At 57.7% G+C, this 57671-nt stretch carries 51 protein-coding genes (2 of these 51 running past the window's edge); 32 read left to right on the plus strand and 19 right to left on the minus strand.

Features of this window, described 5'->3' with window-relative positions:
* The 13 genes from R2940_03310 to R2940_03370 all read right to left on the minus strand — a co-directional run.
* On the minus strand, positions 1 to 356 hold the 5' portion of the coding sequence (locus R2940_03310) for a TIGR02530 family flagellar biosynthesis protein (protein ID MEZ4598801.1). 31 nt of this gene lie to the left of the window's left edge; only the first 356 of its 387 coding nucleotides appear in the window; it begins with the start codon at positions 354 to 356; the stop codon falls past the left edge of the window.
* Positions 353 to 1021, minus strand: coding sequence for a flagellar hook assembly protein FlgD (locus R2940_03315; GenBank protein ID MEZ4598802.1), 669 nt, complete (start codon positions 1019 to 1021; stop codon positions 353 to 355). Before R2940_03315 ends, R2940_03310 begins: the two co-directional genes overlap by 4 nt.
* A gap of 19 nt (positions 1022 to 1040) precedes the next feature.
* Positions 1041 to 2435: a flagellar hook-length control protein FliK gene (locus R2940_03320; protein MEZ4598803.1), complete on the minus strand. Its 1395-nt coding sequence runs from the start codon at positions 2433 to 2435 to the stop codon at positions 1041 to 1043.
* Positions 2436 to 2542: 107 nt separating this feature from the next.
* Positions 2543 to 3028, minus strand: coding sequence for a hypothetical protein (locus R2940_03325; protein MEZ4598804.1), 486 nt, complete (start codon positions 3026 to 3028; stop codon positions 2543 to 2545).
* Positions 3025 to 3465: a flagellar export protein FliJ gene (fliJ, locus tag R2940_03330; protein MEZ4598805.1), complete on the minus strand. Its 441-nt coding sequence runs from the start codon at positions 3463 to 3465 to the stop codon at positions 3025 to 3027. Before fliJ ends, R2940_03325 begins: the two co-directional genes overlap by 4 nt.
* 72 nt (positions 3466 to 3537) lie before the next feature.
* Positions 3538 to 4839: a flagellar protein export ATPase FliI gene (gene fliI / locus R2940_03335; GenBank protein MEZ4598806.1), complete on the minus strand. Its 1302-nt coding sequence runs from the start codon at positions 4837 to 4839 to the stop codon at positions 3538 to 3540.
* A complete protein-coding gene (locus R2940_03340; protein ID MEZ4598807.1) occupies positions 4839 to 5540 on the minus strand; it encodes a flagellar assembly protein FliH in 702 nt (233 codons plus the stop codon). Before R2940_03340 ends, fliI begins: the two co-directional genes overlap by 1 nt.
* The gene (gene fliG / locus R2940_03345) at positions 5533 to 6543 is read right to left on the minus strand and encodes a flagellar motor switch protein FliG (protein ID MEZ4598808.1); all 1011 of its coding nucleotides are present in this window, start codon (positions 6541 to 6543) and stop codon (positions 5533 to 5535) included. The genes R2940_03340 and fliG overlap by 8 nt, the downstream gene beginning before the upstream one ends.
* Before the next feature lie 17 nt (positions 6544 to 6560).
* The gene (gene fliF / locus R2940_03350; protein MEZ4598809.1) at positions 6561 to 8114 is read right to left on the minus strand and encodes a flagellar basal-body MS-ring/collar protein FliF; all 1554 of its coding nucleotides are present in this window, start codon (positions 8112 to 8114) and stop codon (positions 6561 to 6563) included.
* 166 nt (positions 8115 to 8280) lie between these two features.
* The gene (fliE, locus tag R2940_03355) at positions 8281 to 8580 is read right to left on the minus strand and encodes a flagellar hook-basal body complex protein FliE (GenBank protein ID MEZ4598810.1); all 300 of its coding nucleotides are present in this window, start codon (positions 8578 to 8580) and stop codon (positions 8281 to 8283) included.
* Positions 8577 to 9008, minus strand: a complete 432-nt coding sequence (gene flgC, locus R2940_03360; GenBank protein MEZ4598811.1) for a flagellar basal body rod protein FlgC — start codon at positions 9006 to 9008, stop codon at positions 8577 to 8579. Before flgC ends, fliE begins: the two co-directional genes overlap by 4 nt.
* A gap of 111 nt (positions 9009 to 9119) precedes the next feature.
* On the minus strand, positions 9120 to 9533 hold the full coding sequence (gene flgB, locus R2940_03365; GenBank protein ID MEZ4598812.1) for a flagellar basal body rod protein FlgB: 414 nt from the start codon (positions 9531 to 9533) through the stop codon (positions 9120 to 9122).
* A 66-nt stretch (positions 9534 to 9599) separates the two neighbouring features.
* A complete protein-coding gene (locus tag R2940_03370; protein MEZ4598813.1) occupies positions 9600 to 11996 on the minus strand; it encodes a tetratricopeptide repeat protein in 2397 nt (798 codons plus the stop codon).
* Between the two features lie 455 nt (positions 11997 to 12451).
* Here R2940_03370 and R2940_03375 point away from each other — a divergent pair, with 455 nt between their 5' ends.
* The 10 genes from R2940_03375 (at position 12452) to R2940_03420 (ending at position 21426) form a co-directional block, all read left to right on the plus strand.
* Positions 12452 to 14965, plus strand: a complete 2514-nt coding sequence (locus tag R2940_03375) for a chemotaxis protein CheA (protein MEZ4598814.1) — start codon at positions 12452 to 12454, stop codon at positions 14963 to 14965.
* A 17-nt stretch (positions 14966 to 14982) separates the two neighbouring features.
* Positions 14983 to 15843, plus strand: coding sequence for a protein-glutamate O-methyltransferase CheR (locus tag R2940_03380; GenBank protein ID MEZ4598815.1), 861 nt, complete (start codon positions 14983 to 14985; stop codon positions 15841 to 15843).
* Entirely contained in the window at positions 15840 to 16904 is a 1065-nt protein-coding gene (locus tag R2940_03385) for a chemotaxis response regulator protein-glutamate methylesterase (protein ID MEZ4598816.1), read from the plus strand. The genes R2940_03380 and R2940_03385 overlap by 4 nt, the downstream gene beginning before the upstream one ends.
* A complete protein-coding gene (locus R2940_03390) occupies positions 16901 to 17389 on the plus strand; it encodes a chemotaxis protein CheD (protein MEZ4598817.1) in 489 nt (162 codons plus the stop codon). The genes R2940_03385 and R2940_03390 overlap by 4 nt, the downstream gene beginning before the upstream one ends.
* 6 nt (positions 17390 to 17395) lie before the next feature.
* The gene (locus R2940_03395) at positions 17396 to 18265 is read left to right on the plus strand and encodes an HDOD domain-containing protein (GenBank protein MEZ4598818.1); all 870 of its coding nucleotides are present in this window, start codon (positions 17396 to 17398) and stop codon (positions 18263 to 18265) included.
* A 97-nt stretch (positions 18266 to 18362) separates the two neighbouring features.
* Positions 18363 to 18740 (plus strand): response regulator, encoded by a 378-nt coding sequence (locus R2940_03400; protein MEZ4598819.1) that lies wholly within the window; start codon positions 18363 to 18365, stop codon positions 18738 to 18740.
* 14 nt (positions 18741 to 18754) lie between these two features.
* Entirely contained in the window at positions 18755 to 19216 is a 462-nt protein-coding gene (locus R2940_03405) for a chemotaxis protein CheX (GenBank protein ID MEZ4598820.1), read from the plus strand.
* Between the two features lie 45 nt (positions 19217 to 19261).
* A complete protein-coding gene (locus R2940_03410) occupies positions 19262 to 19633 on the plus strand; it encodes a response regulator (GenBank protein ID MEZ4598821.1) in 372 nt (123 codons plus the stop codon).
* Positions 19634 to 19646: 13 nt separating this feature from the next.
* A complete protein-coding gene (locus R2940_03415) occupies positions 19647 to 20099 on the plus strand; it encodes a chemotaxis protein CheX (protein ID MEZ4598822.1) in 453 nt (150 codons plus the stop codon).
* Between the two features lie 220 nt (positions 20100 to 20319).
* The gene (locus tag R2940_03420) at positions 20320 to 21426 is read left to right on the plus strand and encodes a hypothetical protein (protein MEZ4598823.1); all 1107 of its coding nucleotides are present in this window, start codon (positions 20320 to 20322) and stop codon (positions 21424 to 21426) included.
* 59 nt (positions 21427 to 21485) lie between these two features.
* On the opposite strand, the gene R2940_03425 is transcribed toward R2940_03420, so the two are convergent.
* The 4 genes from R2940_03425 to typA all read right to left on the minus strand — a co-directional run bounded on the left by R2940_03425 (position 21486) and on the right by typA (position 26465).
* On the minus strand, positions 21486 to 22895 hold the full coding sequence (locus tag R2940_03425) for a sigma-54 dependent transcriptional regulator (GenBank protein MEZ4598824.1): 1410 nt from the start codon (positions 22893 to 22895) through the stop codon (positions 21486 to 21488).
* Positions 22896 to 23141: 246 nt separating this feature from the next.
* Entirely contained in the window at positions 23142 to 23630 is a 489-nt protein-coding gene (locus R2940_03430; protein MEZ4598825.1) for a hypothetical protein, read from the minus strand.
* Positions 23631 to 23996: 366 nt separating this feature from the next.
* The gene (gene amrA / locus R2940_03435) at positions 23997 to 24575 is read right to left on the minus strand and encodes an AmmeMemoRadiSam system protein A (GenBank protein MEZ4598826.1); all 579 of its coding nucleotides are present in this window, start codon (positions 24573 to 24575) and stop codon (positions 23997 to 23999) included.
* 78 nt (positions 24576 to 24653) lie between these two features.
* Positions 24654 to 26465: a translational GTPase TypA gene (gene typA / locus R2940_03440; protein ID MEZ4598827.1), complete on the minus strand. Its 1812-nt coding sequence runs from the start codon at positions 26463 to 26465 to the stop codon at positions 24654 to 24656.
* 300 nt (positions 26466 to 26765) lie between these two features.
* Here typA and R2940_03445 point away from each other — a divergent pair, with 300 nt between their 5' ends.
* From R2940_03445 to R2940_03525, 17 genes are all read left to right on the plus strand, one after another.
* Positions 26766 to 28040 (plus strand): M48 family metalloprotease, encoded by a 1275-nt coding sequence (locus R2940_03445; GenBank protein ID MEZ4598828.1) that lies wholly within the window; start codon positions 26766 to 26768, stop codon positions 28038 to 28040.
* The gene (locus R2940_03450) at positions 28037 to 28519 is read left to right on the plus strand and encodes a hypothetical protein (protein ID MEZ4598829.1); all 483 of its coding nucleotides are present in this window, start codon (positions 28037 to 28039) and stop codon (positions 28517 to 28519) included. Before R2940_03445 ends, R2940_03450 begins: the two co-directional genes overlap by 4 nt.
* A 75-nt stretch (positions 28520 to 28594) precedes the next feature.
* A complete protein-coding gene (miaB, locus tag R2940_03455; GenBank protein MEZ4598830.1) occupies positions 28595 to 29941 on the plus strand; it encodes a tRNA (N6-isopentenyl adenosine(37)-C2)-methylthiotransferase MiaB in 1347 nt (448 codons plus the stop codon).
* A gap of 73 nt (positions 29942 to 30014) precedes the next feature.
* Positions 30015 to 30668 carry a histidinol phosphate phosphatase domain-containing protein gene (locus R2940_03460; GenBank protein ID MEZ4598831.1) on the plus strand — a complete coding sequence of 218 codons (654 nt, stop codon included), beginning with the start codon at positions 30015 to 30017 and terminating at the stop codon, positions 30666 to 30668.
* Positions 30665 to 31807, plus strand: a complete 1143-nt coding sequence (locus tag R2940_03465) for a M42 family metallopeptidase (protein ID MEZ4598832.1) — start codon at positions 30665 to 30667, stop codon at positions 31805 to 31807. Before R2940_03460 ends, R2940_03465 begins: the two co-directional genes overlap by 4 nt.
* Before the next feature lie 221 nt (positions 31808 to 32028).
* Positions 32029 to 33501, plus strand: coding sequence for an IMP dehydrogenase (gene guaB, locus R2940_03470; protein MEZ4598833.1), 1473 nt, complete (start codon positions 32029 to 32031; stop codon positions 33499 to 33501).
* Positions 33502 to 33654: 153 nt separating this feature from the next.
* Positions 33655 to 35217 carry a glutamine-hydrolyzing GMP synthase gene (gene guaA / locus R2940_03475; protein MEZ4598834.1) on the plus strand — a complete coding sequence of 521 codons (1563 nt, stop codon included), beginning with the start codon at positions 33655 to 33657 and terminating at the stop codon, positions 35215 to 35217.
* A 4-nt stretch (positions 35218 to 35221) separates the two neighbouring features.
* A complete protein-coding gene (locus R2940_03480; protein ID MEZ4598835.1) occupies positions 35222 to 36247 on the plus strand; it encodes a WYL domain-containing protein in 1026 nt (341 codons plus the stop codon).
* Positions 36248 to 36315: 68 nt separating this feature from the next.
* Positions 36316 to 36750, plus strand: coding sequence for a hypothetical protein (locus tag R2940_03485; GenBank protein ID MEZ4598836.1), 435 nt, complete (start codon positions 36316 to 36318; stop codon positions 36748 to 36750).
* A 120-nt stretch (positions 36751 to 36870) separates the two neighbouring features.
* On the plus strand, positions 36871 to 37470 hold the full coding sequence (locus R2940_03490; protein MEZ4598837.1) for a Maf family protein: 600 nt from the start codon (positions 36871 to 36873) through the stop codon (positions 37468 to 37470).
* Positions 37471 to 37697: 227 nt separating this feature from the next.
* Positions 37698 to 41171 (plus strand): DNA polymerase III subunit alpha, encoded by a 3474-nt coding sequence (gene dnaE / locus R2940_03495; protein ID MEZ4598838.1) that lies wholly within the window; start codon positions 37698 to 37700, stop codon positions 41169 to 41171.
* 56 nt (positions 41172 to 41227) lie between these two features.
* Entirely contained in the window at positions 41228 to 42181 is a 954-nt protein-coding gene (locus R2940_03500; protein MEZ4598839.1) for an acetyl-CoA carboxylase carboxyltransferase subunit alpha, read from the plus strand.
* Between the two features lie 98 nt (positions 42182 to 42279).
* Positions 42280 to 43020 (plus strand): septal ring lytic transglycosylase RlpA family protein, encoded by a 741-nt coding sequence (locus tag R2940_03505; protein MEZ4598840.1) that lies wholly within the window; start codon positions 42280 to 42282, stop codon positions 43018 to 43020.
* 136 nt (positions 43021 to 43156) lie between these two features.
* Entirely contained in the window at positions 43157 to 44743 is a 1587-nt protein-coding gene (locus tag R2940_03510; GenBank protein MEZ4598841.1) for a GGDEF domain-containing protein, read from the plus strand.
* Positions 44744 to 45548: 805 nt separating this feature from the next.
* Positions 45549 to 46817 (plus strand): group II intron reverse transcriptase/maturase, encoded by a 1269-nt coding sequence (gene ltrA / locus R2940_03515; GenBank protein MEZ4598842.1) that lies wholly within the window; start codon positions 45549 to 45551, stop codon positions 46815 to 46817.
* 177 nt (positions 46818 to 46994) lie between these two features.
* Positions 46995 to 47210 carry a hypothetical protein gene (locus tag R2940_03520; GenBank protein ID MEZ4598843.1) on the plus strand — a complete coding sequence of 72 codons (216 nt, stop codon included), beginning with the start codon at positions 46995 to 46997 and terminating at the stop codon, positions 47208 to 47210.
* Positions 47211 to 47237: 27 nt separating this feature from the next.
* A complete protein-coding gene (locus R2940_03525; protein ID MEZ4598844.1) occupies positions 47238 to 48356 on the plus strand; it encodes a glycerate kinase in 1119 nt (372 codons plus the stop codon).
* Between the two features lie 69 nt (positions 48357 to 48425).
* Here the strand turns inward: R2940_03525 and tgt are convergent, their stop codons facing one another.
* Complete coding sequence (gene tgt / locus R2940_03530; protein MEZ4598845.1) at positions 48426 to 49547, minus strand: tRNA guanosine(34) transglycosylase Tgt; 1122 nt, start codon at positions 49545 to 49547, stop codon at positions 48426 to 48428.
* Between the two features lie 233 nt (positions 49548 to 49780).
* On the opposite strand from tgt, the gene ftsH reads away from it, so the two are divergent.
* Entirely contained in the window at positions 49781 to 51748 is a 1968-nt protein-coding gene (gene ftsH, locus R2940_03535; GenBank protein MEZ4598846.1) for an ATP-dependent zinc metalloprotease FtsH, read from the plus strand.
* Between the two features lie 54 nt (positions 51749 to 51802).
* Here ftsH and eno read toward each other — a convergent pair whose 3' ends face one another.
* Positions 51803 to 53095: a phosphopyruvate hydratase gene (eno, locus tag R2940_03540; GenBank protein MEZ4598847.1), complete on the minus strand. Its 1293-nt coding sequence runs from the start codon at positions 53093 to 53095 to the stop codon at positions 51803 to 51805.
* 196 nt (positions 53096 to 53291) lie between these two features.
* Between eno and R2940_03545 the strand changes: the two genes are divergently transcribed.
* The 4 genes in view from R2940_03545 to R2940_03560 are tightly spaced (at most 6 nt apart) and all read left to right on the plus strand, a layout consistent with a single transcriptional unit that may run on beyond the window.
* On the plus strand, positions 53292 to 54314 hold the full coding sequence (locus tag R2940_03545; protein MEZ4598848.1) for a PhoH family protein: 1023 nt from the start codon (positions 53292 to 53294) through the stop codon (positions 54312 to 54314).
* A gap of 6 nt (positions 54315 to 54320) precedes the next feature.
* Positions 54321 to 56711 carry an HDIG domain-containing protein gene (locus R2940_03550; protein ID MEZ4598849.1) on the plus strand — a complete coding sequence of 797 codons (2391 nt, stop codon included), beginning with the start codon at positions 54321 to 54323 and terminating at the stop codon, positions 56709 to 56711.
* Complete coding sequence (ybeY, locus tag R2940_03555) at positions 56611 to 57075, plus strand: rRNA maturation RNase YbeY (GenBank protein MEZ4598850.1); 465 nt, start codon at positions 56611 to 56613, stop codon at positions 57073 to 57075. Before R2940_03550 ends, ybeY begins: the two co-directional genes overlap by 101 nt.
* A gap of 6 nt (positions 57076 to 57081) precedes the next feature.
* Positions 57082 to 57671, plus strand: the 5' portion of a protein-coding gene (locus tag R2940_03560; protein MEZ4598851.1) for a diacylglycerol kinase. It continues 115 nt past the right edge of the window; the window shows 590 of its 705 coding nt (coding positions 1-590); the start codon lies at positions 57082 to 57084; the stop codon falls past the right edge of the window.

Consider the following 57671-nt stretch of genomic DNA (forward strand, 5'->3'; position numbering starts at 1 on the left):
AAAACGTTGTCCTTAAGGTTTTCGCGGTCGACGACCGTAACCACCTGGCTGTTTTTGACGCTGACCACGAGGGCGCTGTCGTTGAGCAGCACCAGGGAATCCCGCCCGCCCTTGGACCTGACCAGGTTTACCGCCTGATCGAGCCGGCCGAGTTCCGCTTCGGAAAAGCTGATTCCTCGACTGGCCATCCGCTGACGGGCATGATGGGAGAACTGCACCTTCGAATTTTCGAGGCTTTTGCCGAGCACCTCATCGAAGGAGGGTCCGGTCGCACCCGTTTTGCTCCGCCGGTCAACACCGGGAGCCTGTCCTGCCGGAAGAATCGGTTGCGGAATGATGACGATTTTATCGCTCATAGGCCCTGATCCCTGACACTGATCAGATCACCGAGGGAAAAATCGCCGCTGCCGGTCACCAGTACGCTTCCTGACGGATCCAGATCGACTCCGGAGATCCGGCTTCGGAAGAGCGGTTTCGCCTGAATCCCTTCCTGGGCCGTATCCAGGGCGAGGATGGACAGAGTATAATCGCCCGGGGAGACCTGCCGGCCGTTCAGATCAAGGCCGTCCCAGGAGACGAAATGGGTGCCGGCGGTCTTGTCTTCAGGTTTCAGTATGGCGAGGGATTTGCCGTTTTCGTCCTGGATGTGAAGTTCCACCCGGTCGGCTGTGGCTGCGAGGTTGTAGCCGAGAGAGACGCTTTCGGTGCCGAGGGTGAACTTTTCGCTGTCAAACACGGCCTCCCTGCCGATCAGGGAGAGTGCGGACATCTGCTGTTGCCCTTGGGTCGCACTGGTCAGGCTCTGCAGGGTTTCATTGACCGTGAAGAGCTGTTCCAATGAGCTGAACTGGGCCAGTTGTGCCGTGAATTCCGTAGGATCGGACGGGTTCAGCGGATCCTGGTTCTGCAGCTGGGTGACCAGCAGGGTGAGAAAATCCTCTTTCCCCATGGTCGAGTTGCCGGTAATGGCGGAAAGACTGCTGGATGTGCCACTGCCGGTTACAGAAGAGACGCTGGACATGTTTCTGTCACCTCCTTGTTCAGATTCTCAGACTCAGACCTCCCCGGCCTGTTTCAGACGGGCTGCTGAAGAGCGCAACATTCGCGGGCTCAGAAACCGTCTGGTGCGGGCCGAAGGAGCGGATCCGGTGAGCGGGTTGGTTGTGACGATCGAAGAACTCCTGCCCCTGCCGCCCTCCGGAGTCGACGCTGACCTCGATCTGATCGAGGTTGATTCCCTGATTCTGCAGGGCTTCCTGCAGGCGGGGAAGGTGTTTTTCGAGGATGTTCTGCACTTGCTGACTCTGGGTTACCAGTTGCGCCTTGAGATGATCCTTGTCCATTACCAGGTCGAGTTTGACCTCGCCCAGTTCTTCGGGATGCAACCGGATCACGACTCGGCTTTTTTCCCCCATGCGATGCATCGGCAGCTGGTGGAGGATCTGGTCGAGAACCCGGACGTCTTCGTTCGGGCTCGGGTTCACAGCCGGCATCTGCGAGCCGCCGGGAAGGGGACTTGCATTTCCGATGGTTGCCGGTTTTCCCTGGGCAGCCGAGGCAAGGGCATGATCGAAAAGCGGGGTCTTGCCCCCGGGTTCGATCAAGGGTTCGCCGGTTTCAGGGACGGAAGATCCGGCGTTTTGGTTCGACAAAGCTTCAGCCAGGCTGGCCTCGGCTTCCTCTGTTACCATTTGCCGGGGTGAAGACAAAAGGGACTCTGCTTCTTCTCCGGAAGCCTGAACCGTGCCGGTTCCAGGCAGGGATGCAGAGGCAGGGATCTTTCTGGCTCCCTGAGAATCGACCGGCTTCAGGAGTCCCGCAAAGGTGGCTTCCATCAGCCCCTGCGGACCGGTTTTCATGTCAGCCAGATCGTTCTGTTCCTGCCCGACCCGCAGAATTGCCGGCTGTGACGCCGCAGGCGCTGAACTTCCCGCTGCTGCCGGTTTTTCGGTCTCCAGCCTACCCTCGGATGCCTTCAGGTTTTCTCCTGAAGCCTGCAGGGTTGTTTCTGTCCCAACCTCCGGGCCCGTCTGTTCCCCTGATAACTGAGGCAACTGAGAACCGGTTTCCATGACGGACCCTGAATCCGGTTTTACTGCCCCGGAAACAGATGCAGCCGTTTTTTCAACCGTTCCCGGAGCCGAAGGAGACTTTTCGGCCGGTGTCTCCGCGATAGCCGGATTGATCGAGAGGGAGACCGCGACCGATCCCTCAGACACCTGTTCTGCGGCCGGTTCGGAATCCTCGGACGGATTGTCGATGCAATCCTTTTCTTCAGGACCTTTCTCGGCGGAACCCTTCGCCTGTTTGAGATTTTCTTCGTTCAGCACTTCCCGAAAACCTGCCTCCTTTCCCTGGTCGGGCTTCGCTCCAGTGGATGGGGATGCGTTCGGTCTTGTGGGCGGTACCACAGGCATTTCCATTATCATGGCCATACGTTCACCTCCTTTCTGATTGGTATTTCTTCCGAGAACCCTGCCCGACTTTGATTCCCCGCGTCCGACAGGCTCCCTGAAGAAGGTTCAAGGCGGGAAAAAACCGGTTACTGCAGTTTGGAATAGGAAGTGCTCAGAGTCGCAGCCGTTTCACGATCCATATTGTCAAGGATCTTGCCGGCCTTTTTGGGAGTCATGCTTTCCAGGATGGCGACTGCCAACTGTTTTTCCAGGGTGGTCAGCAGCCCGGCCGCACTGGCCGGTTCCATCTTTTCGTACATTTTGCCCAATTCCCTGGTTTTCTCCGTCTCTATTTCCTTCTTTCGTTCCAGCAGCGCACTGATTTCGACTCGGGCCGTCTTCAATTCCTCGATCTTCTTATCGACCTCCTGCTGCAGGGTCTTTAGCTCCATTTCGCGGCGATTCAACATTTCCTCCTTGCGGCGAAGACGGTTCAATTCCTGCTGGATGGAGGTTTTAATCCGACGTTCCTCGACACTCTCCGGTTCTCCCGCCGCATGAGGCGGAAGAACCGAGGAGAAGAAAATCAGGATCAGGAGAATGAGATCAGGCCGGCAAAAATGTTTTTTCATAGGTCAGTCATCCCGGTTCTGAGGGCAATTTCATCGAGCTGAGCAGACTCCTTCAGATTGTCCAGGAAGGTCTGCTCGTCGAGGTGCTTTTCCTTGAGTTTTTCCAGAAGTTTTTTTTTACGGCAGGCTTCCGCCAGCTGTCTGCGACGGTTCTCGACTTCTTTGGCGAACTGCTCGGCCTGGTTGCGCAGACCCTGGAGCTGACTTTGCTGCCGCTGGATGCTGAGGCGGTAAACCTGCAGTTCGTGAACGGAAATTCCGGTCGTCTGGCGCTCGGTGAGTTCCTCAATCTGAAGGTTGAGAAATTTTTCCTGCTCCACCAGCTTCGACAGCAGAATTTTTTCCTTGTTGATCGCCTCAGCCAGTTTTTGCACCGCCATCTCCTCAAGGCGCTGCCTGTGGTTGAGAACCGTCTCCAGTTTGAAGGGCTTGGGCATGAGGAACTCCGTCTGAATCCGTTAGGCGTGAGGCGTGAGGGGTAAAACCAATTCTGATTTCCGCATTACACGTTACGGTACTAATGCTTCCAACTGCTTCCATGTCGTCTCCAGGTTGAAAGCCTCCTTCATACCCTGGCGCAGGAAATGGTTGACGGCTTCGATCTTGGACAGGGCATGGTCGATTCTGGCATTGCTGCCAGAGCTGTAGGCGCCGATGTTGATCAAGTCTTCGGCTTCCCGATAGGTGGCGAGGATCTCCCGGATCTTGCCGGCCTGCTCGAGATGTTCGGAGGAGACGATGTCGCGCATGACACGGCTGGCCGAGGTGAGTATGTCGATGCAGGGGTAATGGTTGGCGGCGGCCAGCTTGCGGGAGAGAACGATATGACCGTCCAGAATCGACCGGACCGAGTCGGCGACCGGTTCGTTCATGTCGTCCCCTTCGACCAGCACGGTATAGAGCCCCGTGATGCTGCCGGCCCCCTTGAAGCTGCCTGCCCTTTCGAGCAGTTTGGGCAGGGTGGCGAAGACCGAGGGGGTGTAGCCTTTGGTGGTGGGCGGTTCACCGATGGCCAGACCCACTTCCCGCATGGCCATGGCGAATCGGGTGACCGAGTCCATCATCAGCATGACGTTTTTCCCCTGGCGGCAGAAATATTCGGCGATGGTGGTGGCGACAAAGGCGCCGCGCATCCGCAACAGGGGGGACTGATCAGAGGTGGCCACCACCACAACCGAGCGGGAGAGCCCTTCCTCGCCGAGATCGCGCTCGATGAATTCGCGCACTTCCCGTCCCCTCTCGCCGATCAGGGCGATGACGTTGATGTCCGCGCGGGTGTTTTTCGCCACCATGCCGAGCAGCACGCTTTTACCGACCCCGGAACCGGCCATGATGCCCATGCGCTGGCCGGTGCCGCAGGTCAGCAGGCCGTTGATGGCCCGGATCCCCAGATCGAGAGGGCGATCGATGTTTTTGCGGGCCATGGGGCCGGCCGGCAGGGCGTAGAGAGGCATTTCACTTTTGGAGGCCTCGATCGGCAGACCGTCGATCGGTTGTCCCATGGCGTCGATCACCCTCCCGAGCATTTCCGGTCCGACAGCGAGAGAGGCGCTGTCACGCACCACCCGGATCAGACTTCCGGGGCCGAGTCCGCGCAGTTCTCCCAGGGGCATGAGCAGGGCACGACCATCGCGAAAACCGACCACTTCGGCGGGGACGGCGGCTCCGCCGGACAGGGGTGCCAGTTCGCACAAACTGCCGATGGCCGCGGTGGGACAGTAGCCTTCCACGACCAGCCCGACGATTTTGGTGACCTTGCCGCTGATCTGCAGAGGGTTCAGATTGTCGACACACTGCAGGAATCTTTCCATTACTGCTCCATGACGCCGAGCAGGGTGCGGCGGATTTCGTCCAGCTGCCCTTCAATGGTTGCATCGACCTCGCCGAACTCGGATTCCACCAGACAGCCTCCCCGCTCGATAAGAGGATCGCCCTCGAAGATGATGTTTTTCAGTCCGTTGATGCTTGCCATAAAGAGAGGTTTTTTTTCGTTGACCAGTTCCAGCTCCTCGGGATTGACCTTGATCCGATAGCTGTCGGAGCGCACGGCAGCACTCAAAGCCTTGCTGACCGTGGTCAGAATCACCTCCCGATTGATCGAGATTTCGGCATGGATGACCTGGCGGGAAATGGACAGGACCAGGCGAAGCATGTCATGGGTACTGTTCTGCAGGAGGGTTCTGCGCAGACGGCTGATCTCTTCGATGCCCTGGGCGAACATCTCCAGTGTTTTCTCGAAATGTTCAATGGCTTCCTCGCGACCCGCCTCCTTCCCCTGCAGGTAGGCGGCTTCCACCTTTTTTTCGAAGTCCGCAGGCGGCCCGACGGGTTGCCGTTGGTTCTCCTGAAGGGCGGGGGGAGGATTCCCGGCCACGGCGGCGGGACGGGTTTCGCGGAACCCTTCCTGCACGATTTCGAGCCCGTCGTCAATCAGTTCCCCGTTGCTGCCGAATTCGCGGAAGCGAACCTTTTTCAGAGCTTCGTCATTGTTGATGCGGAAGACCTTAGACAAGTGCATCATTACCTCCGCGACCCGGGATGAAGATCTTTTCCTCCTCTTCCAGCTTCAGGGCGATTTTGACAATCGTCTGCTGCATCGTCTCGACTTCGGACAGTTTGACGGGACCCATGGCTTCAAGGTCGTCCTGAATCATTTCCGCCGCGCGGCTGGAAATATTCTGGAATATGACTTCCTTCAGGTTGTCGGAGGCCGATTTGAGAGCCAGGGTCAATTGATCGTTGTTGACCTCCCGCAGGATGCTCTGCAGGGTACGGCCGTCCAGCAGGGCCAGATCCTCGAAGGTGAACATGTTCTTGCGAATCTCTTCGGCCATCTCCGCATCGGCCTCCTCGATAGCCGATAGAATCTTGCGGTCGGCGCCCTGTCCCATGTGATTGATAATGTCGACAACCTTGGGGATTCCGCCGATCTGTTTCTGCTGATCCCGCCGTGTCACCACCCCGATCTCCTTGAGCAGGGCTTCTTCGATGCGGTTGACGATCTCCGGGGAAACACGGTCGATGCGGGCGATCCGGTACATGATGTCGGATCGGCGCTCTTCGGGAAGATGGTTGAGAATTTTGGCCGCATGGTCCACTTTCTGGGTGGAAAGCACCAGGGCCACGGTCTGGGGGTGTTCCTCCTCGAGAAGGCTGGCCACCATGTGCGGCTGCATCAGGGCGATGGTTTCGAGGGGCCGGGTCTCCTTTTCGCCGCCGACCTCTTCAATGAGTTTTTCCGCCCGTTCCTTGTCGACGCTGCTGGCAATGGCTTTTTTGACGAATTCATTGCCCTGGACAAAGATACCGGCCCGGCTTTTCTGGGTGCGCTGGTATTCGGCCAGGATTTCCCGCCCGACCTGGGCGGGGATGTGATCAATATTGACCATGCAGCGGCTGATGGTACGAACCTCGTCGTCACTGAGCATGCTGAAGACGCGGGCGGTCGCCTCTTCACCGAGGCAGATCAACAGCATTGCGGCCTTTTCCGCACCGGAAAGTTTACTGATATCCATGGGGATCTATCGTCTCCTCAACTGTCCTTGAGCCAACTCTTGATGATCCGGGCGGGTGCGTCCTCCGTCCTGAAAATCTCCTCGCGCAGTTTCATCGTTTCGGCATCAGGGCTTTCCAGCTGCAGGGGTTGACCGGAAAGCTCCGATTCGAGCTGCTCGACAGTTTTATAATGCTCCACCATCTTGCCCTGGCCTTTAAGGGTCTGCAGCAGGGGCCGGATAAAGAGGAAATAGAGCATCAGGGCGGCGGCACACAGCAGGCCGTATTTCACCAGGGGCATGTAGGGATAGAATCTGTTTGCGGGAGAGGCTTCCGGGTCGGAAATGCCGTAGAAATCCTTTTCGAAAGGCCGGGAAATGACAACGATCTGGTCCCCCCGCTCATCCTGCAGGCCGAGTGCGCTGCGCACCATTTTTTCGATGGCCGCCAGTTCCTTTTCGGTGCGCGGTTCGTAGGTCGGCTGTCCGTCGCCCTCCGCCGGAATCAGCTTGTCAGCGACCAGTACAGCCACGGACAGGGTCTTGACGGCCCCCACCGGTTCCACCAGCTTGCTGATCACCTTGCTGACTTCGTAGTTGGTGGTCTCCTCGGTGCGATTGGAGGAGGTAGCTCCGGCGCTGCCTTCGGCTCCTTTCAGGTTGGATTGCACCCCCGGGATGCCTCCTGCGATGCTGTTGCCGCTCTTTTCGTTGGAGATCTGTTCGCTGCGTATGGCGGTGGCGTTGGGATCGTAGGTTTCCTCCATGACCTCCCGCTGGGAGAAGTCGAGGGCAGCGGTGACCTGGACCAGTGAATTGCCGGTGCCGACAGCCCGGTCCAGCAGTGATTGGGCCCTGTGCTCGAGGCGTTTTTCGAAAGTCTGCTGATAGGTCAGCAAACCCGGGGTCAGGGGACTGTTGAGGTCCGATTGCGGAGCCCTTGACAGAACGCGCCCGTTGGAGTCGATGACCGAGACCTGCTCACTGTCGAGGCCTTCCACGCTGCCCGACACCAAATTGACGATCCCCTGAATCTGGCTTTCAGTCAGGTTGCTTCCCGGAATCAGCTTGACGATGACCGAGGCAGTGGTTTTTTCCTGCTGTTCACGGAATAGCCGTTTCTCGGCCATGGCGAGATGAACCCGGGCGGCTTCCACCGGAGCCAGGGAGGTGATGGTGCGTGCCAGCTCCCCCTGCAGGGCTCGCTGGTAATTGATCTTCTGGGCAAAGTCGGTCATGCCGAAGCTTTGCTTGTCGAAGATTTCGAAGCCGACCCCGCCGCCCTGGGGCAGACCCGAGCCGGCAAGTTCGAGGCGGATCTCATAAACCCGGTCCGCCGGAATGTAGATCGCCCTGCCGGCATCTTCCAGACGATAGGGGATCTTCTGGTCCTTGAGCCGGTTGACCACCGTTGAAGCATCCTCCGGCTCCATGTTGCCGAACAGCAGCTGATAATCGGCATGCCTGGCCTGAAACACGATCAAGGTAAAAAACGCCAGGGAAAGCAGAGACACCACCGCCAGGCTGATCTGCCGGGAACGTGGCCACTGCTTGATGGTCTGAATGATGTTTCCTCTGGCTTCTTTGGCCATGGTGGGGAAAACCTCCTGAAAAACAGTAGCTAGTAGCTGGTGGCTAGTAGCTGGTAATTAAAAGCATTAAAATCGGTTGCTCGTGGCTTGTGGCTTGTGGCTCGTTTTTCAAAAGAAAATCTAAAATCTGACGAGCCACGAGCAACCAGCAACCAGCAACTGGTTTTCAAACCTGCATCCGCATGATCTCCTGGTAGGCGTCAACGACCTTGTTGCGGATCTGGACCACCAGACGCATGGAGATGTCCGCCTTTTCCAGGGCGATCATGGTTTCGTGAATGTTCTTGGCCTGCCCGGAATGCAGTTGCTCGACGGCCTTGTCCGATTCCAACTGGGCCTGGTTGACTTCGTTGATGGTTTTTTCCAACAATTCGCCGAATCCGCCGGGCCCTTTCGCTTCGGTTCGGGGGCCGGGTGCTGCCGGAATCTGGCCGAGGGGTATCAGTCCTTTGACGTCAAAACTCATTTGCCGATCTCCAGAGCTTTCAGGGCCATCCGCTTGGCTGCCTGAATGGCCGAGGCATTGGCCTCATAGCTGCGGGTGGCGCTCATCATGTCGACGACTTCGGCCATGGTGTCAATATTTGGCAGAGCCACCATGCCATTTTCGTCGGCGTCGGGGTGCCCGGGTTCGTAAACAGTCCGGAAGGGGGCGGGGTTGGGACGTATTTCCGTCACTTCCACGCCGCTGATCGCGCCTCGCATGGCCTGGTTCAGTTGTCCATCGAAGTCGCCGGGCAGGCTTCGGAAAACCACATCCCGTTTGCGGTAGGGGCCCCCTTCGGGAGTCCGGGTGGTACCGACGTTGGCCAGGTTGGAACTGATAACGTTGAGTCGGGTTCGCTGGGCGGTCAGTGCCGAGGAACTGATCTGCAGGGAGGTGAAGATATCCATGAAAATCTCCTTTGGACTTCAATTGCCACATCAGCAGAAGCGGCGTCAATTGCATGCAATGGGAACTGATTCAAGGATCGGACCAAGTTCGCCTGTCCGACCTGAAGATGTTTAACGGTCGGCCTGAGCCACGTATTTCAGCAGACCGAGTTTTTTGTTCAGCATCTGGGTGGCCGCTTCGAAAAGGATCTGGTTTTCCGCCTGGGCGATCATCTCCTGGTCGATATCGACGCCATTGCCGTCCCCGAGACCGGTCTTGCTGTAAACCCGCAGCACCTGTCCCTGCACTTGTTCGACTTCTTGCCCGCCGATGGCGAAATGGTCCGGGTGTCTCTTGCCGGTTTGGACGACCGGCTGATTCAGGGCATGAGCCAGGTCCTCCTCAAAAGTCAGTCGGGCGGCGGAATATCCGGGAGTATCGATATTGGCAAGGTTGGAGGAGATGATCTGCTGATTGCGCACCCGCAGATCGAGGACTTTTTGCAGAACCCCGATGGTGCGGTCGAAAATTCCTGAGAGAGCCATTTGGTTTACCTCCTTGTCAATTGTATGACCGAAACCTCGTGGTCGGGATTGGTCAAGACAGGAATGTCAGAATTTTGCCGCCTCCAGGGCGTCCTCTGCCATTTTTTTCCAGATAGGGTCTTTCCCCTTTTCGGCCAGTACCCTCCAAAGCTTAAGAGCCTCGTCCCGCCTGCCGTCGGCCAGCAAAATTTCACCACAGCGAAATGAAGCCTGGTCCCTGAACGTCCCGTCTGCAGCCAGCACCTGGTAGAGGGGCAGGGCTTTCGACCCGCGGCCCATTCGGCGCATGGCCTCGGCCTGCAGCAAAAGACCTTCAGCGGGGATCGCTTTTCCGCAGTCCCCCAGGCGTGAAGCGCAATTGATCACCCAGCCGTATTCTCCGAGATGCCAGAAAATCCTCTCTGCCACCAGTTCGATCTGGTTGTCGGTCGGTCGATTGCGGTCCTTGAGCATATCGGCCGCCTCCTTGTACCTGTCCAATCTCTGCAGGGATTTGAGAAGGAACAGGAAATGGGCGTTGCGGTCTTTTCCTTCCGGGAATTTGAGCAGGTAGCGACGGCTGTATTTTTCCACCTCCTGGTCCTCTTCCAGATCGGCATAGAGTTTGACCAGGGGGAGATAGAAGCGGTCGGCTTCGGCGCGTTTCTCCGCCTTTTCCAACAGATAGAGATAAACCCTGCATCCCCGCTCGAACAGTCCGAGTCGGGTAAAAGCCTCGGCCAGGGCCGGAAGAAAAGACCACTGGCCATGGCGCTCGAGCAGCAGGTCCCGATACTTTTCCACAAGCACCACGGCCTGATGGTCCTTGCCCTCGGCAACCAGGCTTTCGATCAATGGCGGAAGGATGTCAGCCAGCAATGCATCGGCTTCGGAGCGCAGGGATCCGCCGGCGAAATTGCGGCAGAAACTCTCAAGGCTCTCAATCGTTCGGATTCTGTCACCGTTCAGGAAGAGGGTCAGGCTGTATTTGAAAGCCGCTTCTTCACGCAGTTCCCGGCTGCCTGCCTCTCGGGCTATGCTTTGGTAATCTCGCAGAGCTCGCAGCAGTTGGTACTCTTCTCCACCCAGAACACCATGGTCCAGCATTTTCATCTTGGCCCTTTGTGCACTATCGGTGTCAGGAAAATCCTTGATGATTTTCGACATGTCTTTCAGCGCCTGCTCCACCTTTCCAGAACGGTAGTCGGTGAGAGCGATGGCGAACTGGGTCTGGCCGAGGGTGGAAGCGGGAAGATTGTGAAGGAGCAAAGTCCGGTAAAGTCTTGCTGCCAGTTCCCACTCGCCTGACTGGAAAAAAATTCCCGCGGCCCGATGGAGTGAATAGGACTTGTTTTTCGGCCAGCTTTTCCTGTTCAGCAGTTCCCGGTAGATTTCACGCGCTTTGTCCTGGTCGATACCGGCCATTGCATCGGCCGAGCGCAGAATGTAGAGAGGTTCCAGGGGCTCCGGCCATTGCGACCCGGAAGAGTCGAGAATTTCCAGAGCCTGCTGAAAATCGCCGCGGAACAGAGCCAGTTCGCTCAACAGCAATAGATAATGGAGCCGGAGCCCGGAGGACGGCGAATCGGCCACTTTTTTCAGCCGGTTCAGAGCCCGGTAAGGCTGACCGGTTCTCGCCAGGGCCAGACCATGCAGGTAGTCGATTCTCTCCTCGAGTTCCCGGGGGAGCCTGCCGGGCGGAAAGTTCTCGAGGATGGAGAGGGCTTCTTTCGGTCGAGCCTCTTTCATCAGTGCCTCGGCCTGGACCAAGAGAAGAAAGGGTGTGGAGCGGTCCGCAGACGAGATCGGGCCGACTCTGCCGGTTTCGTCCAGAATGCCCGACCAGTCGCCTGCCGCTGTCCGGTCAGCCAGACCGGCCAGGTCGGAAGGCAGGAGGTCACGGTTCAGAGCGGGCAGAGGCGGAAACGAGAAGATCAAAGGTGCATCGATGGTGAAAGGGTTTTGATAGGAGTCGAAAAATTCCTTCCACCGGCCGCTGTATCGGGAGGGCTTTCCCGGGGAACTGACGGGGGCATTCTTCTGCCGTGTCGGCAGTCCGCTGATGCGGAAGGCGATGGCGGGTCGTTCATCGTTGCCTTCCTGCCAGAACAGTTCAAGCCGCACCGTGGGGGAAACTTTTTCGGTAAGAGTGACGGCACGGGCGGGAACCTGGCGCAGCAGCAGGGAGATGAGCAGCTCATTCCGTGACTGGGCGACCAGAATCTTCAGAAGGCGTCCGTCTTCCCGCGGCAGTTTAAGGTCGGGTTTGGCGGTCGCCGCGGCAAAAAAGAGGTCGACGCGTTGTCCTGAAACGGCCATGCGGTAGGCGGGGACCTCCGAAAATTCGAAACGGATCTGGGTGCCGGCCAGGTCATCCTTTTTGCTGACCGCGAAAAGTTGGGGAGAAACGGCCGCCTGCGCGGGGAGCAGAAGGGTGCCGAGAACCAGAAATGTCAGAAAAATGTGATTGATCGAACAGTTCATGGAATATCATCCGAAAGCGGGGGACCTGTTGAATGCCACCGGTGCTAATTATGTGCCAAGGGCTAAGGGGTTAAATAATTGACTATTTTGAGTGTGTGGCGGATCTGGAGGGCGAATAGGGCCGGATTTTTGACAAGACATTGAAATGACAGGTGAACCTGTAAAATGTGTGGCATGTCCCATGCGGGTTGGTACAGAAGTGTCGCACAGGGCAGTTGCGGAAGGACCGGCGGACAAAATAAATCCGCAGATATGCGGGGGCTTTCTCCGGCTCCCTGGCGAAATTCCGGTACCTGCCGCTGGCCTGCGAGACGGGAAGAAAGGGGTTGCGGCCGGATTGGTCCGGTTCTTGAAAGATTCAGTTTCCGAATACGGTTCAAGAGGAAAACCGCCATTGAGCAGAAGCTTGAATATGCATTGATCCGGGCACAAAAATTAATTTCAGCGAGGGACTGATGAGCAGCGATGTATTCTCTGAACAACTTGAAATTCTTAACGAATTCCTCCAGGAAAGCCGGGATATGCTCGACCAGTTGGAGCCGGCCATCATAGAGCTCGGGCAGAGTTGTCAAAAAGTCGACTGCTGGGAATTTCTGTCATGTTCCCATACCGGGTGCCCCCGCCATGGCCAATCTCCTGACAAGCCCTGCTGGCTCGATACAGGATATCTGGAGCAGGGCTCCAAGACCTGCACAAAGGCGGCCTCCGAGGAGGAATGCCGCGCCTGTTCGGTCATTCGCCAAACCAATGGCGATCCCCAGACCATGAATGCCATCTTCCGGCTGTTCCATTCCATGAAAGGCAGTGCAGGGTTTCTGGAGCTGAACAATATTTCCAGGGTCGCCCACGAGGCGGAAAGCCTGCTCGATCTGATCCGGGCCGGAAAAATTAGTATGGAGCCGGAGCATGTCAATCAGCTCTGCCAGGCCTGCGATTTTGCCCGGTCGGCCATGGATTGCGTGGAGAGGGAAGCCAACGACGAATCGATGGGAGCTGCGGCGGATGAAATGGCCGAGCGGTTCGCCTGGCTGGCTGCCGAGGCCCTGAAGCGGGCGGCAGCGGAGGGTGCGGACAGGCAGGATGCCCCGGAAAAGGCGGAGAACCGGCCTGTCATCGAGGATGAGCTGGCGATGCTGATCAGTCCCGACATGATCGAACGGTTTGTGCAGGAAGCCGACGAACTGCTGCAGCAGGTCGAGCTGGGTCTGCTATCCTGGGACGGCTCTCCTCCGGATGCCGAATCGATCGCCGCCCTGTTCCGCAATGTTCATAGTTTCAAGGGCAATTGCGGATTTTTCGGCTATCGGTCCATGGAGCAGCTCAGCCACCAGATGGAAACGGCTCTCGATGTCGTCAAATCAGGCGGGCGGATCCTGTCGGACTCCCCGGCTGAAAATCTTCTGTTCGTCCTGGACGGTCTGCGGTCCGCCGTTGCCGAAATTTCTTCCGGCGGACGGGGAAACGTTCCCGACCTCGAGGAGCGTCTGGCCGCCTTGAGCCGGCTGGAAATGGAAGCTCCCCAGGGAGGGGGGGAGCCCCTCCTGCTGGGTGAGATTCTGGTTCAGGAGGGGCTGGCCGACGCCGGGGCCGTCGAGGAGGCTCTTGCCCTGCAGCGCAAGCCTTTGGGCGAGTTGCTGGTGGAAAAGGGGGCAATCCGTCCCGAGCAGATCGAGCAGGCTCTGAACATCCAGAAGAAGAGTTCGGAGCCCCGGCCTGAAACGGGTCCAAGGCCGGCAGCACCCAGCCAGGAAAGCAACAAGAAGCAGGCCGTGGTCAACCGGCAGGACATCCGTGTCGACCTCGCCAAGCTGGACGATCTGATCAACCTCATCGGTGAAATGGTTATCGCGGAAAACATGCTGCTGCGCAGCCCTGACCTGGAAGGTCTGGAGCTGGACAATTTCAACAAGGCCGCCCAGCAGATGAGCAAAATCGTCCGGGATCTTCAGGAAATGGCCATGATTATCCGCATGGTCCCCGTGTCGGGTCTTTTCCGGCGGATGATCCGCCTGGTTCACGACCTTTCTGTAAAGTCCGGAAAAAAGGTCGATCTTCAGCTTTTCGGACAGGAGACCGAAGTCGACAAGACGGTGATAGAACAGATCACCGACCCTCTGGTGCACCTCCTGCGCAACTCGCTGGATCACGGCCTGGAAATGCCCGATGAGCGGGTTGACGCCGGGAAGCCGGAAAAGGGTGTGGTCAAGTTGTCTGCCCGCCATCAGGAAGGGGAAGTCTGGATCTCCGTCGAGGACGACGGGCGCGGGCTGAACCGGGAAAAGATCCTGTCCAAGGCCCGCACCAAGGGATTGGTGGCCGGGACCGGAGAAGAGATGAGCGACAAGGAGGTGTTTAACTTGATTTTCCAGCCCGGTTTCTCCACGGCGGACAAGGTAACCGATGTGTCCGGCCGTGGCGTGGGCATGGACGTGGTCAAGCAGAATCTGGAGAAGATCAAGGGCAAGATCGACGTCACCAGCCGGTTCGGCAAGGGGACCCGCATCGACCTGCGCATCCCCCTGACCCTGGCGATCATCGACGGCATGCTGGTTCGGGTCGGGGAAGCGAAGTGCATCGTGCCGCTGCTGGCCATCCAGGAAATCTTCCGACCCAGTCCCGAGGCGATCACGGTCATGCCCGACGGCCTGCAACTGGTGCGGGTCCGGGAAAAATTCTACCCGATCAAGTATCTCTACCGCATTCTGCAGGAAGAACCGACCTCAACCGAAGTCTGTGACGGCGTTCTGATCGTTCTGGAGTACCAGGACAATAATATCTGCCTTCTGGTGGACGAGATTCTCGGCCAGCAGCAGACCGTCATCAAGGGGCTGTCGGAATATCTGGGCAATGTCAACATCGCTTCGGGCTGTACCATTCTCGGCAATGGCGAGGTCTGTCTCATCCTGGATGTAGCCACTCTGACCGAGGGAGCCGGCAGGGCCCGCTCGGCACCGGCTCAGGCTGTCTGAAGAAAGGGGAGGACCGGATGAGTTTTTCCGATCTCGATAACTCGGCCCTGATGCCCATCACCGAGGAGGAATTCGGGTTGCTGCGCAGCCTGATTCACAGGAAATTTGGCATCAACCTGAGCGATCAGAAAAAATCCCTGCTGGTAGGGCGTTTGCAGAAGCTTCTGCGCCATTCGGGACATGCCTCATTCAGGGACTATTACGAAACGCTGCTCAACGATCAAAGCGAACAGAATCTGAGTCAGCTGGTGGACCGCATTTCCACCAACCACACCTACTTCAACCGGGAAAAGGCGCACTTCGACTTTTTTCTCGAGACCGCCCTGCCGACGGTGGCCAACAGGCTGAGACAGACCAAGGATCACGATCTTCGCGTCTGGTGCGCCGGCTGTTCAACCGGGGAAGAGGCCTACATGCTTCTGATGCTGATGCATGAATATTTCGGTGAAGAGTATAAGCGCTGGAACTGTGGAATTCTGGCCACCGACATCTCCTCCCGGGTGCTTGAGCAGGCCGAGACAGGAGTCTATCCCGAAGAGAAAATTACACTGTTGCCGGAATCCTACAAGAAAAAATACCTGCGACCCCAGGGAAGCGGCCACTACATGTTCCGCGAAGATCTTCTCAAGGAGGCCGTGTTTCGCCGGTTCAATCTGATGAATGAGAAATTTCCCTTCAAAAAGGCCTTTCATATCATCTTCTGTCGAAATGTCATGATCTATTTCGACGCCGAGACCCGCGCCGGACTGGTCAGCAGGTTCCACCAGGTCATGCAGCCGGGCGGCTACCTGTTTATCGGCCATTCGGAAACCCTGGGCCGGCAGCAGAACCAGTTCAAGTATGTGATGCCCGCCGTTTACCAGAAGGAGCAGTCATGAGGGGTGGTAAAGTACGGGTACTGATTGTAGACGATTCCGCCCTGGTTCGGCAGTTGCTCAGCAGAGGGCTGGCGATGGATCCTGACATCGAAGTGGTCGGCACGGCTGCCGATCCCTACGAAGCCCGGGACAAGATCGTCGAACTCGAACCGGACGTTCTGACCCTGGACGTGGAAATGCCCCGCATGGACGGCGTCGATTTCCTGCGGCGCCTTATGCCCCAGTATCCGATTCCGGTGCTCATGGTCAGTTCCCTGACCCAGCGGGGAAAGCAGATTACTTTGGAAGCCCTGGACGCCGGGGCCGTCGATTTCGTCTCCAAACCGAGTACCGATGTCGCCCGCGGTCTGACCGGAATGCTGCAGGAGCTGAGAACCAAGGTGAAGTTGACCTCCCGGGCCAACGTTTCGCACTGGAAGGGGAAGAGACCGGTTGCGGCCGGGCCGACAAAGGCCGCTCCGGTGCGGGCTCTGGCCGAGTCGACGGACAAGGTGATCGCCATAGGCGCCTCCACCGGCGGCACGGAGGCCATTCGCAAGATGCTGGTCGATTTTCCGGTGGCCATGCCGGGGGTGGTCATTGTGCAGCACATGCCCGCCGGTTTTACCAAAATGTTTGCCGATCGCCTCAACCAGCTGTGCGCCATGGAGGTCAAGGAAGCGGAAACGGGCGATCGCGTCATGCCGGGTCGCGTCTTGATCGGGCCCGGCGGCAAGCACATGCGGGTGGTGCGGTCGGGGGGGATCTATCTGGTCGAATGCACCCCCGGCGATCCGGTCAGCGGACACTGCCCTTCGGTGGATGTGCTGATGCACTCGGTGGCCCGCCATGTGGGCGCCAATGCCCTCGGGGTGATGCTGACGGGAATGGGGGCGGACGGTGCGGACGGCATGTTGGCCATGCGCAGATCAGGTGCGCGTACTTTGGCTCAGGATGAGGCGTCTTCAGTCGTTTTTGGCATGCCCAAGGTGGCTTTTGAAAAAGGCGGTGCCGAACGACTGGTTCCCCTGGAGCAGATGACTTCAGCTGTTATCGAACTGTTATCGAAACGGATATCATGAAAGACATTATTCTTGGCATAGGGGACTACGGAGCATCCAACAGCCCCGGTTCGACGGTGAAAACCTTTGCCCTGGGATCCTGCGTCGCAGTGATCGTTCTGGACCCGAAGACCCACACCGTCGGCATGGTGCATGTGGCGTTGCCCGATTCCAGCATCAATGAGGCCAAAGGGAGGGAGCGGCCGGGATATTTCGCCGATCTCGGGGTTCCCCTGCTGTTGAAGGAGATGACCCGATGCGGAGCGCCGTCCAACGGCCGAGGCCTGGTGGTCAAGCTGGTTGGAGGTGCCTCGATCATGGACCATAGCGAAACTTTCAATATCGGCAAGCGCAATGTCCTGGCCATCAAGAAAATGCTCTGGTCCTTCGGCATGGGTCCTCTCGCCGAGGACGTTGGAGGCAATCACAGCAGGACGGTGACCGTGGCCGTCGACACCGGGAAGGTTGTCGTTTCCTGCCCCGGCCGGGGTCAATGGGAGGTTTGAGAGTCAATGAAAATACAGACCGTCGATCAAGAAGCTGTCCGGCAGGCGATTGAGAAACTTCCCCTGTTCTCTCCCAACGCCCTGAACCTTCTCCAGGTCATCGCGGACCCCGACCATGACCTGGACGATGTGGTCCGCATCGTCAAGTTCGACTCGGCGCTGACGGTGCGCGTCCTCAAGATCGTCAACTCCCCGGTGTACGGCCTTGTCAAACCGGTGACCTCCATCGAGCGGGCACTCAGCTACCTCGGCGAAAGAACGGTGGTCAGCATCGCCATTGAACAGAATGCCGGAGACCTGCTGCAGAAGACCCTTGTCGGTTATCACGCGCAACAGGGTGATCTGTGGCGCCACGACCTTTTTGCGGCCATTGCATCCCGCGAAGTGGCCAGACACGCCCGGCATGAGTTGGAAATCGATCTCGCCTTCACCGCAGGCCTGCTGCACGACATCGGCAAATCGGTCTTCTCCTCCTTCTGGGAAGGGGCGTCCCAGGAGGCCCTGGAGCATATCGATCAGGGTGAGGTGCGGGATTATCTCGAGGCGGAACAGGTTCTTGCAGGCATGGATCATACCCATGTCGGACTGGAGATCAGCCGGCACTGGCAGTTGCCCCAGGCTCTGCAGATGGCTATCCGTTACCATCATCAACCCGAAAAGACCGAGGAAGAGGTTCGTCCTCTGGTCTATGCCGTCCATCTTGGAGATATCATCGCGATGATGGCGGGGTTTTCCACCGGCAGCGACGGCATGCAGTACCACCTCGATCGGCGGTATCAGGACTACTTCGATATCAATTCGACAACCCTGGCCAGGATTTTGCTGAATTCCGGCGAAGAATTCAGACAGGCTGAAGCATCGATGGCCAACAGCTGAAGGGTGGAAAGATTTCGGACCCTGAGGTTTTTTTGATCAAAACGGATGATGAATATCGGCAATCTGGAACAATCAGGTCCGGACAGGAGGTTTGAGAATGAATCGTATCGTCATAGCGGATGATTCCGCGACGGCGCGAATGTTTATCCGGCGCTGCCTGGAAATAATCGGTTTCGGCGAAGCCGAGATTCTGGAGGCGGAAAACGGTCGGGAAGCTTTGTCCCTGGTCAAGGAAAAGCCGGCCGATCTGCTGTTGACCGATCTCAACATGCCGGTCATGGACGGCACCGCGCTGTTGAAATGGGTCAAGGGGAGTCCCCGTCTGACCGATCTCCCCGTACTGGTGATCACCAGTGCTGGCAATCCCGCAAAGGAAACCGAACTCTGCAGCCTGGGGGCTTTCGGTGTACTGAACAAGCCGGTGTCGCCCGCGGCTTTGTTGGAGGCTCTCGAGCCGCTTATGAAAACGAACTGAAAGGGAAAAAGCCAATGTCCGATCGACTGGGTGATGCTGTTTACAGCGCCATTGCCAACACCCTGGAAAACATGACTTTTCTGGAAGTGGGAAAGGATCTGGCGGATGCCAGGAGGTATCCGGAGGAAGAGATTCTGAGCTGCCGGCTGCTCATACACGATCCGCTCCAGGGGGAGATGTATCTGCTGATGCCCAGGCCTCTTCTGCAGAAAATCGCCTCCACGGTCTACATCCTGCCGGAACAGGACCTTTCGGAAAAGATGGTCCTGGATATGCTCGGAGAACTGATCAATACCATCGGCGGGTTGTTGATGACCGCTTACCTGCCGCAAAACCAGACCTACGCTCTCGGCCTGCCGGAAAACGGCGTTGGGCTGCCGGAAGCAGATTTTTCAAGCATGAAGGAGTGGGAATTCCAGGTTGACGACATCGTATTTTCCCTGACCCTGGTCGGAGACGGGTTTTTCCAGGAATAGACCCTAGAGACGGCATGAATTCATTATTGGAAGGAGAACAGAAACATGAGTAAAAAAGTTTTGATCATTGACGATTCCAACACCATGAGGAAAATCGTTACCCGCTCTCTGCGCCAGGCCGGGCTGGAATTCGATACCATACTCGAAGCCGGCGACGGCCAGGCGGCCCTCGAGGTGCTGGAAGGTGAAACCGTCGACATCATTCTGAGCGATATCAACATGCCCAATATGGACGGGATCGAATTTCTGCGGCAGAAAAATGTCAACGGCAAGATCAAGGATATTCCTGTGGTCATGATCACCACCGAAGCCGGATCGGAAATTCTCAATGAGGCCATGAGCCTCGGGGCCCGGGGCAGCATCAAGAAACCCTTTACCCCAGACCAGGTCCAGGAAATTCTTGGCAGTCTGCTTTAAAAGGAGACCTTCTGTGGATTTAAACAAAAGCATTTGCAGTGCAACGGTGGAAGTCTTCCAGACCATGCTGATGATGGATGCTGTTCCCGGAGACCCCCTGACTGGCCGTAAAGCCCACCATAGCAACTCGGTCAGCGGTATTGTCGGAATTGCCGGCCCTTCCAAGGGAATGGTGGCGATTCACATACCGGAACAGACGGCACTGAAAATCACCAGCAGTTTCTTGTGCATGGAAGTCAGCAGCATCGACGAGGATGTCAAGGATGCCATCGGAGAACTGGCGAACATGGTGGCCGGCAGCATCAAAGCCGATCTTCTGGATGGAAAGGACTACAAGCTTTCCATTCCTTCCGTGGTTAACGGGGTCGAATACGAGATCGAATGCCTCTCGGAAAGCCAGGGCGGCATTGTTCCGTTCTCCGTCGACGGGGGGGAATTTATCGTGGAGTTTCATCTCCAGGGCTGAAAAACCCATTTGTTCAATGCATCCTGTTCATCGGGCCGGGTTTTTCCCCCAGGAGAAACCCGGCCCTGTATTATGGATTGCCGGCAGGCGTCTGCAGCCTTTGGCCCGAATTGTTTTACCAGAAAGGGGCGTTCCAGGGGTATTTTTTGCCATGGATTTATGGTAATATCGCCGCCTCACCAGGATCGGTTCTCCTGCGCTTGCACCCGGACAGTTAACCATGGAAATCAAAAAAGTCATCATCAGCACCCTGGAGGATGCAGGCTGCAAAATCGAAACGGAACTGGGCGGCCTGTTGGGCTGCCAGCTCACCATTTCTTCCCCCACGACCTCCCAGCTCAGCAAAAGCGAATTTTTTTCCGGCATCGGGAAAAAAATGGTCCTGACCCGCATGGCTGTCAGCGGCGACAAGGAAGGCTCTCTCTACGTCTTTTGTCAATTGAAGGATGCCGTAAAGCTGGGCGGGACCTTGATCATGTTGCCGCCGGCCGAACTGGAAAAGAGGATCAAAAAAGAGGAGTTCGGAGAGGAAGAAACCGATGCCTTCGGTGAAATCGCCAACATTCTCTCCGGGGATCTCAACGCGGCATTTGAGGAGTGCTACCCGGAAAAGCTTCATTTCAAAAAAATCGATCTCCAGGTCTTGCTGACGGCAAAGGTCGATCCCGGATCTGACGATCCCTTTCCCCCGGGAGACTATGTCTGTGCCTCATACCCGATGAATCTGGATGACCAGACGTTGGGCGATTTGATCCTTCTTTTTCCTGCCGGGATTCTTGGCATGGGCGCTGTACCGGCGGAGGTCCCGCCGGCAGAGGAGGAGATGTTCGTGCCTTCGGAACTTCCCCCGGCGGCCGGCGGCGCCGATGTGGAATCTTTGGTCAGACCGGTGGTCCGTACCAAAGGGGCGGCCGATAATGGGGCAGCGGGTGAATCCGATCAGGGACTTGGGGGAAAAGCGGTTGTCCTGATTGTCTCGGAAGCAAAGGGCAGTGCCGAGTCGCTGCTCGAAGTGCTGCAGGCGAACGGATGGGGGGCGAAGCTGCTGGGAGGAAAGGAGAATTTCAAGGAGGTCATCGAGGATACTGTTGCGGAGGTCAGGGGCGTATTTCTGGTCATGGAAAATATCGAGGACCAGAGCTTTGCCACGGCCATAAAGATCCGTTCGGCTTTCGGCAAATCGGTACCTCTGATTGCGGCGGGTTCGCAATGGACCCGGACCAAAGTCCTGCAGGCGGTCAAGTACGGGGTCCGTGACATCCTGCTCCTTCCGGCGACCAGCGAAGAGATTCTGGAAAAGGTTTCTGCCCATTTTGGGCAGAAGTGACGGCATTCGCCACGGCTGCCACAAAAACTTTTTTGAAATGACAGCCGGGCAAGAGGGGTTTAATCCTCAACTTCGACAAACTCTTCGTTTTCCGCTCTCTTTCTTTTGATCTTTTCAATCAGGGTGGTGCGTTTCAAATTCAGCAGTTTGGCTGCCTCCCGCTTGTTGCCCCCGGTCAGCATCAGTGCATGCCGGATCAGCTGGCTTTCGAACTGGCTGACCATGGAGTTGAAGTCGATGCCGCTGCTGCTGAAGTTGATTTCCGGTCCCTCCAGGGAAATGTTCGGTTCCGCTCCTCCCGTGGCTTCTCCCCCCTGATAGTTCTCAGGCAGATCTTCCACGGTCACGGTGGCGCCTCCGCAGAAGATGGCCATCCGCTGGACGAGGTTTTCCAACTCCCTGACATTGCCAGGCCAATTGTAGCGCATGAGCGTCTGAACCGATTCGTGAGAAAAGCCTTTTAACGCCTTTTTCCGGTTGCGGTTGGCAATGGCAACGAAACGTTCGATCAGCAGTGGAATGTCCTCCCGGCGTTCCCTCAAGGGGGGGACGCTCAGGGGCACAACGTTCAACCGGTAATAGAGGTCTTCCCTGAATTTTCCTTCGGCGACGCATTTTTCCAGGTCGCGGTGGGTTGCGGCTACAATTCTTACATCCACCGGTATCGGCTTGATTCCACCCACCGGCTCGAATTCCCGCTCCTGGATCACCCGAAGAAGCTTGGCCTGGAGGCTGGGTTTCATGTCGCCAATTTCATCCAGGAACAGGGTGCCCCCTTCACTGTACTGGATGCGGCCCATCTTGGACTGATTGGCGCCCGTGAAGGCTCCTTTCACATATCCGAAAAGCTCGCTTTCCAGAAGATCTTCAGGAATGGCGGCGCAGTTCACCGGCACGAAGTTTTTTCCCCGGCGCGGCCCGTGGGCGTGGATGGCGCGGGCCACCAGTTCCTTTCCGGTACCGCTTTCTCCCAGAATCAGGACCGACGTATTCCCTTCGCTGGCCACCTGGTCGATACACTTGAACAGTTTCTGCATCTTCTGGGAATTGCCGATGATGCCATGGTAGCCTTCGGTTTTTCGAGTCTTTCTGCCGCGCTCTTCGCCATCGGTCAAAAAGTCGTTATGCCGCAGGGCTCTGGAGGTGGCGATGACCACCTCTTCCAGATCGTAGGGAGTATGAATGCAGAAAAAGGCACCGGCCTTCAATGCCTCAACCCGGCAGGCACGATCATTTTCAGGAAGTCCGGCCAGGGTGATCAGCTGCGGGTTGGCCTGTAGGGACTTTTTCAGAAGATCGATGCCGGCCTTGTCGGGGAGAAAGAGGTCGGTCAGCATGACTCCGACATCCTCACTGCCTACCACCTGCAGGGCCTGATCCGGATTGTCCGCTTCCAGAACCAGGCAGTCGTTTCTGTCGCGCAACACCACCGCAAGCTTCTCACGCTCTGCTTTGTTGTCGCTTACCAAAAGGATACTTCGAAGGGAGTCCTGCATTTTCTCATGTCCATTGAATTGGGTAAGCTGATCTGGGCACTCCACAGTTCGACACGTGCCTACCGTTGTTTACAGGATGCGGCGGCGCCCTACTTTAACAAAACCTTGACAGAGAAAAAAGCTTATTTTCTACAAAATGAGACGCATTTTCAAAAATGGACCGGAAAACTGAGATATATTGGATCGCCCGCCTCGCTTCCACAGCGCTTCCTGCCACAATCAGGCACGAATTCGGATACGGTTTTCTGACTGCAGGGTCTGAACATTTTCGGCTGACTGGGGAAAGCCATAAGCCTTGCGAACCAGTCGTCTGGTTTCGGGGGTTTCTCTGTCCTCGGCTCTGGCTGGTTCCCGTTGAGGGGGTGCCTGTTCGCCATCTGCCACTGGGGCAACGGACTGGACAGGGGCCATGGCCAGCTCCCGGGTCAGGGCGGGTTCTCCTTCGGCGGGGGGATTCGGTGCCGGCATCAAAACGGGGGGCAGATCCTGTCTAGGTAAGGTGGGGAAGGACAGAGCCCCCGCCGCGGCAACCGCATCATTGGAAAAAGTGACCCGGTCATACGTTGATCCGGAGGTGTCGACCTTTGCCGATGAAAGTCGCTTCGAAAGAGTCTCATCGGTTTTGGCGGAATTCCGATTGGGCGCACTGGCATTTTTAGGGGAGAAAAAGCTGCCGAAAAATTCGGTCAATTCCCGAGGAATATGCATGTATAACGTGGCCCCTTCTCTCTGGGTGGTTACCCCTTTTATTCGAGTCGATTTTTCCGGGTGGTATCTAGGGTATCGAAAAGCCTTATGCGCTCCTCAAACCAGCTCTGCCCCCGGTTGCATTTCTTCTAATTTTATCAGGTCGAAGCTCCCTTTGCCAAGCGGCCTGAGACCGGGGATTGCTCGAGCTGTCCACAGCATTTGTGGAGAACCTTTGGGATAAGTCGACCTTGCCGGATGTAAGTGGCCATATCTTCGATATACTTGACGGATTGCCCAGTTCCTGGGCAACCTTCCTGCAGCCGGTCAATTCTTGCGCCGCTTAACCGTTTCCTCCAACACCAGCAGCCTAACAATCGTCGGATCCTAGCCGCAAGTGGCTCTGTTCACGGATTTTTTCCTGCCGAACACCTCGGCGCTGAAAATATAGATTTCACAATCCTCCGCGCGCCAGGCCTCCTGGGGAAGACCGGCCTTGGTGCAGGTTTGCTGCAGGAAGGAATCCCGGTCCCAGCCATATTCGAGAGCGACCTGCGGCAAAAGAACCCCACGATGATACCCTTTTTCCAGGTAGATGCCGTGAATGCCAACCTTTATTTCTTCCGGTTTTTCTATTTTTTTCAGCGGCGACAGAACCGATATTTCCAGATCGAAATCTTCCAAATCTTCTGCTCGCATCGGATAGAAACGGGGGTCTTTGGTGGCAGAGGCGGCAGCCATTTCAGCGACTTCCATGAAGAGGGGCAGTTCGGACTGGAAATTGCCGATGCAGCCTCGCAACTGACCCTGACAGGTGATGGTTACGAAGCAGCCTCGGCGAATATTGAGAGCCTTCTCTTCCCGCGGTTCCACGTACATGGATCCGGTGCTGACGACACTCGCGATGGCCTCGCGGGCAATGTCCAGCAGTATCTCCTTTTCCCTGCTTTTCAAAGGGGTGTCCATAATACTCCTCACCAGATGGATCCGCGCATGAGTGCTTTGGCAATTCCAAAAAGAATATAAGGGGATTGTTTTTCAATTTCAACCCTGCTTTTTCTGGGCCCTCTTGCGTTCGTTTTCGTCCAGCAGCTTTTTTCGCAGACGGATCGATTTTGGAGTGATCTCAACGAGTTCGTCCTCGTCGATATATTCCAGAGCCTGCTCCAGGGACAGCTCGCGGGGCGGCGTCAGACGGATGGCCTCATCGCTTCCCGAAGCCCGGATGTTGGTCAATTTTTTCCCTTTGCAGGCGTTGACGACCAGATCGTTGCCCTTGGCGTGCTCACCGATGATCATGCCTTCATAAACACGAACGCCGGGTCCAACGAAGAGAATGCCCCGATCCTGCAGGTTGAACAGGGAATAGGCGACGGTCTCGCCATCCTCCATGGCAATCAGGACCCCGTTTTTGCGGCCGGGGATCAGACCTTTGTAGGGGGCGTATTCGTGAAAGACATGGTTCATGACGCCGGTTCCCCGGGTGTCGGTGAGAAACTCGGTGCGAAAGCCGATCAGTCCACGGGCGGGAATGATGAATTCGAGACGGGTCGTTCCTTCCAGCGGATGCATGGCAATCATTTCCGCCTTGCGGCCTCCGAGTTTTTCGATCACCGTTCCCTGGTACTCTTCGGGCACGTCGATGACCAGATACTCGAGAGGCTCGCAGCAGGCTCCGTCGATGTCCCTGAGGATGACTTCCGGTTTCGAGACCGCCAGTTCGAAACCTTCCCGGCGCATGTTTTCGATGAGAATCGAAAGGTGCAGTTCGCCCCTGCCGGAAACCTTGAATGTGTCCGTATTGGCGGTTTCCTCAACCCGAAGGGAGATGTTGGTGCGCAATTCCTTGAAAAGGCGTTCCCGGATATTTCGGGACGTGACGTATTTCCCCTCCTGACCGGCGAAGGGGGAGGAATTGACCATGAAGTTCATCGACAGGGTCGGTTCGTCGATGGCGACGTAAGGCAGTGCCTGAGGGCTGGCTGCGTCGGCAAAGGTTTCACCGATGCCGATATTTTCAAAGCCGGCGATACTGACGATATCGCCGGCACCGGCTTCGGCCAGCTCCACCTGTTTCAGACCCTGATAACCCAGGAGTTTCGAGATGCGGCCGTTGGACACCTTGCCGTCCTTGTTCACCACTGCGATGGTCTGGCCGGTGGCGACCTTGCCGTTGGCGATCTTGCCGGTGGCGATGCGGCCCAAATAGTCGTTATAGTCGATGCTGCTTACCAGCATCTGGAAATCCGCATCCGGTTCACCGGCAGGCGGCGCAACGTGCTCGGCGATCATCTGGAAAAGAGGTTCGAGATTCTCCGATTCCTCGGCTGGATCCCGTTTGGCGATCCCGGCTTTGGCGTTGGTGTAGACGATGGGAAAATCGAGTTGCGATTCGTCGGCACTGAGTTCGCAGAACAGGTCGAAAACCATATCGACCACCTGCTCGGGACGAGCTCCCGGCCGGTCTATCTTGTTGATGACGACGATCGGCCTGATGCCGAGATCGAGGGATTTCTTCAGCACGAACCGGGTCTGGGGCATGGGGCCGTCGAAAGCGTCAACCAGCAGCAGGACCGAGTCGACCATTTTCAGGACCCGCTCCACCTCGCCGCCAAAATCGGCATGACCGGGAGTGTCGACGATGTTGATCTTCAGGCCGCCGTGAAAAATCGACAGGTTTTTCGAAAGGATGGTGATGCCGCGCTCCTTTTCGAGGTCGTTGCTGTCCATGATCCGCTCGGTGATCACCTGATTGTCGCGAAAAATTCCCGACTGTTTCAGCATGGCGTCCACCAGGGTGGTCTTGCCGTGATCGACGTGGGCAATGATAGCGATATTGCGTATGTTTTGGAGCATGTGAAGGTTTTTCTCCTGGTCTCTGTTTTGGTATGTATCGTTTCCGAGAAATCCGCCCATCTTATACATTTCCTTGTCGAATAACCAGATAAAAATTCATTTGGTATCGGCGTCGGAATCGGTGCCGAAAAGACTCTATCCGCACCCGAACTTGAACCCGATACCGATATCATTCATTTCCAGCGGCAATGTCAGAGCTTGCGCAGGGGAGACAGGGGCTTTATGATACGGCTAGTGGCTAGCGGATCGAAAAGGAGGCTTATCATGCAATTTTTTTCTTTTTGGATGTTAGGGGTGTGGTTGGCAGCAGGTCTCGTCCTTGCAGGCTGTGCCGTCAATCCGGTCACCGGGAGAAGCGAACTGGCCCTGATGCAGGTTTCGACGGATCAGGAGATTGAAATCGGCCGTAAAACCTTTCCCGAGGCCGTTCAGCAGATGGGCGGGGAGTACCGCGATCCTGCCCTTAACAACTACGTTCGTCAGGTAGGGCAAAAGATCGCACGGACCACTCAGCGTCCCGACCTCCCCTTCGAATTCAAGGTGTTGAACGATTCCACGCCCAACGCATTCGCTCTTCCGGGCGGTTTCATCGGCATTACCAGGGGGCTGCTGACCGATATGGAGAACGAGGCCCAGCTGGCCTCCGTGCTCGGACATGAGCTGGGACATGTCACCGCCCGCCACTCGGTTCAGGGCATGCAGCGGGGCACTCTTCTCAACCTCGGCATGGTTGTGCTGTCGGGGGTGACCGGAGAATCGGCCTACGGTGCTCTGGCACAGAAGACCGGGCAGGTCGCCGCCCAGCTGCTCGACAACACCTACAGCAGGGAGCAGGAGAGGGAATCGGACCGGTTGGGCGTGGATTATATGGTGCTGGCGGGATATGATCCGCAGGGCGCCGTCCAGCTGCAGGAATATTTTTATCGGCAGGTCGAGCGGGGGGCCGAACCGGCGCTGATTACCGGCCTGTTTCGAACCCATCCCTTTTCCAAGGAGCGGATGATCGATCTGCAGAGCTATATCGCCGGAAAATATCCCCAGATTGCAGGAAATCCCCGCTATGTTATGAATCCGCAGCCTTTTCAGCGGGCCGTGGCCGGGCTGCTGGGCGCTAAAAAAGGCTTCGAACTTCATGATCAGGCCGCCAAACTCGAAGAACAGGGACAGCTGTCCCAGGCTATTGCCCTTTACCTGCAGGCGGCCGCGGCGGCCCCCAATCAAAGTCTGATCCTGGCAGATCTGGGTATGGCCTACGCGCGCGCCGGGGATCTCGAATCGGGGCGCCGTCACCTCGCCCAGGCGGTGAAACTCGATGACGGGTATTTCCGTTCCCGGCTGGGGCTTGGCTATGTCCTCCTCGAGAAAAATCTTCCGGCTGATGCCAGCAAACATCTCGAAGCCAGCATGAAGCTGCTGCCGACCCTGCAGGGGGGCTATCTTCTGGGCCGAAGCTATGAATCGACGGGACGGAAAAAGGAGGCTGCCGAGCTCTATCTGGCCGTCTCCAAAGCGGATGCCGGAGGGCGTCTGGGCAAAGCTGCCGCAGAACGACTCCGGATCATGGAGGGACGGTGAGGCGCTGGCGGGACCATCTTCAGGAAGGGGAAACCCTCTGCTGGGAAGGGCGCCCCGCGCCCCGCGCCTTCACCTATCGCCAGTGGCGCTGGTCGGCGGCGACCCTGTTGCTTGCCGCGGTCGGCCTCGGTGCATCAGCCACACTGCGGTGGCCGCTGACTCTGCACCCCGTCATCCTGGCGTGTCTCGGCCTGCTGTTTGTCTGGGGTACGGTCGGTCACCTGATCTATTCCCGGTTGGCCTGGGAAAAAGAGTTCTATGCGCTGACCGATCGTCGCCTGCTGGTGAAGTCCGGTCTCTTTCAACATAGAATTACCGTATTCGACCGGTTGAGCCTGTGCGGAATGAGGCTCAGATACCTGGCACCCTCTCTGTGCACTGTTTCCCTGCAAAGGCGGGACGGGAGCGGCTCGATCAAGCTGATCTGCCTGGAGCATCCCGAACTCCTGCTGGAAAAGCTTGCTGTAGCCGGGAAATGAATTGCTTTTTGTTTTTCTGTTGGCTAGCATCATCGATTCAATTTGTCTCTCACAAAAAACGGATAGATCTGTTTCATGGATAAAAAAAACAGCAAGCGGTTTTATCTGGAAACGTTCGGTTGCCAGATGAATGTGGTCGATTCGGAGCAGATCGTTGGCATCCTCCGGCAGGCAGGGTATGGACAGACCGAGGCCGCTGAATCCGCGGATCTGATTCTGCTCAACACCTGCTCGATCCGGGCTCGGGCCGAGCGGAAGGTCTATGGTCATCTCGGCCGTTTCAAACCCCTGAAGGAACGCAATCCCTCCCTGATCCTTGCCGTCGGTGGATGCGTGGCGCAGCACGAAGGGGAGCGGATGCTGGAAAAGGTTCCCTATCTGGACATCGTTTTCGGCACGCATAACGTCCATCGCCTGGGCGAGATGCTGGAAACCGTGAAAAAGGAGCGGCGCCGGTGCATCGAGGTCGATTTTCTCGACGAAGAGCAGCGCCGTAGCCTTTTCCCTCCCCGGCTCCCGAGTTCGGAGGTTTCCCGTTTCGTCACCGTGATTCAGGGTTGCGACAATTTCTGCGCCTACTGCATCGTTCCCCATGTCAGGGGTCGGGAGGTCAGTCGGGCGAGCGGCGAGATTGTGGCGGAAGTGCGGGAGCTGGTGTCCCAGGGGGCGGCGGAAATCACCCTGGTCGGCCAGAACGTCAACTCCTATGGCTTGAAGGAAGGAAACGAGATCTCCTTTGCCCGGCTGCTGCGGCGGGTCCACGAGATTGAAGGGCTGCAGCGGCTCCGCTTCATCACCTCCCACCCCAAGGACCTGTCCGACGAGCTGATCGACTGTTTCGGCGATCTGCCCAAGGTGTGCAAGCACATCCACCTCCCGGTTCAGGCCGGTTCCGACCGGATTCTTGACGCAATGGGCAGGGGGTACGACCGAAAGCTGTATCTGGACAAGGTGGACCGTTTGCGGCGGGTCTGCCCGGATATCCGCATTACCTCCGACGTCATCGTCGGTTTCCCCGGGGAGGCAGAGGAAGATTTCGAGCAGACCCTCGATCTTCTGCGGCGGGCCTTCTTCATGGAAATCTATTCCTTCATCTTCTCCCCCCGGGAGGGAACCGCTGCAGCACTGCTGCGGGATGCGACTCCGGCCGAAGTCAAGCAGGAGCGCTTCGATCGCATGCTGGCCCTGCAGGATGAAATCACCCGGAATTACCATGAGGGGGATGTGGGAAAAATCCTGCCGGTACTGGTTGAGGGGGAGAGCCGGCAGGGCGGCGGGCAGCTCTTCGGAAGAACCACCTGGAACCGGATCGTCAACTTCAGGGGTGACAGAAGACTGATCGGCTGCACCGTCCCGGTGCGCCTGGTTCAGGCCCAGCGAAACTCCCACATCGGGGTCCTGGTCGAGGCTCAGGTGGCGTAGGGTTGCCGTTCAAATAACAAAAGCCGATTTCGATTTCGAAAAATAAAACTATTCAATTGATTGCGGAGTCCTCATGATCGATCTCCATACCCATTCCATTTTCAGCGACGGCGAGCTGATTCCCGCAGAACTGACACGACGGGCCGCCGTCGCCGGCTATCGTGCCCTCGGCATTACCGATCACGGCGACATGTCCAACATGGATCTGATCATTCCCCGCATCGTCCGGGTAGCCGGCCAGTTGGGGGAGGCCTGGGGAATAACGGTGGTGCCGGGCATCGAATTGACCCATATTCCTCCGGCACTGATCGCCGATGCCGCGCAGGAGGCCCGTGCCCTTGGGGCCCGGCTGGTGGTTTGCCATGGCGAGACTCTGGCCGAGCCGGTCGCCGAGGGAACCAACCGGGCGGCGCTGCTGGCCGATATCGATATCCTCGCCCATCCGGGGCTGATTTCAGCGGAAGAGGTGGCCCTGGCCGCGAAGCGCGGCATCTGCCTGGAAATCACCACTCGCGCCGGCCATTCGCTGAGCAACGGCCATGTCGCCCGCGTGGCCCTGGCAGGCGGGGCGAAGCTGGTGGTCAATAGCGACAGCCACGCCCCCAGGGACCTGACCTCCCTCCACCGGGCCCGCCTGATCGCCCTCGGCGCCGGTCTGAGCGAAGAGCAGTTCGAACAGTGCCGAAAAAACGGCGAGGACCTGGTCAAAAGGATAATGATTGATTGAAGGTTTTGATCCTGGTCCATTCCGTCCACAACGTCCATAACGTCCATAACGCTCTTGCCGAAAGGAAGATCATGAACGATAAAGATTTCGCATTCTTGCAGGAAATGGTGGAAACTCCCAGCCCCTCCGGCTTCGAACAGCCGGTACAGCGGATCGTCAGGCGGGAGATGGAGGGTGTTGCCGACGAGATCCGGACCGATGTCATGGGCAATGTGATCGCCCGCCTGCGGGGACCCGCCGACGGGTTGAAGGTCATGCTGGCCGGGCATTGCGACGAGATCGGCTTCATGATCCGCTATATCGACGAAAACGGCTTTCTCTATTTCGCCCCCATCGGCGGCGTGGACGCCCATCTGGTTCCCGGGCAAAGGGTGCACATCCACACGACCAACGGTCCGATCCTCGGAGTGGTTGGCAAAAAGCCGATCCATCTCATGGAGCAGAAGGATCGAGAGACGGTGGTCAAGCTGTCCAGTCAGTTCATCGACATCGGCTGTGCCGACGGGGATGCCGCCAAGAAGCTGGTTTCCGTCGGCGACCCCGTGACATTCGCCGTCGGCCTGGAGCGTCTGCAGGGGGATCTGGTCGCATCGCGGGCCTTCGATGACAAGATGGGAGCCTTCATCGTCACCCAGGTCCTCAAGGAGGTGCGCAGACGCGGGCCGATACCGGTGGACCTGTACGGCGTGACGACGGTCCAGGAGGAGATCGGCCTGCGGGGTGCGACGACAAGTACCTACGGCGTTGATCCCGCTGTCGGTATTGCCATCGATGTCGGTTTTGCCACCGATTTTCCCGGAGTGGAAAAGAAGGAGATCGGGGAATTCAAGGTCGGGCAGGGTCCGATCATCTCCCGGGGCGCCAATATCAATCCCGCCCTGTACGAACTGCTGCTGGCCACCGCCAGGGAGGAGCAGATCCCGTTCCAGATCATGGGCGCGCCCCGGGCCACCGGCACCGACGCCAACGCCATGCAGCTTTCCCGGGGAGGCGTTGCCGCCGCCCTGCTTCAGGTCCCCTTGCGCTACATGCATTCACCGGTGGAGGTGCTGTCCCTGGCCGACCTGGAGAACACCATCAAACTGCTGGCCGGACTGATGCCGCGCCTGGCCGCCGCGGGGTCCTTTATCCCTAATTAACGCAAAATGTCATTCCCGAGGCGATTTTGATCGGGAATCCAGCCGTTAAAACCCCGAAATCGTGGATGCCCGATAGAACCCCTAGGGCATGACGGCACGAATCTGAGACTGCATGCTCTTCGTGGCGCAAACTCTTTTTCCACAGTTTTTCATTTGACGCAGGGCGGGTGATTTGACTAACATGGCCGATTAATATTTTTACCCAAAGCAAGGAGAAGGCGATGCAGGGTCATGGTGAAATACAGGAAGGTTTAACATTCGACGACGTCTTGCTTGTGCCCGCCCATTCGACGGTCCTGCCCAAGGAAGTCGACCTTACAACGAGTCTGACCGCCCAAATTCAGCTGAACGTGCCGTTGCTTTCCGCAGCCATGGATACCGTTACCGAGGCGCGGACCGCCATCGGCATGGCCCGGGAAGGCGGCATGGGTATCGTGCACAAGAACATGTCGCCGGCGGAGCAGGCTCTCGAGGTCGATCAGGTCAAAAAATCGGAAAGCGGCATGATCGTCGATCCCATTACCATGCGGCCGGACCAGAAGATTTTCGAAGCCCTGGAGTTGATGGAGAAATATCGCATCTCCGGCGTGCCGATCACCGAGGGGGGCAAGCTGGTCGGCATTCTGACCAACCGCGACCTTCGTTTTGAAACCCGGCTCGAACAGCCGATTTCTAACGTCATGACCAAGGAAAATCTGGTCACCGTTCCCCCTGGAACGACTCTCGAAGAAGCCAAATACCATCTGCACAAGCACCGCATTGAAAAGCTGCTGGTGGTCGATGAACATTTTGCCCTGAAAGGGCTGATCACCATCAAAGACATTGAAAAAGTCCGCAAATATCCCTTCGCCTGCAAGGACGAACTGGGGCGGCTGCGCGTCGGCGCGGCAGTGGGCGTCGGCAACGATCGTGAGGAACGGCTCGAGGCTCTGGTCAGGGCCGGGGTTGACGTGGTGGTCCTGGATACCGCCCACGGCCACTCAAAAGCCGTCCTGGAAGCGATTGTGGATACCCGGCGGGCCTATCCGGAACTGCAACTGGTGGCTGGAAACATCGCGACCGCCGAAGCCGCCGAGGCCCTGATCAGGGCGGGAGCCGATGCGGTCAAGGTCGGCATCGGACCGGGATCGATCTGCACCACCCGCGTCGTGGCCGGTGTCGGGGTGCCCCAGATCACCGCTATCATGGAGGTGGCCAAGGTCACCCGCAAGGCGGGGATCCCCCTGATCGCCGACGGCGGCATCAAGTATTCCGGTGAACTGCCCAAGGCCGTCGCCGCAGGCGCCGACGTGATCATGATCGGCTCCCTGTTCGCCGGCACCGAAGAATCCCCCGGTGAAACAATCCTGTACCAGGGGCGTACCTACAAGTCCTATCGCGGCATGGGCAGTCTCGGCGCCATGAAGCAGGGGAGCAAGGACCGCTATTTTCAGGGGGACGTGGAAACCGAGGTGAAACTGGTGCCCGAAGGGGTTGAGGGGCGGGTTCCCTTTCGCGGCAACCTGTCCGACAACGTTCACCAGCTGCTCGGAGGTCTGCGTGCCGGAATGGGCTATACCGGCTGCCGCAATCTCAAGGAGCTGCAGGAAAAGGCCCGTTTCATCCGCATCACCAACGCCGGCCTGCGCGAATCCCACGTCCACGACGTCAATATCACCCACGAGGCACCCAACTACCGGGTGGAGCGGAGCTGATACAGAGGCTTAGGTTGTAGACTTCGGTTTGAGTCGAAATCGAAATCGCTATCGAAATCGATATCGGATTTTGGGTTTTCGTTTTTTCGACCCCGACGCCGATTTCGATTTTGATTTCGATAAAACCAAAACACCTGCTTCTTTGGAGTACCCATGCACCAGGACATTCACCGCGAAAAGATCCTCATTCTCGATTTCGGCTCCCAGTACACCCAGCTCATCGCCCGGCGGGTGCGGGAAGCGCATGTCTACTGTGAGCTGCACCCCTTCGACATGTCTCTGGAGGCGATCAGGGCTTTCGCTCCCCGGGGGATCATTCTTTCCGGAGGACCGAAGTCGGTTTACGAGGACGGAGCTCCGGCCATTGCCGAAGAGCTGTTCGAGCTGGGGGTTCCCGTGCTGGGGATCTGCTACGGCATGCAGCTGATGAGCCGCCATTTCGGCGGGGAGGTGGTGCCGGCGGGAAAGCGGGAATACGGGCACGCGGACCTGCATGCCGCGGGGGAACCCGGTCCGATTTTCGAGGGCTTTTTCCTTGATGGCAGAAGCCCGGTCTGGATGAGCCACGGCGACCATGTGGCCCGGGTACCGGCAGGCTTCGAGGTGGTGGCGTCGACGGAAAATGCTCCGGTCTGCGTCATCCAGGACGTATCGCGCAAGCTGTACGGCGTGCAGTTCCATCCCGAGGTGAACCACACCCCACGGGGGGAGCTGCTGCTCGATGCCTTTGTCCGGCAGATCTGCGGCTGCACCGGCAAATGGACGCCGGGCAACATCATCGAGGACGCCGTGGCCCGGATTCGCGAGCAGGTCGGCAAGGACCGGGTCATTCTCGGCCTGTCCGGCGGAGTCGATTCCTCGGTGGCGGCGACCCTGATCCATCGGGCCATCGGCGATCAGCTGATCTGCGTCTTCGTCGACAACGGCCTGTTGCGGCTGGGGGAGGGGGATCAGGTCATGGCCACCTTCGCCGAAAACATGGGGGTCAAGGTCATCCGCGTCGATGCCGAAGAGCGTTTTCTGAAGGCTCTGGCCGGCGAGGCCGACCCGGAAAGGAAGCGCAAGATCATCGGCAATCTCTTCGTCGATATCTTCGAGGAAGAGGCGGCCAGGATCACCGACGCCCGGTGGCTGGCCCAGGGCACCATCTATCCCGATGTCATCGAATCGGCCGGGGGCAAGACCGGCAAGGCCCATAATATCAAGAGCCATCACAATGTCGGGGGCCTGCCCGATTACATGAAACTGTCGTTGCTCGAACCGCTGCGGGAACTGTTCAAGGACGAGGTGCGGGCCATCGGCGAGGAGATGGGCCTGCCCCACCAGATGGTGTGGAGACATCCGTTTCCCGGTCCCGGTCTCGGCGTGCGCATCCTCGGCGAGATCAAAAAGGAATACGCCGACATTTTGCGGCGGGCGGATGCCATCTATATCGAGGAACTCTACCGCACGGGACATTACGACAAGATCAGCCAGGCCTTCGCCGTCTTTCTGCCGGTCAAAAGTGTCGGCGTGATGGGCGACGGTCGCACCTATGAATACGTCGTCGCCCTGCGCGCCGTCGAAACCAAAGACTTCATGACCGCCGGCTGGTATCCACTGCCCTATGGCGATCTCGCCCACATCAGCGGGCGGATCATCAACGAGGTCAAAGGGGTCAACCGTGTCGTCTACGACATCTCCAGCAAACCCCCGGCAACCATCGAATGGGAATGAGCCGGTGGCTGCAAAAAGCCTCGGACGCCGGGGAAAACCGGCCAAAAAGTACAGCCAGGCCGCCCGCCTGCACGACGTCATCCGGCTGCTGGAAGCCCGCCATGGGACCACGGTCGACGAGCTGGCCGAAGAGTGCGGAGTCAATCGGCGCACCATCTACCGGGATCTGGCCGTCATTGAAGAAGCCGGATACCCCCTGGTCAAGGAAACCGGCACAGACGGACGCGTGCTCTACCGCTTTCTGACCGGTTTCAGCAAGATTCCGCCGATCACTTTCAGTCTGCCTGAGCTGATGACCCTCTTTCTGTGCCGGGGTCAACTCGCTTTTCTGCAGGGAACGCCTTTTCAGGATGACCTCGACGCCGTTTTCAGCCGTATCAGGGCCGGTCTGCCGCCGCGCAGCGTGGCTCACCTGGAGCGGTTGGCCGAAGTGGTGACGCCCCGGTTCCAGGGGCTGCGGGATTATCGGGAGAAAAGGCAGATTCTCGAAGAGCTGAGACAGGCCCTGCTGTTTCAGTACCGGGCGACCATCCGCTACGCCCCCCCCAACCGTCCGGCCCGTGATTACCCCATCGACCCCTACACCCTGCTGTTCTATCAGAACGCGCTCTATCTCGGCGGTTATGCGCACAACCGCAAGGACCTGCGGCTTTTTCTTCTCGACCGCATTCAGGAGGTCACGGTGAGCCGGGAACGGTTCGAGTTGCCTGAGAACTTTTCGACGAGCCACCTGACCGGTGCCGCCTTCGGACTGGTCGACGATACCCCGATGGAGATTCGGGTGCGCTTCTCCCCCGAGGTGGCCCACCTCATCCGGGAAAGGGTCTGGCACTCCAGTCAGAGCCAGACCGACGAAGCCGACGGATCTGTCGTACTGTCATTTTATGCCGGTGGAGAGAAGGAGATCCTCGCCTGGCTCTATTCGTTTTTGCCTCACGTCGAAGTTCTGGCTCCCCCAAACCTGCGGCAGTCCTTCTACCGGGGACTTGCCGTCGCCATAGAAAGATCGGGCCTTCCGGACGAAGTGTGACATATTCTGTCTTTCGCTCCGGTCATACTCCAGACTGTCAGAAGACTTCAACAGAGGAGGAAAGGGCGATGATCGTTCTCGATGTTCAGCAGGAAACGACCGGCGCAGTCTATTTCGACATTCACCATCTGGAGGTGCAGAAAAACAGAAAAAAGCCCTGCTACCTGATGGCGGGCACTCTCGGCGACGGCTGGTACGAGGGGGAGGTTTCGGTGTCCTTCGATGACCAGATGGATGTCACTTTTGCCGATGAATGGCTGGACCGATCCTCTCTTGAGGATTTTTTCCGCCGGGTAAGGCGCGAGGATATCTGTGCCGCCCTGTCCGGGATCCTGCAGGAGACCATCGGCAGTTTGTCGCCTTTGCGGAACAGACCGACAGGCAGCAAGTCGCCGGAAGGTCCGGTTGAAGGGGAAGGGCCGGTCCGGTCCGTTTCTTGCTTAAAAAAGAGAGTCGATTGCGGTTTCGTCTCCTCCGGGCAGGCCCGTTGGCGGGCAGCCTGAGTTTGTTCCGCATCGCGCCTGTTTGGAGGGAGAAACCTGCACCTGTGCCGTTTGATTCCCTACGCCATTGCATTTCATGATCATCTGGAGTAAAAAAGGGGATTCCGGAAAAAAGGTGTGATGATCATGAAATCGGTGGTTTTGGCCTCGACAAGTCCTTATCGGCTGCAGCTGCTGCGCCAGCTCGGGATCCCCTTCCATGTAGCCCCCCCTCTCTTCCAGGAAAAGATCGACCAGGAAGTGGCGCCAGAACTTCTGGTGAAGCATCTGGCGGCGAACAAGGCCAGGAGCCTGGTTGAAAAATATCCGCGCTCGCTGATCATCGGGGCCGATCAGGTTTTCGCCGATCCTCGGGGCCGTATCCACGGCAAGCCGGGAACCTTCGAAGAGGCTTTCAAACAGCTGCGGGAGATGTCCGGAAAATGTCACACTTTCTATACCGGCATCTCGGTGCTGGATAGCGACACCGGCGAGGCACTGACCGATTTCGCCACCTATACCGTGACCCTGCGCAAGCTTTCTCCCGAGCAGATCCAGAATTACCTGCAGCGGGAGCAGCCCTTCGATTGCGCCGGCTCCTTCAAGGTGGAGGGCCTGGGTATCAGCCTGATTCAGGAAATGAAGGGGAACGACTACACCACTTTGATCGGCCTGCCGCTGATCAAGACGATCGACTTCCTCGGCTATTTCGGTGTCCCCGTGCTCGGTTCCGGGGAATAGCCAAACTTTACGGGCGGCGATTGAGTAGAAAAAGTAGGTATTTTTAGGCTTCGTCATGCCCTAGTGATTTTATCGGGCATCCATGTACTCAGCGACTATCAGACAGGATTCCCGATCAAAACCTTTTCGGGAATGACATATTGTCTGACCGCCAAGAATGGATTGAAATGATTTCCGACCCCGATAGCTTCGATCAGATTTTAATTGAGGTTGACCAGTAAGACCAAATGAGTACTCCCAATTTCGTACATCTTCATGTTCACAGTCAATACAGCCTGCTGGATGGCGCGATCCGTCTTGGCGATCTGGTGAAGCGGGCGGCGGCCTGCCATATGCCCGCCGTGGCCATGACCGATCATGGCAACATGTTCGGCGCCGTTGAATTCTACAGCCTGGCCCGGTCGGCAAACATCAAACCGATCCTCGGCTGCGAGGTTTATGTCGCCCCCGGCTCCCGTTTCGACAAGACCAATGCCCGCGGGTCCTCCGAAGCATCCTACCATCTGGTCCTCCTTTGCCAGAATCTGACCGGCTACCGCAATCTTTGCCGGATGGTGTCAGCCGGTTTTCGGGAGGGGTTCTATTACAAGCCCCGGATCGACTGGGAGATGATCGAACAGCACAATGAGGGCCTGATCGCCATGACCGCCTGCCTGGGCGGAGAGGTGCCGACGCTCATCAACCAGGGACGGATGGATCTGGCCCGAAACCGGGCCGAAGCCATGGCCCGGATATTCGACCAGGATCGGTTTTATCTGGAACTGCAGGAAAATTTTCTTCCCGAGCAGGCGGTGGCCAACAAGGGGCTCCTGCAACTGGGCCGGGAGCTCGGTCTGCCGCTGATTGCCACCAACGATTGCCACTACCTGACCAGGGAAGACGCCTACGCTCATGAAGTCCTGCTCAGCATCCAGACCGGCAAGACGATGGACGATCCCAACCGGATGCGGTTTGCCAACGACGAGTTCTACGTCAAGACTCCGGAAGAGATGGCCGCTCTGTTCCGGGAAGTGCCCGAGGCTCTGAGCCATACCGTTGCCATCGCAGATCGCTGCGATCTGGAGCTCGATTTCAAGACCTATCATTTTCCCCAGTATTCGACGCCTGCCGATAAAAGCCTGGACGAGGTCCTGGTTGAACAGGCGGAGCAGGGACTGGAGGAGCGGCTCAAGGACATTCGCCTGATCCGTCCCGATTTTTCCGCCGAACAGGAACAGGCCTACCGCGAGCGGCTGCAGATCGAGCTGGATACCGTCCGTTCCATGGGATTCCCCGGGTACTTTCTGATCGTCGCCGACTTCATCAACTGGGCCAAGGACAATGGCATCCCGGTGGGACCGGGCCGCGGCAGCGCCGCCGGCAGCCTGGTTGCTTACGCCATCCGGATTACCGATATCGATCCGATGCCGTACAATCTGCTGTTCGAGCGTTTTCTCAATCCCGAGCGGGTCTCCATGCCCGATATCGACGTCGACTTCTGCATCTACGGTCGCGAGGACGTGATCGATTACGTTCGGCAGAAGTACGGCGAGGCCAACGTTGCGCAGATCATCACCTTCGGCACCATGATGGCCAAGGGAGTCATCCGTGATGTCGGCAGGGCGCTGAACATGCCCTACGGCGAGGTGGACAAGATCGCCAAGCTGGTGCCGGGAGTGCTCAACATTACCCTGATGGAGGCGATGGAGCAGGAGCCCAAACTTCGGGAACTGGCCGAAAAGGATCCACAGGTCAAAAAGCTGATCGATGTCGCCCTGTCTCTGGAGGGGTTGACCCGGCATGCATCGACCCACGCCGCCGGCGTGGTGGTCACCCCCCAGCCGCTGCACGAATACCTGCCTCTCTATACCGATCCTAAATCCGCCGGTCAGGTGACCCAGTACACCATGAAGTTCGTCGAAAAAATCGGGCTGGTCAAGTTCGATTTCCTTGGTCTCAAGACCTTGACGGTCATCGCAAACGCGGTGCGGCTGATCCGGGAAGGAAAGAATCCTCATTTCGATCTTCGTCTGATCCGTGACGACGATGCCGAAACCTATCGGCTGCTGTCGGCGGGGGAGACGACCGGGGTGTTCCAGCTCGAATCCTCCGGCATGAAGGAGATGCTGGTCAAGCTCAAGCCGAGCTGTTTTGAGGACATCATCGCCGCCTGCGCCCTTTACCGCCCCGGACCTCTCGGGTCGGGGATGGTCGACGACTTCATCCTGCGCAAACACGGTAAAAAGGAGATCACCTACGATTTCCCCCAGTTGGAGCCGATCCTCAAGGACACCTACGGAGTCATCGTCTACCAGGAGCAGGTCATGCTCATCGCCCAGGTTCTGGCCCGCTACAGCCTGGGGGGCGCCGACCTGCTGCGCCGCGCCATGGGCAAGAAAAAGCCCGAGGAAATGGCCAAGCAGAAGGAAATTTTCCTCAAGGGGGCCAAGGAGAATCAGCTCGACAGCAGGAAGGCCGAGGCGGTCTTCGACCTGATGGAGAAATTCGCCGCCTACGGATTCAACAAATCCCATTCCGCCGCCTATGCCCTGGTCGCTTACCATACGGCCTACCTCAAAGCCCACTATCCCGTGGAGTTCATGGCCGCCCTGCTGACCGAGGACATGGAGAACACCGACAAGGTCATCAAGAATATCGGCGAGGTGCGGTCCATGGGAATCCAGGTCCTGCCGCCGGACATCAATGCCTCGAGCCGTTCCTTCACCGTGCATGGAAAGGCGATACGCTTCGGCCTCGGAGCGGTCAAGGGGGTTGGGGGGGCCGCCATAGAGTCGATCATGGAGGTGCGCCAGGTAGAGCCGTTTTCCTCCCTGCACGATTTCTGCGAAAGGGTCGACCTGCGCAAGGTCAACAAAAAGGTTCTCGAGGCTTTGATCAAATGCGGCGCCTTCGATTCGTTAGGCGGCAAACGGGCCCAGTACCTGGAAGCCCTGGAAGAGGCCATGGACGTCGGACAGCAGGTTCAGCGGGAAAAATCTTCCGGGCAGGACTCTTTGTTCGGCACCGAAGAAATCGTTTCCTATCGGGGCAACGGCTACGGTAAACTGCCCGAGATCGAGGAGTGGCCGGAAAAAATCCTGCTCGGATTCGAAAAGGAGGCCCTTGGCTTCTATATCACGGGCCATCCCCTGGCCCGACATGCGGCGACCCTGAAGCGGTTCGCTTCCACCGATACGGCCGGTCTTGCCGAAAGGGCGGACAAGGAGGAGGTGCGGATCGGGGGGATGGTGGCCGGCATGAAGGAGCTGATTACCAAAAAGGGCGACCGCATGGCCTTCGTGACCCTGGAGGATCTGACCGGCTCCGTCGAAATGGTGGTTTTTCCCGAGGTCTACCAGGCCTCCTCGGAATTGCTGAAAAGCGAACTGCCTCTTCTGGTCAGTGGAACGCTCGACGTGGGTGAGGAGTCCTGCAAGCTGATGGCTCGTGAAATCGTTTCTCTTCAGGACGTCAACCTGCGCCAGACCCGGAAGGTGCACTTTCGCATTACCGCGACCGGCCTTGACGAAAGCCAGCTCAGGGCGCTGCGGGATCTTGTCGTCAGGCATCGCGGGGAATGTCAGTCGCTTCTGCATCTGGTGGTGCCTAACCGTAGTGAAACGGTGTTCCGCCTGCCCGATTCCTTGCAGGTCGCGGCGAGCGATGAAATAATGGAAGAGGCCGAACGCCTGTTCGGCAGCAATGTTGTAACGTTCGAATAACACAGCCGGATTTCGAAGGCAGCCGCCCCGATGATAACCGGAAAAAGGTGATATGCATGCAATTCTATCTGGATTTTGAAAAACCCTTGATTGAACTGGAGCGCAAAATTTCCGAGTTGCGGGAATATTCCACGGATCAGGTCGACTTTTCGGGTGATATCCAGAAACTTGAAAAAAAGGCCGAGAAGCTGCGCCTGGAAATCTTCAGCAAGCTGGACCGCTGGCAGCTCACCCAGTTGGCCCGACACATCAACCGTCCCTTCACCCTCGACTACATCAAGCACATCTTTACCGACTGGTTCGAGGTTCACGGCGACCGCCTTTTTCGGGACGATCCGGCTCTGGTATGCGGCTTCGCCCGCTTTCATGGCGAACCCTGCGCCGTCATCGGCCATCAGAAAGGGCGGGACACCAAGGAAAAGGTGTTCCGTAATTTTGCCATGCCGAATCCGGAAGGGTACCGCAAGGCTCTTCGGGTGATGCAGATGGCGGAACAATTTGGTCTGCCGATTTTTACTTTCGTGGATACCCCCGGTGCTTTCCCGGGGATCGGTGCCGAGGAAAGGGGCCAGGCCGAGGCGATAGCACGCAATCTGCGTGAAATGGCTGCTTTGAAAGTTCCGGTCATCGTCACCGTCACCGGAGAAGGCGGGTCCGGAGGGGCTCTGGCCATTGCTGTCGGCAACCGGGTGCTGATGATGGAATATTCAGTTTATTCCGTTATTTCTCCCGAAGGGTGCGCCGCCATCCTGTGGAAGGACGGCACCAAGGGCCCTCTGGCCGCCGAAGCCCTGAAGCTGACCGCAAATGATATCATGGAACTCCGCTGCGTCATTGACGATGTCATTCCCGAGCCGGTCGGTGGTGCCCATACAGACCATGCACAAGCCGCCGAACTGGTGGACCGGTATTTGCAAAAACATCTGGCAGAGCTCAAAACGCTCACGCCCGATGAACTTCGAGAGCAGCGTTATCGAAAATTGCGGGGCATGAGTTTCTTCGATGAATAAGGGGGTGGGATTACGGCCCACTTTTTGCTTTGATCTATTTGTGCTCGGAAAATTTTTTCCGTCAAGGAGTCTAAAAACCGGATGACCAAGGGGGGGGCGTGTCAATTCGTGGGCTGCAACAATGTCTGGTTCTCTCAGCTGGTTGTTTTCTTCTGGCTGCCTGTGCCGGCGGTTACAAGACCCGTATCATCGATACTCCCGAAAGCCGCCATCTGAAAGGGCATCAGCGTCCCTATTCGATCAATGGCAAACGTTATGATCCCGTTCTCAGCTCCGATGGCTTTCAGGAACAAGGCATGGCCAGCTGGTACGGGCGGAAATTTCACGGCAAGAAGACCAGCAATGGAGAAATCTACGACATGCATGCCATGACCGCCGCCCACAAAACGCTACCCATGGGGACCCTGGTTCGGGTCACCAACGTGCTCAACGGCCGGGAGGTCACCGTACGCATCAATGATCGGGGCCCCTTCACCAAGGGGCGCGTCATCGATGTTTCCTATGCGGCCGCCAAACTCCTGGGGCTGGTCGGACCGGGTACCGCGCCGGTTCGTATAGAAGCCCTGGAGGGATCCCCGGTTAATCCCGCCTCTCTGGAAGGAGCCCGGGGATACGTCATCCAGTTGGGATCTTTCTCTCTTGAGGAAAATGCCCGAAGGCTTGCCAAAAGGCTCGAAAAGCAGACGGGGACGGCCAGCATCGTCCAGGAGCGGGTTGGCAGCAGTTTATATTTCCGCGTCATGGCCGGGAGGTATTCCACCTTCGATGCGGCGCAAACGGCTCGCAACAGGTTAGAAAAAGAAGGTTATTCGGATTGTTTTGTAGTTGCCAAAGATTGAATTGATATGTTCTTCTCTTTTTTCTGTTGTTTTCTCCTGCGGCAATCATTTACCTTCTAAAAAATGGTGATCAAGCTTTTTTAGCTTGCTGCCGACCTCGGCGGGCAGTGTCGCCGATGCGGCCGGGAGGAGAGATATGAGTCAGGAACCCTTTTCTGCGGATAGGATGCCCATTTCGAACAGTCCCATGCCCTTGCCCATGCCCAGGGAAATCGAAAGGCTCATACAACAAAAAATTGAAATTCCCTCCCCCCCCAGGATAGTCGTTCGGATTCTGGAAGCCGTTCGGGACGAAGACAACTGTTTCGCCGAACTGGGCAGAATCATTTCTGCCGACCCTGCCTTGACCGCCAGAATTCTCATGGTGGCCAACTCTTCCCTGTACGGGTGCAGCGGGAAGATCAAGACGATTGAAACCGCCCTGACCATCCTTGGCCTCAACGCCCTGAAAAATATTGCTCTTTCCTTCATCATAGTCAACAAACTGCAGGGTCAGAACAACGAATTATTCGATTTCGAATATTTTTGGAGGCGCTCGGTGACCGCAGCCGTTGCCGCTCAGCAGGTCTCCGAAATGCTTCAGGACAATCGGGAGGATATCTTTGTCAGCGGCCTGCTGCAGGATATCGGCATTCTGGTGATGTACCTCTACCTGGCCGATACCTACTGCACGGTACAAGCGACCAAACAGGCCACGGATGCTCCTGTCGCTCTTATTGAAAAGCAGCTGACCGGTTTTAATCATTGCGAGCTGGGCGGCGCCCTCCTCAAGCAGTGGGGCCTTCCGGAAAGTATCTATATGCCGGTCTTCTACCATCACTCCCCGCAAAACGCGCCGGAGCAGTACCGCCGACCTGCGGAAATCCTCAACATTGCCGGCAAGCTTTCCGCCGTGTATCACAGTTCTTCCCTTACCGCTGTGAGGGTTCAGGAAATCTATGGAATTCTGACTGAAAAGTTTTCCATCGAAGGAGACGTCGTGAGGCAGACCGTCGATGCTCTTGCCGATCAATCCAGTGAAGTTATGGATTTTTTCGATATACCGCCCGGGAAAATGAAGCCTTTTTCCCAAATGCTTCAGGAGGCCAACCGGGAGTTGGGGCAACTGGGCATGAGTTACGAGGAAACGGTTCTGGAACTTCATCGTGCTCGCGAGGAATCGAAGAAAAACCTCGAAAAACTGATAGAAGCCAACAAAAAATATCGAGAGATGGCTTATCGCGATGAACTGACCGGTTTGTACAATCGCCGATTCTTCCAGGAAGCCATGGCAAAGGAACTGGAGCGGATAAAGCGTTATCAGCGAGGGCTCTCCCTGCTTTTCTTCGATATCGATCTCTTCAAGCAGGTCAATGACAGCTACGGGCATCTGGCAGGGGATACAGTGCTGAAAAGCATTGCCGGCAGGATCCAGAAGATCCTGCGCTCCTCGGATGTGGTCGTACGCTATGGCGGGGACGAATTCGCCATCATTATGCCGGAAACCGACAGGAAGGGGCTGCAGGAGTTTGCCGAACGCATGCGCCGCGAGATCGAGAGCCTTGAAGTCCAAATGGACGGAGACTCCCTGCAAGTGACCGTCAGCATAGGTGCGGCCGCCTTCTCGGGCGGAGTGGCCCTCGCCAAAACCAGCATGCTGGAGGTGGTGGACAAGGCCATCTATCTGGCTAAGAAGGCCGGCCGCAATTCCATCCATGTCGTGGAGTACGGTGATCTTTCCTGAATCCTATCCAACTGTTATCCTACCTTGACAGCCCCCGCAGACGCTTTCTGCGGGGGCTGTTTTTAGTTTGCCCAGCGAAGCGGGCAAACCCGGCCTGTTGAAAGAAACAGGCGTCACCCCGACCAGGGGGAAGACAATCCGAATCGCAAGGGCGTTGCTGGCAACGGCAGGGTCTGAAGGAAGCGATAGGAAGTGATCTGCACATAGCGCAAGCGAACCTGATTCGGCGCTGCGGGTGGGCAAGCGTCTTAAATAGCGCGAAGCCCGATACCTGGTCAGACCCGTGGCGTGGTTGAGGATGGCGTAGCTCACAGGGAACTCGTAGTAACTGGGGAAGCCTCGTATCGTTCCGAAAATCGGCGGTCGATTTCCGGAAAAGGGCGGCACAAGAGGAGACTCAAGGCCAAGCGATGCGGTGCGAGGTGGCAGAAGATTCCGTAGTAGTGATGAAGTCCCGGCCTGTGAAAGCTGGTAACAGACTGGAGGGTAAAACCGGGATGATCCGCTGCTTGGTCGGCGGGGGCCGCCATGTGCCAAAAGCCATGAGCGGAATGCGAAGGGATGACGTCTACTCGAAGGTCTTCGGAAACTGCATTTTCACGTCACGCCGGACACAAGCCGCCCGACGGGGTGGGACACGCTAACGGCGGTAGCCCGTGACAGGGGTCTGCCGGTAATGGTCGTCCAGCGAAGTAACCGGGATACGCTGTCGTAGATTGCCCATGAGGGATAAAAGGCGACGGTCTTCCGGCCAAGAGCGCGAGGCACGGCGGAAGGGGCAGGGCAAGGAGACGCAGGAACAAGCATGGCGAAGAAATACTACAGTCTCTATGACCGCATGGTGCATGAGAAGGGACTGCTTCAGGCATATGCCAAGGTCAAATCCAACAAGGGCAAGCCCGGCATCGACGGGCAGTCCGTGGAGGATTTTGCCGCGCATCTGCCCGAAGAGATCGCCCTGCTTGTACGCGAACTGCGGCAGAAGAGCTACCGCCCCTTACCGGTCAAGCGGGTCGAAATCCCCAAAGCCGGTGGAGGGAAGCGGTTGCTCGGCATTCCCGCGGTTCGCGACCGGGTTGTCCAGCAAGCCTTGCTGAACATTCTGCAGCCGCTATTCGATCCGGAATTTCATCCATCGAGCTACGGCTATCGGCCCGGGCGAAGCCCACACCAGGCGATCGCCAAGGCCAGCCTGTTCATCCGGCGGTATGAGTTCAAGTGGGTGGCGGACATGGACCTATCGCGGTGCTTTGACACCCTGGACCATGATCTCATCCTTCGGAGCTTTCGCCGGAAGATCGCCGATGGCAGTATTCTGGGGTTGCTGCGGATGTTTCTGCAAAGTGGGGTGATGACCACGGAAGGGTGGCAGGCGAGCGAAGAAGGCAGTCCCCAAGGCGGGGTCATCAGCCCCTTCATCGCCAACGTCTACCTCGATGCCTTCGACCAGTTCATGAAGAGTCGGGGGTATCGAATCGTCCGCTATGCGGACGATATTCTGATCCTCACCCGCTCGAAAAGCGCGGCACACCATGCCCTCAAGGTGGCAAGAGAATACCTGGAAAGGGAGCTTCGCCTTACCGTCAATGAACAAAAAAGTCGCATCGTCTCCAGCTTCGAGGGCGTCAGCTATCTTGGCGTCACGATCCACACCAAGTACACCCGGATCAAGCGAGAGAAGGTGCGCGAGTTCAAGGACAAGGTGAAGAAAATCACCCAGCGCAACTCGCCAGTCAACCTGGCCAAGGTCATTGCCGACCTGAATCCGGTGATACGCGGGTTTGCCAACTACTTCCGAGTGGCCAACTGCCGCAAAGAGTTTGGAGCGCTGATGCAGTGGATCAGAAGGCGCCTGCGAGCCAAGCAGTTGAGACAGTGGAAAAAGCCCCAAAGGCTGCACCGCAGATTGAGACAGCTTGGCTATCAGGGGGAGTTCAAGGCAATAAAGATGAACTCTTGGTGCAATGCCGCCAGCAATCTGGCTAACTACGCCATTCCCAACAGCTATTTAAGGGAATTGGGTCTTTTTGAGATGGCTTCGGTACAAACCGGATACCTGCCTCAGGACTACTGAGAGAAAGAAAAGACAGGAGCCGTGTACGAGGCCCGTACGCACGGTTCTGTGAGAGGGATGAGGCGAACCTGATCAGTTCGCCTCACCCTACTCGATAAACTCTGAGACCCTGTCTTCCCCGGGAATATGCGGTTGGTTTTCGGCCCGCCGGGCTCAGACAGGGGAAAGGACGATCGCATGCAGAAACTGAAGCAGTTTGTCATCAAAATGGGAAAACAGCAGACGCTCAAGGTTTTCCCCTCGTGCAAGACCTGCGGAGGGGAATCCGAAGGGGCCGGATATTTTTGCGGCAGCGATTCCGAGGGAAACGGATTCGTCATCTGGATCGATGACGAACAGGTCTGCCAGGTCCTTGAAAGGGTTTTGGCTGAGCAGCTTCCTGCCGGGGAGTGAATCGTTGCCAAGAGGTAATGGACGCGCATGAAAGTCGTGGTGGCTCTCGACAGCTTCAAGGGGAGTCTGACAGCCATGGAGGCCTGCGACCTTGTCGCCCGGGTCCTGCGAAGCAGATATCCCCGATGGCAGGTCGTCACCCGGCCCATGGCGGACGGAGGCGAAGGCACCGCTGCCGTTCTGCGCGCGGCGGCAGGGGGACAATGGGTCCGTTTGCCAAGAGTGACCGGGCCGCTTCCGGGTATGGTCGTCCCGGCCGGGTATGCCTGGCTGCATCAGTCCCGCACCGCCGTTGTCGAAATGGCCGCTGCCAGCGGACTGGCCCTGCTTCCCAAAAGTCTGCGCAACCCCCTGCTGACCACCACCTTCGGCACGGGGGAGCTGATCGCGGATGCGATGCAACGGGGTGCCGAAGAGATCTACCTGGCCCTGGGCGGAAGCGCGACGGTGGATGGAGGGACGGGCGCCGCCCTTGCCCTGGGCTGGAGGTTTCTGGATCGGCGGGGGATGGCCTTTTTTCCCCGGGGCGGGACCCTTCAGCGGATTCGCCGCATACTTCCTCCGGCAAAAAGGTTTCCGCGAATCGAGGTGCTGTGCGATGTGTCCAACCCTCTGTGCGGGCCAAAAGGGGCCGCCAGGGTTTTTGGTCCACAGAAAGGTGCAACACCGGCCATGGTTCTGCAACTCGAAACAGGTCTGCGCCATCTGGCCGACCTGATGCGCCGGCAGACGGGAAAAGAGATGCTGCAGCTTCCGGGCGGGGGCGCCGCCGGCGGATTCGGAGCCGGAGCGGCGGTTTTCTTCGGAGGGCACCTGGTTTCCGGAGTGAGTGCTGTCGTTAAGGCTACAGGTCTGGAAGCAGCTTTGGAGAAAGCGGACTGGGTCATCACCGGCGAAGGGTGTTTCGATGAACAGTCCCTCCATGGCAAAGTGGTCAGCGGGGTCAGGGATGCCGCCCGGAGCAAAGGCGTGAAGACGGCCCTGCTCGCCGGAAGAGTGAAGCTGCCCGAAAAGGCATGGCGAGCCGAGGGAATTTCCTTCAGCGAAGCCGCCGCCGGCGAGGACCTCGATGAAGAGCGCGCCCTGGCCGAAGCCGGCTCCCTGCTCTCCAAGGCCGCAGCCCGGCTGGGCTCGGTTTTGAACTGACCTTCCTGTCCCTGTTGTCCCTGCCGTCCTTTATGTTCCCGTCAATCAGCCCTTGCCAAAGTGCGGACGTCAACCGGATTGGCCGTCGTCGGTGCCGTATTCCTGGAGAAATGCCGCTTTGAAAGCCTTGAAATCATTCCTTTCGATGGCCTGCCGGGCATCGCTCATCATATTGAGGTAGAAGCGGACATTGTGGATCGCCGCCAGGGTAGCGGACAGGATCTCATTGGAGCGGAACAGGTGGTGGAGATAGGCCCTGGTGAAATTTTTGCAGCAGTAGCAGTCGCAGGAGGGATCCACCGGGAAAAAATCGCGCCGGTAGCGGCGGTTGGTGAGACGGATCTTCCCGCGCCGGGTAAAGAGCGTGGCACTGCGGGCATACCGGGTGGGGATGACGCAGTCGAACATGTCCATGCCCCGTTCGACGCTCTCCAGGATATCCTCCGGAAGACCGACCCCCATCAGATAGCGCGGCTTGTCCGCAGGCAGGATGGGAGCGGTGTATTCGACCACCTTCTTCAGCAGATCCAGACCCTCGCCGACGCTGACTCCGCCGATGGCATAGCCCGGAAAATCGAGGCTGCCGAGGGCCCGGCCGCATTCCTGGCGAAGATCTTCGTAGATGCCTCCCTGCACGATACCGAACAGGGCCTGGTCGGAACGGCGGTGATGTTTAAGGCATTCCTCAGCCCAACGCAGAGTCTTGCGAATCGATTTGGCCGCGTACTCATGGGTGGCCGGAAAGGGGATGCACTCGTCGAAGGCCATGATGATGTCGGCGCCGAGGGTGTTCTGAATAGCCATGGCTTCGGCCGGACCGAGGAAAATCTCTTCGCCGCTGATTTCATGCCGGAAGAAAACCCCCTGTTCGGTGATGCGCTTCTTGGGCAGGGAAAAAACCTGAAAACCTCCGCTGTCAGTCAGGATCGGATGGGGCCAGTGCATGAACCGGTGCAGACCGCCGGCCTTTTCCACCAGCCCCTCTCCCGGAGAGAGGTGCAGGTGGTAGGTATTGGACAGAATGATCTGGGCACCGGTTTCCTCGACCTGGGCCGGGGTCATGGCCTTAAGAGCCCCGTGGGTTCCGACCGGCATGAAAATGGGTGTTTCGATGACGCCGTGCGGCGTCGACAGGCGGCCCCGCCTGGCCGCCGAATGGCGATCGGTATTTAACAAGTGAAAATCGAACATGGCTGACCCTTTCTGATTCCCGACTGAGCCGGGAATGTAACAGAAACCTGACCTGAGCGCAACAAGCTGGCGGGTTCCTGAACAGTCGGTGCTTCGGTTGCCAAAGAGACAACTATTGACTACAATTTTATGACAAATATCAACAACTTCTTTTTTCGTCCAAGCTGTTCCGGGCTATGTCCTGTCTTTTCCGGCCAGCTTTCCTTCTGCTTTTGGGAGTTCAGGTTGGAATCATGAACAAATATTTCTGGCGACAGGCCGTCGCGATCCTGGCGGTGGTTGTCATCTTCAACTATCTCTACGTGAAATTCAACCCGGCCCAGAACGATCCAACGGCCTCGATCAGCTACAGCCGTTTCAAAACCGAGCTCGCCGAGGACAATATAGCCCGGGTTCTTTTCCAGGGAAGCGAGCTGTCCGGGGAATTCCGGGAAAAGGTGGCTGTGGCAAAAGGCCCGCAGGCGGCAGAGCAGGGGCAGGAGGGCGAGCAGGTCCTCTATCAGGAGTTCCAGACCCATCTGCCGCCGGTTGAGGACCCCGGTCTGATGCAGAGCCTGCAACAGGCCCAGGTCGAGGTCGAGGTCAAGCCGGAAGAGAAACCGTCAGCATGGACCACCGCCCTGCTGTATCTGCTCCCCTGGGTGCTGATCATCGGCGTCTGGTGGTTCATCCTCAAGGGGATGCGCTCCCGACAAGGCGGGGGCGGCCTGATGGGGGGATTTTCCAAATCGGGAGCCCGCCTGTATGTGGAGCAGAAATCGAAGGTGACCTTCAAGGACGTGGCAGGCCTGGAAGAAGCGAAACAGGAGTTGATGGAAATCGTCGAGTTCCTGCGCAATCCGAAGAAATTTACCCGGATCGGCGGCAAGGCTCCCCGGGGCGTTCTCTTGGTCGGACCGCCCGGCACCGGAAAAACCCTGATGGCACGGGCGGTTGCCGGGGAGGCTGAAGTCCCCTTCTTCTCCATTTCGGCCTCCCAGTTCATTGAAATGTTCGTAGGGGTCGGCGCCAGCCGGGTCCGCGACCTGTTCAATACGGCCAAGAAGAGTGCGCCCAGCATTATCTTCATCGACGAGCTCGACGCGGTCGGCCGTTCCCGGGGGACGGGCCTTGGCGGCGGCAACGATGAGCGGGAGCAGACCCTCAATCAGCTGCTCTCGGAAATGGACGGTTTCGATCCCCATGAAGAAGTGATTATCATGTCGGCCACCAACCGCCCGGACGTTCTCGATCCGGCCCTGCTGCGTCCCGGACGTTTCGACCGCCAAGTCATCGTGGAGAGGCCGGACTGGCGGGCCCGGGAGGAGATCCTCAAGGTCCACACCCGCAAGGTGCCCCTGGACAAGGACGTCGACCTTCGCACAATTGCCCGGGGCACCCCGGGGATGTGCGGAGCCGATCTGGAAAACCTCGTCAACGAGGCGGCCCTGATCGCGGCCCGCCATGATATGGATCGGGTCTCGATGGAACATTTCGAGCAGGCGAAGGACCGGATCCTGATGGGGTCGGAGCGAAAACTTGTTCTTTCCGACCAGGAAAAGCGCATAACGGCTTTCCACGAAGCGGGCCACACCCTGATCGCCCGCCTGTCTCCCGGGGCCGATCCCATTCACAAGGTTTCGATCATTCCGCGCGGGCGAGCCCTGGGTGTCACCCAGCAGCTGCCCATAGACGACAGGTATCACTATTCCCGGACCTACCTGACGACGCGCATTGCCGTCGTTCTCGGGGGCAGGGCGGCGGAGAAGGCTGTCTTCGGGGAGCTGACCACCGGCGCGCAGAACGATCTGCAACAGGCCACCGACCTGGCCGAGAAGATGGTCTGCCAATGGGGGATGAGCGACAAAGTCGGGCCGATGGCCTTCAATCGAGGAGAGGAACATCCCTTCCTGGGGCGCAAGCTGGCGACCAGCAATGCCTTCAGCGAACAGATGGGCTGGATCATCGATCAGGAAATTGAAAAAATCATCAAGGAAGCGGAACAGCTTGCCGACCGGATGGTGGCCGATTACCGCCCGGCCCTGGAAAAGCTGGCGGCGGCTCTGCTGGAGGAGGAGGTCCTGAGCCGGGTCCGGGTCGATGAGATTCTTCGCGAGTTCGGCATCAGGCCGCTTGTGGAGCATGCCGATTCCCGGCCGGAAGAGGGGGAGCAAGCAACCCCGGCACCCGGTGACCTGGGCAAGGAAACGGGGAGTGGGTAAAAAAAAGAGCCTGCGGTGTTCCCGCAGGCTCTTTCCGAATCGAGCTTGGTATTCCTATTTCCGGCGCAGGTTATAGAATACGTCCCGGCCTTTGAACCGTGCCGTATCGGCCAGTTCGTCCTCGATACGGAGCAGCTGATTGTATTTGCAGACCCGGTCGGTCCGGCAGGCCGAACCGGTTTTGATCTGACCGGCATTGGTGGCCACCACCAGATCGGCGATGGTGGTGTCCTCGGTTTCCCCGCTGCGGTGGGACACTACTGCCGTATAGCCGGCACGCTTGGCCATTTCGATGGCGTCCAGGGTTTCGGTCAGGGTTCCGATCTGATTGAGCTTGATCAAAATCGAGTTGGCGATGCCTTTTTCGATACCCTGTTTCAGAATGCCGGTGTTGGTGACGAACAGATCGTCGCCGACAATCTGGATGCGGCTGCCAAGGCGCTCGGTCAGCAGCTTCCACCCTTCCCAATCGTTTTCGGCCATACCGTCTTCGATGGAAATGATCGGGTAGCGGTTGACCAGATCCTCGTAGAAATCGATCAGTTCCTTGGAGCTCTTTTCCGGTTTGGCTTCATTTTCGAGCAGGTATTTGCCGTCCTTGAACAGTTCAGAGGCGGCGACATCGAGGGCCAGGAGGATCTCCTCGCCGGGGGTGTAGCCGGCGGCGCGGATCGCTTCCATGATCACTTCCAGCGCCTCTTCATTGCTCTTCAGGTCGGGGGCGAAACCGCCCTCGTCGCCGACGGCGGTGTTGTAGCCCCGGCCCTTGAGAACCTTTTTCAAGGCATGGAAAATTTCCGCCGACATGCGCAGCGCTTCGCGGAAGGATTGGGCGCCGGCGGGCATGATCATGAATTCCTGAATATCGACATTGTTGTCGGCGTGGGCGCCACCGTTGAGGATATTGAGCATTGGCAACGGAAGTTCGCGGGCATTCGGTCCGCCGATGTACTGGAAGAGGGACAACCCCAGGTCCTCGGCTGCCGCGCGGGCACAGGCCAGAGAAACCCCCAGCAGGGCGTTGGCTCCCAGATTGCACTTGGTTTCGGTGCCGTCCAGGGCGAGAAGCTTGCGGTCGATTCCGGCCTGATCGGTGATCTCCCAGCCGATCAGTTCCTCCGCAATGATTTCGTTGACGTTTTCCACCGCTTTCAGCACCCCTTTGCCAAGGTAGCGGTCCTTGTCTCCGTCACGCAGCTCCAGCGCTTCCCGTTCGCCCGTCGATGCACCGCTCGGTACGGCTGCCCGGCCCATGACGCCCGTTTCCAGATAAACCTCCACCTCGACGGTGGGATTGCCCCGGGAATCCAGAATTTCCCGGGCATAGATATCGACGATTTCACTCATGTCAGTCCCTCTTTCGGTATAAAATTATTTGAGCCGGTTAACCGACCATCCGAATCCGTATTTATAGCACATCCGGGCGGAATTGAAACCATTTTTCCTAAACTTTACAGTCGCCGGGGATTTGAAAAGGATTGCTTTTGGACGTGGACAATGTTATGTAGTCGGCGTATGAAACCTAATTCGAAAAGGATTTTTTTTGAATAGCAGCAATACTCAGGGTCGATTCAGCGCCGACGACCAGCAGCTGGCGAATCAACTCTTCGGTCAAGCCAACAAAAATCTGAAACAGATCGAGAAAACCCTAGGGGTTCGCCTGAGCTCCAAGGGTTTCGATCTTTTCATACAAGGCGAAGCGGAACAGGTGCAGCTGTGCCAGCGTTTGCTGGAAGAACTCTACACGCTGTTAAGGGAAGGCTATCCCCTTTATCCGACCGATATCGACTACGCGGTCAGGATACTTTCCGCAGATTCCAGAATCCGATTAGGGGATATTTTCCTCGATACCATCTGCATTTCCGCCCGCAAAAAAAGGATTGCTCCAAAAAGCCTGGCGCAGAAGACCTACATCGACGCCATTCGCGACAATGACGTGGTTTTCGGCATCGGGCCGGCAGGCACCGGCAAGACCTATCTTGCCATGGCCATGGCCGTTTCCTTTCTGATGAAGAAGGAAGTCGCCCGCATCGTTCTGGTCAGGCCTGCCGTGGAGGCGGGGGAGAGGCTCGGATTCCTTCCCGGCGATATTGCCGAAAAGGTCAATCCCTATCTTCGACCCCTGTACGATGCCCTGTTCGACATGGTGGATCGTGACAGAGGTCAGGAATTGATCGACAAAGGGGTGATCGAGGTGGCGCCTCTGGCCTTCATGCGGGGCAGGACCCTCAATGACGCCTTCGTCATCCTGGACGAGGCGCAGAATACTACCGCGGAACAGATGAAAATGTTTCTGACCCGGCTCGGATTCGGCAGCCGGGCGGTCATTACCGGGGATATCACTCAGATCGACCTGCCCTCCGGGAGGGTATCCGGTCTCCGCGAGGCGCTCGATATCCTGAAGGGGATCAAAGGAATTTTTTTCAATTATTTCACCGATCGTGACGTGGTACGGCACCCAATTGTACAGGCCATCGTTCAGGCCTATCACCGGGCGGAAGGGACCGGCCTCCGGCCCGCCGACCGGAGGGGCCGAGAGGACAATGCCGATGATCGGCAGAAGTGATTTGCAATGACGACCAGCAAACCTGAACGCAAGTCCGAGGCTCCACGGCGCCGATGGCACCGCTTCTGTTCCGTCTTCCCCTTGTTTAAGCCCTTTCACAAGGAGCAAAACCAGCGCTACCTGCTGCTTTTCGGGGTTGCGCTGATCATAACCGCCATCATCGTGCCCAAAGGCGGGTTTGTCCCCGGGTACTATTCGCCGGGCGACATTGCCTCCCGGGATATCAAGGCGTCCCGCGACCTGCTCCTGCCGGACCAGCCACTCACGGAAAAAAAGCGGGATGAAGCGGCCAGGGCCATCCTGTCTCTATACGATTTCGATTCCCGGGCCGGTGAGGAGACAGCCGGCCGTCTGTTCCAGATCTTCAACCAGCTCGGAACCACCCTTCAAACCGAAACTCCTCTGCAGAACGTTTTCCCCAAGGATGAAAATTCCCCCGTCAGCGAGCTCACGGAAGATGAATTGATTCTTCTGGCCCGGCTTTCCTCCCGCGACCAGGTGGCAAAGGATCTGCAGAAACTTCTGGTCGCATCCTTCAAAAATCTGATTGTGGGCAATCTGCAGGTTTTCGAATCCAGTTGGGATCGCGGAATTATTGTCCGCGACCTGGTCAATCACGGGGAACGGGCCGTCATGGACGCCAAGCAGGTGACGGGAATCGGCGACGTTTTCGATCAGGTGGAGAGAGAAATCGGGAAAATGGACGATCTCTCTCCCAACCAGCGGATCGTGCTCCTGAAGCTCCTGCGCAAGATGATCCGCCCCAACCTGACTTTCAATCAGAACGAAACCGAGGAACGGCGGCGCAAGGCCGGTGAACTGGTCAAGCCGGTGCTGTTCCAGATGAAGAAGGGGGAGATGATCGTTCGCGAGGGCGAACGGGTCACCGAGGAGCAGATCCGGAAGCTGCGGGCGATGCGGGCCGTGAGCGGCAACTACAGTACGCTGCTGACCGGTCTGGGCCTACTGCTCTGCATCCTGCTGCTGATTTACCTCGGCCATCGCTTCGCCCGTTCCAACATCAGCAAATACCGACCTAAAACATGCGATCTCCTGGTGATGGCGCTGGTGTTCGTCAGCCTGTTCATTCTGATCAAGGTGGCCATTTTCATCTCGACCGCTCTGGAAAGCGCCTTTCCCTACATCGAATCGTCCAGCTACTACTATGCCATTCCCTTCGCTGCCGGCGCCATGCTGATCCGCATCGTTCTGAACAGCGAGGTGTCCCTGATTTTCTCCCTGGCCTTCAGCGCCCTGGTCGGGATTCTGTTCGGCAACAATTTGTTCATCGCCGTCTATGCCCTGGTCGGCAGCCTCACAGGGGCCAACTGGGTCAGGCAATGTTTGGAGCGGGCCACGCTCTACCGCGCCGGAATACGTCTGTCGATGGTCAATTTTCTGCTGGTGCTCAGCATCCATCTGATGGCGGGCCGGGGGGTCGATTCGCAATTTTTCTACAAGGCCGGTTTCGGCCTCGCCGGTGGCTTTTTCTGCGCTCTGCTGGTGACCGGACTGATCCCCCTGATCGAATGGCTGTTCAAATACACCACCGACATCAAACTGCTGGAACTGGCCAACATGAACACCCCGGTGCTGCGGGAGCTGATGATTCAGGCACCCGGGACCTATCACCACTCCATCATTGTCGGAAATCTGGCCGAGGCCGCCGCCGAAACCATCGGTGCCAATCCTCTGCTGGCGCGGGTTGCGGCCTACTACCACGATATCGGCAAAATTCGCAAGCCCCTCTATTTCGTTGAAAATATCGGCTGCCAGGAAAACCGGCACGACAAGCTGACTCCCTCCATGAGCGCCCTGATTCTTATGGCCCATGTCAAGGACGGCGCCGATATGGCTCGTGAAAACAAACTCGGTCAACTGCTGGTGGATATCATCCGGCAGCACCACGGCACCGCTCTGATAAAATACTTCTTCGACAAGGCCAAGCAAAGCTCTGATCCCGGGGTCCATCAGGTTAATGAGCGGGATTACCGCTACCCCGGGCCCAAACCCCAGAACCGGGAGGCGGCGCTGATCATGCTGGCCGATGCCGTTGAGGCGGCCAGCAGAACGCTGACCGATCCCACTCCGGCCCGGATCCAGGGGATGGTGCAGAAGATCATCAACAATATTTTCATCGACGGCCAGCTCGACGAATGCGAACTGACCCTCAAGGATCTCCACAATATCGCTAAGAGTTTCAATCGAATTCTGTCCGGCATTTTCCATCACCGCATCGATTACCCTGAGCCGGTGCACAAGGAGCGGGAAAAGGAACCGGGAAAAAGGAAGAACGGTGAAGATTCACATCGAGAATCGGCAGACGAGTCAAAAGATAAAGACGGCACCTCTGGAAAAAGCAGCACGGAAGATCTTAAACGCCTTGGCATGTCCTAAGGACAGCGAACTGTCCATCGTCATTGTCAGCGATGACCAGATCCGGGAGATCAATCGGGATTACCTGCAGCGGGACAAAGCCACCAATGTCATCTCCTTTGCCATGCAGGAAGGGGAGGGAGCCGGACTGCAACCCGCTCTGCTGGGAGACGTCGTCATCAGTGCCGACACCGCTGCCAGGGATGCTGAAGAGGCCGGGCTGCCCTTCGAGAGCGAACTGTATTTTCTTCTGCTGCACGGCATCCTGCACCTGGTCGGTTACGATCACGAGCGGGGCACTGAGGAGGAAGCCCGCCGGATGGAAGCCAAAGAGGAAGAGATATTTGCTATGATTGAGGACGAAATTCTTTCCTGCCCCCGGTAGCCAGTCATGCTGATGAAACCTAAAGGAGTCGTGGCCAGTTTCTACTGTGCCATTGAGGGAGTTCTCTGGTCGGTACGGACCCAGCGGCACATGCTCTACCATATGCTGGCAGCCCTGACCCTGCTGCTGGCGGCTCTGTCTTTTCACATCTCGACCCTGGAATTCATTCTGCTGGTTCTTGCGGCGATGCTGGTGCTGATTTCGGAGCTGCTGAACACGGCTCTGGAAGCTGTCGTCGACCTGGTCTCTCCCGAGTACCACCCCCTGGCCCGCAGGGCCAAGGATGTGGCTGCAGGCGGCGTGCTGGTCGCCTGCATCGGAGCGGCGATCATGGGTTACATGGTCCTGGCGCCCTATCTCTTCCCGGTGGAAAAAATCCCCTTTCCGTCGCTCAAAAGGCCGCCGGGAGAACTGGCCGTCGCCTCCATCCTGACCGTGACGATTCTGGTGGTGCTGATTAAAGCCCGTATCGGCCGGGGCCGACCGCTGCATGGCGGCATGCCGAGCGGCCATGCGGCTTTTGCTTTTTCGATAGCGACGTCCGTGGTCCTGTCCGAAGTCGGCCCGATCCTTGCTCTGCTGACCTTGACGTTGGC

This window comes from Syntrophotaleaceae bacterium, assembly GCA_041390365.1.
In the GTDB taxonomy this organism is placed as follows: Bacteria; Desulfobacterota; Desulfuromonadia; order Desulfuromonadales; family Syntrophotaleaceae; genus JAWKQB01.

What these genes read in the sequence shown, in the direction of transcription:
- R2940_03315 (MEZ4598802.1), bottom strand. Translation starts at nt 1,021, where the DNA reads ATGTCCAGCGTCTCTTCTGTAACCGGCAGTGGCACATCCAGCAGTCTT.
- R2940_03320 (MEZ4598803.1), bottom strand. Translation starts at nt 2,435, where the DNA reads ATGGCCATGATAATGGAAATGCCTGTGGTACCGCCCACAAGACCGAAC.
- R2940_03325 (MEZ4598804.1), bottom strand. Translation starts at nt 3,028, where the DNA reads ATGAAAAAACATTTTTGCCGGCCTGATCTCATTCTCCTGATCCTGATT.
- fliJ (MEZ4598805.1), bottom strand. Translation starts at nt 3,465, where the DNA reads ATGCCCAAGCCCTTCAAACTGGAGACGGTTCTCAACCACAGGCAGCGC.
- fliI (MEZ4598806.1), bottom strand. Translation starts at nt 4,839, where the DNA reads ATGGAAAGATTCCTGCAGTGTGTCGACAATCTGAACCCTCTGCAGATC.
- fliG (MEZ4598808.1), bottom strand. Translation starts at nt 6,543, where the DNA reads ATGGATATCAGTAAACTTTCCGGTGCGGAAAAGGCCGCAATGCTGTTG.
- fliF (MEZ4598809.1), bottom strand. Translation starts at nt 8,114, where the DNA reads ATGGCCAAAGAAGCCAGAGGAAACATCATTCAGACCATCAAGCAGTGG.
- fliE (MEZ4598810.1), bottom strand. Translation starts at nt 8,580, where the DNA reads ATGAGTTTTGACGTCAAAGGACTGATACCCCTCGGCCAGATTCCGGCA.
- flgC (MEZ4598811.1), bottom strand. Translation starts at nt 9,008, where the DNA reads ATGGATATCTTCACCTCCCTGCAGATCAGTTCCTCGGCACTGACCGCC.
- flgB (MEZ4598812.1), bottom strand. Translation starts at nt 9,533, where the DNA reads ATGGCTCTCTCAGGAATTTTCGACCGCACCATCGGGGTTCTGCAAAAA.
- R2940_03370 (MEZ4598813.1), bottom strand. Translation starts at nt 11,996, where the DNA reads ATGAACTGTTCGATCAATCACATTTTTCTGACATTTCTGGTTCTCGGC.
- R2940_03375 (MEZ4598814.1), top strand. Translation starts at nt 12,452, where the DNA reads ATGAGCAGCGATGTATTCTCTGAACAACTTGAAATTCTTAACGAATTC.
- R2940_03380 (MEZ4598815.1), top strand. Translation starts at nt 14,983, where the DNA reads ATGAGTTTTTCCGATCTCGATAACTCGGCCCTGATGCCCATCACCGAG.
- R2940_03385 (MEZ4598816.1), top strand. Translation starts at nt 15,840, where the DNA reads ATGAGGGGTGGTAAAGTACGGGTACTGATTGTAGACGATTCCGCCCTG.
- R2940_03390 (MEZ4598817.1), top strand. Translation starts at nt 16,901, where the DNA reads ATGAAAGACATTATTCTTGGCATAGGGGACTACGGAGCATCCAACAGC.
- R2940_03395 (MEZ4598818.1), top strand. Translation starts at nt 17,396, where the DNA reads ATGAAAATACAGACCGTCGATCAAGAAGCTGTCCGGCAGGCGATTGAG.
- R2940_03400 (MEZ4598819.1), top strand. Translation starts at nt 18,363, where the DNA reads ATGAATCGTATCGTCATAGCGGATGATTCCGCGACGGCGCGAATGTTT.
- R2940_03405 (MEZ4598820.1), top strand. Translation starts at nt 18,755, where the DNA reads ATGTCCGATCGACTGGGTGATGCTGTTTACAGCGCCATTGCCAACACC.
- R2940_03410 (MEZ4598821.1), top strand. Translation starts at nt 19,262, where the DNA reads ATGAGTAAAAAAGTTTTGATCATTGACGATTCCAACACCATGAGGAAA.
- R2940_03420 (MEZ4598823.1), top strand. Translation starts at nt 20,320, where the DNA reads ATGGAAATCAAAAAAGTCATCATCAGCACCCTGGAGGATGCAGGCTGC.
- R2940_03430 (MEZ4598825.1), bottom strand. Translation starts at nt 23,630, where the DNA reads ATGCATATTCCTCGGGAATTGACCGAATTTTTCGGCAGCTTTTTCTCC.
- amrA (MEZ4598826.1), bottom strand. Translation starts at nt 24,575, where the DNA reads ATGGACACCCCTTTGAAAAGCAGGGAAAAGGAGATACTGCTGGACATT.
- typA (MEZ4598827.1), bottom strand. Translation starts at nt 26,465, where the DNA reads ATGCTCCAAAACATACGCAATATCGCTATCATTGCCCACGTCGATCAC.
- miaB (MEZ4598830.1), top strand. Translation starts at nt 28,595, where the DNA reads ATGGATAAAAAAAACAGCAAGCGGTTTTATCTGGAAACGTTCGGTTGC.
- R2940_03460 (MEZ4598831.1), top strand. Translation starts at nt 30,015, where the DNA reads ATGATCGATCTCCATACCCATTCCATTTTCAGCGACGGCGAGCTGATT.
- guaB (MEZ4598833.1), top strand. Translation starts at nt 32,029, where the DNA reads ATGCAGGGTCATGGTGAAATACAGGAAGGTTTAACATTCGACGACGTC.
- guaA (MEZ4598834.1), top strand. Translation starts at nt 33,655, where the DNA reads ATGCACCAGGACATTCACCGCGAAAAGATCCTCATTCTCGATTTCGGC.
- R2940_03485 (MEZ4598836.1), top strand. Translation starts at nt 36,316, where the DNA reads ATGATCGTTCTCGATGTTCAGCAGGAAACGACCGGCGCAGTCTATTTC.
- R2940_03490 (MEZ4598837.1), top strand. Translation starts at nt 36,871, where the DNA reads ATGATCATGAAATCGGTGGTTTTGGCCTCGACAAGTCCTTATCGGCTG.
- dnaE (MEZ4598838.1), top strand. Translation starts at nt 37,698, where the DNA reads ATGAGTACTCCCAATTTCGTACATCTTCATGTTCACAGTCAATACAGC.
- R2940_03500 (MEZ4598839.1), top strand. Translation starts at nt 41,228, where the DNA reads ATGCAATTCTATCTGGATTTTGAAAAACCCTTGATTGAACTGGAGCGC.
- R2940_03510 (MEZ4598841.1), top strand. Translation starts at nt 43,157, where the DNA reads ATGAGTCAGGAACCCTTTTCTGCGGATAGGATGCCCATTTCGAACAGT.
- ltrA (MEZ4598842.1), top strand. Translation starts at nt 45,549, where the DNA reads ATGGCGAAGAAATACTACAGTCTCTATGACCGCATGGTGCATGAGAAG.
- R2940_03520 (MEZ4598843.1), top strand. Translation starts at nt 46,995, where the DNA reads ATGCAGAAACTGAAGCAGTTTGTCATCAAAATGGGAAAACAGCAGACG.
- R2940_03525 (MEZ4598844.1), top strand. Translation starts at nt 47,238, where the DNA reads ATGAAAGTCGTGGTGGCTCTCGACAGCTTCAAGGGGAGTCTGACAGCC.
- tgt (MEZ4598845.1), bottom strand. Translation starts at nt 49,547, where the DNA reads ATGTTCGATTTTCACTTGTTAAATACCGATCGCCATTCGGCGGCCAGG.
- ftsH (MEZ4598846.1), top strand. Translation starts at nt 49,781, where the DNA reads ATGAACAAATATTTCTGGCGACAGGCCGTCGCGATCCTGGCGGTGGTT.
- eno (MEZ4598847.1), bottom strand. Translation starts at nt 53,095, where the DNA reads ATGAGTGAAATCGTCGATATCTATGCCCGGGAAATTCTGGATTCCCGG.
- R2940_03550 (MEZ4598849.1), top strand. Translation starts at nt 54,321, where the DNA reads ATGACGACCAGCAAACCTGAACGCAAGTCCGAGGCTCCACGGCGCCGA.